The 56,280-nt window shown below is 63.4% G+C and carries 54 protein-coding genes and 2 pseudogenes (2 of these 56 only partly in view); 33 read left to right on the top strand and 23 right to left on the bottom strand.

The genetic code is table 11. The features are described 5' to 3' along the window. The 4 genes from E2H86_RS12385 to E2H86_RS12370 all read right to left on the bottom strand — a co-directional run. Positions 1-655, bottom strand: the 5' portion of a protein-coding gene (locus E2H86_RS12385) for an AEC family transporter (protein ID WP_133328134.1). It extends 284 nt beyond the left edge of the window; 655 of the gene's 939 nt are visible here — the first part of the coding sequence; its start codon is at positions 653-655; its stop codon lies beyond the left edge, outside the window. A 1-nt stretch (position 656) separates the two neighbouring features. After that, positions 657-1,532 (bottom strand): carboxylate/amino acid/amine transporter, encoded by an 876-nt coding sequence (locus tag E2H86_RS12380; RefSeq protein WP_133328132.1) that lies wholly within the window; start codon positions 1,530-1,532, stop codon positions 657-659. Positions 1,533-1,694: 162 nt separating this feature from the next. Beyond that, positions 1,695-2,294 (bottom strand): FMN-dependent NADH-azoreductase, encoded by a 600-nt coding sequence (locus tag E2H86_RS12375; RefSeq protein ID WP_133328130.1) that lies wholly within the window; start codon positions 2,292-2,294, stop codon positions 1,695-1,697. Between the two features lie 109 nt (positions 2,295-2,403). Next, a complete protein-coding gene (locus tag E2H86_RS12370; protein ID WP_133328128.1) occupies positions 2,404-2,718 on the bottom strand; it encodes a 3-phosphoglycerate kinase in 315 nt (104 codons plus the stop codon). 48 nt (positions 2,719-2,766) lie between these two features. Between E2H86_RS12370 and E2H86_RS12365 the strand changes: the two genes are divergently transcribed. From E2H86_RS12365 to E2H86_RS26795, 6 genes and pseudogenes are all read left to right on the top strand, one after another. After that, entirely contained in the window at positions 2,767-3,690 is a 924-nt protein-coding gene (locus E2H86_RS12365; protein WP_133328126.1) for a LysR family transcriptional regulator, read from the top strand. Between the two features lie 12 nt (positions 3,691-3,702). Beyond that, on the top strand, positions 3,703-4,515 hold the full coding sequence (locus E2H86_RS12360; protein ID WP_133328124.1) for an alpha/beta fold hydrolase: 813 nt from the start codon (positions 3,703-3,705) through the stop codon (positions 4,513-4,515). After that, the gene (locus E2H86_RS12355; protein WP_133328122.1) at positions 4,509-5,066 is read left to right on the top strand and encodes a peptidylprolyl isomerase; all 558 of its coding nucleotides are present in this window, start codon (positions 4,509-4,511) and stop codon (positions 5,064-5,066) included. The genes E2H86_RS12360 and E2H86_RS12355 overlap by 7 nt, the downstream gene beginning before the upstream one ends. Before the next feature lie 62 nt (positions 5,067-5,128). After that, positions 5,129-6,961: an ABC transporter ATP-binding protein gene (locus E2H86_RS12350; protein ID WP_133328120.1), complete on the top strand. Its 1,833-nt coding sequence runs from the start codon at positions 5,129-5,131 to the stop codon at positions 6,959-6,961. Beyond that, positions 6,882-7,553, top strand: a pseudogene (locus E2H86_RS26800) (MCP four helix bundle domain-containing protein); the annotation flags it as partial. The gene E2H86_RS12350 and the pseudogene E2H86_RS26800, both read left to right, overlap by 80 nt. A gap of 138 nt (positions 7,554-7,691) precedes the next feature. Then, positions 7,692-8,060 (top strand): annotated as a pseudogene (locus E2H86_RS26795) (methyl-accepting chemotaxis protein); the annotation flags it as partial. 188 nt (positions 8,061-8,248) lie between these two features. Here E2H86_RS26795 and E2H86_RS12340 read toward each other — a convergent pair. Beyond that, positions 8,249-9,376, bottom strand: a complete 1,128-nt coding sequence (locus E2H86_RS12340) for a GNAT family N-acetyltransferase (RefSeq protein WP_133328116.1) — start codon at positions 9,374-9,376, stop codon at positions 8,249-8,251. A gap of 264 nt (positions 9,377-9,640) precedes the next feature. On the opposite strand from E2H86_RS12340, the gene E2H86_RS12335 reads away from it, so the two are divergent. Beyond that, positions 9,641-10,885, top strand: coding sequence for a putative porin (locus E2H86_RS12335; protein WP_133328114.1), 1,245 nt, complete (start codon positions 9,641-9,643; stop codon positions 10,883-10,885). Between the two features lie 244 nt (positions 10,886-11,129). Here E2H86_RS12335 and E2H86_RS12330 read toward each other — a convergent pair whose 3' ends face one another. Together E2H86_RS12330 and hrpA are read right to left on the bottom strand one after the other, a co-directional pair. Further along, complete coding sequence (locus tag E2H86_RS12330) at positions 11,130-12,251, bottom strand: beta-ketoacyl-ACP synthase III (protein WP_133328112.1); 1,122 nt, start codon at positions 12,249-12,251, stop codon at positions 11,130-11,132. A 185-nt stretch (positions 12,252-12,436) separates the two neighbouring features. After that, positions 12,437-16,342: an ATP-dependent RNA helicase HrpA gene (gene hrpA, locus E2H86_RS12325; protein ID WP_133328110.1), complete on the bottom strand. Its 3,906-nt coding sequence runs from the start codon at positions 16,340-16,342 to the stop codon at positions 12,437-12,439. Between the two features lie 502 nt (positions 16,343-16,844). Here hrpA and E2H86_RS12320 point away from each other — a divergent pair. Continuing rightward, a complete protein-coding gene (locus E2H86_RS12320) occupies positions 16,845-18,209 on the top strand; it encodes a glutamine synthetase family protein (RefSeq protein WP_133328108.1) in 1,365 nt (454 codons plus the stop codon). Between the two features lie 30 nt (positions 18,210-18,239). After that, complete coding sequence (locus E2H86_RS12315) at positions 18,240-19,547, top strand: NAD(P)/FAD-dependent oxidoreductase (RefSeq protein WP_133328106.1); 1,308 nt, start codon at positions 18,240-18,242, stop codon at positions 19,545-19,547. 47 nt (positions 19,548-19,594) lie between these two features. Here the strand turns inward: E2H86_RS12315 and fadD1 are convergent, their stop codons facing one another. After that, on the bottom strand, positions 19,595-21,292 hold the full coding sequence (gene fadD1, locus E2H86_RS12310; RefSeq protein WP_133328104.1) for a long-chain-fatty-acid--CoA ligase FadD1: 1,698 nt from the start codon (positions 21,290-21,292) through the stop codon (positions 19,595-19,597). 267 nt (positions 21,293-21,559) lie between these two features. After that, positions 21,560-23,248, bottom strand: a complete 1,689-nt coding sequence (fadD2, locus tag E2H86_RS12305; protein ID WP_133328102.1) for a long-chain-fatty-acid--CoA ligase FadD2 — start codon at positions 23,246-23,248, stop codon at positions 21,560-21,562. 205 nt (positions 23,249-23,453) lie between these two features. Here fadD2 and E2H86_RS12300 point away from each other — a divergent pair, with 205 nt between their 5' ends. Next, positions 23,454-24,398, top strand: a complete 945-nt coding sequence (locus tag E2H86_RS12300; RefSeq protein ID WP_133328100.1) for an alpha/beta hydrolase — start codon at positions 23,454-23,456, stop codon at positions 24,396-24,398. A gap of 33 nt (positions 24,399-24,431) precedes the next feature. Continuing rightward, positions 24,432-24,902 (top strand): MaoC family dehydratase, encoded by a 471-nt coding sequence (locus tag E2H86_RS12295; RefSeq protein ID WP_133328098.1) that lies wholly within the window; start codon positions 24,432-24,434, stop codon positions 24,900-24,902. 52 nt (positions 24,903-24,954) lie between these two features. On the opposite strand, the gene E2H86_RS12290 is transcribed toward E2H86_RS12295, so the two are convergent. The 6 genes from E2H86_RS12290 to E2H86_RS12265 form a co-directional block, all read right to left on the bottom strand. Next, complete coding sequence (locus tag E2H86_RS12290; protein WP_133328096.1) at positions 24,955-26,202, bottom strand: RNA polymerase sigma factor; 1,248 nt, start codon at positions 26,200-26,202, stop codon at positions 24,955-24,957. Further along, positions 26,202-26,684 carry an SRPBCC family protein gene (locus E2H86_RS12285; RefSeq protein WP_133328094.1) on the bottom strand — a complete coding sequence of 161 codons (483 nt, stop codon included), beginning with the start codon at positions 26,682-26,684 and terminating at the stop codon, positions 26,202-26,204. The genes E2H86_RS12290 and E2H86_RS12285 overlap by 1 nt, the downstream gene beginning before the upstream one ends. A gap of 21 nt (positions 26,685-26,705) precedes the next feature. After that, positions 26,706-27,050 (bottom strand): YciI family protein, encoded by a 345-nt coding sequence (locus E2H86_RS12280; protein WP_133328092.1) that lies wholly within the window; start codon positions 27,048-27,050, stop codon positions 26,706-26,708. Between the two features lie 44 nt (positions 27,051-27,094). Continuing rightward, positions 27,095-27,520, bottom strand: a complete 426-nt coding sequence (locus tag E2H86_RS12275) for a YybH family protein (protein ID WP_133328090.1) — start codon at positions 27,518-27,520, stop codon at positions 27,095-27,097. A 931-nt stretch (positions 27,521-28,451) separates the two neighbouring features. After that, complete coding sequence (locus tag E2H86_RS12270) at positions 28,452-29,090, bottom strand: LysE family translocator (RefSeq protein ID WP_133328088.1); 639 nt, start codon at positions 29,088-29,090, stop codon at positions 28,452-28,454. A 228-nt stretch (positions 29,091-29,318) separates the two neighbouring features. Further along, positions 29,319-29,576 carry a DUF2790 domain-containing protein gene (locus tag E2H86_RS12265; RefSeq protein WP_133328086.1) on the bottom strand — a complete coding sequence of 86 codons (258 nt, stop codon included), beginning with the start codon at positions 29,574-29,576 and terminating at the stop codon, positions 29,319-29,321. Positions 29,577-29,899: 323 nt separating this feature from the next. Here E2H86_RS12265 and E2H86_RS12260 point away from each other — a divergent pair, with 323 nt between their 5' ends. After that, on the top strand, positions 29,900-30,268 hold the full coding sequence (locus tag E2H86_RS12260; protein ID WP_133328406.1) for a GNAT family N-acetyltransferase: 369 nt from the start codon (positions 29,900-29,902) through the stop codon (positions 30,266-30,268). Here E2H86_RS12260 and def read toward each other — a convergent pair. The 3 genes from def to E2H86_RS12245 all read right to left on the bottom strand — a co-directional run bounded on the left by def (position 30,223) and on the right by E2H86_RS12245 (position 32,068). Beyond that, positions 30,223-30,759: a peptide deformylase gene (gene def, locus E2H86_RS12255; protein ID WP_133328084.1), complete on the bottom strand. Its 537-nt coding sequence runs from the start codon at positions 30,757-30,759 to the stop codon at positions 30,223-30,225. The two genes, E2H86_RS12260 and def, sit on opposite strands and share 46 nt — an antisense overlap. Continuing rightward, complete coding sequence (locus E2H86_RS12250; RefSeq protein WP_133328082.1) at positions 30,756-31,727, bottom strand: YihY/virulence factor BrkB family protein; 972 nt, start codon at positions 31,725-31,727, stop codon at positions 30,756-30,758. The genes def and E2H86_RS12250 overlap by 4 nt, the downstream gene beginning before the upstream one ends. Before the next feature lie 161 nt (positions 31,728-31,888). Continuing rightward, entirely contained in the window at positions 31,889-32,068 is a 180-nt protein-coding gene (locus E2H86_RS12245; RefSeq protein WP_133328080.1) for a CsbD family protein, read from the bottom strand. Between the two features lie 247 nt (positions 32,069-32,315). On the opposite strand from E2H86_RS12245, the gene E2H86_RS12240 reads away from it, so the two are divergent. Then, on the top strand, positions 32,316-33,788 hold the full coding sequence (locus tag E2H86_RS12240; protein WP_133328078.1) for a right-handed parallel beta-helix repeat-containing protein: 1,473 nt from the start codon (positions 32,316-32,318) through the stop codon (positions 33,786-33,788). An 84-nt stretch (positions 33,789-33,872) separates the two neighbouring features. Further along, positions 33,873-34,253 (top strand): hypothetical protein, encoded by a 381-nt coding sequence (locus tag E2H86_RS12235; protein ID WP_133328076.1) that lies wholly within the window; start codon positions 33,873-33,875, stop codon positions 34,251-34,253. Here the strand turns inward: E2H86_RS12235 and E2H86_RS12230 are convergent, their stop codons facing one another. Next, the gene (locus E2H86_RS12230; protein WP_133328074.1) at positions 34,254-35,090 is read right to left on the bottom strand and encodes a CvfB family protein; all 837 of its coding nucleotides are present in this window, start codon (positions 35,088-35,090) and stop codon (positions 34,254-34,256) included. It abuts the gene before it with no gap. Positions 35,091-35,221: 131 nt separating this feature from the next. Between E2H86_RS12230 and E2H86_RS12225 the strand changes: the two genes are divergently transcribed. After that, positions 35,222-36,082 carry a DUF6279 family lipoprotein gene (locus E2H86_RS12225; RefSeq protein WP_133328072.1) on the top strand — a complete coding sequence of 287 codons (861 nt, stop codon included), beginning with the start codon at positions 35,222-35,224 and terminating at the stop codon, positions 36,080-36,082. Between the two features lie 128 nt (positions 36,083-36,210). Here E2H86_RS12225 and aceK read toward each other — a convergent pair whose 3' ends face one another. Then, positions 36,211-37,926 (bottom strand): bifunctional isocitrate dehydrogenase kinase/phosphatase, encoded by a 1,716-nt coding sequence (gene aceK / locus E2H86_RS12220; RefSeq protein ID WP_133328070.1) that lies wholly within the window; start codon positions 37,924-37,926, stop codon positions 36,211-36,213. A 160-nt stretch (positions 37,927-38,086) separates the two neighbouring features. Between aceK and E2H86_RS12215 the strand changes: the two genes are divergently transcribed. The 18 genes from E2H86_RS12215 (at position 38,087) to E2H86_RS12130 (ending at position 54,984) form a co-directional block, all read left to right on the top strand. Further along, a complete protein-coding gene (locus E2H86_RS12215) occupies positions 38,087-38,962 on the top strand; it encodes a DMT family transporter (protein WP_133328068.1) in 876 nt (291 codons plus the stop codon). A gap of 272 nt (positions 38,963-39,234) precedes the next feature. Next, positions 39,235-40,071: an ABC transporter ATP-binding protein gene (locus tag E2H86_RS12210; RefSeq protein ID WP_165976065.1), complete on the top strand. Its 837-nt coding sequence runs from the start codon at positions 39,235-39,237 to the stop codon at positions 40,069-40,071. Positions 40,072-40,106: 35 nt separating this feature from the next. Continuing rightward, complete coding sequence (locus E2H86_RS12205; protein ID WP_133328064.1) at positions 40,107-41,108, top strand: ABC transporter substrate-binding protein; 1,002 nt, start codon at positions 40,107-40,109, stop codon at positions 41,106-41,108. Positions 41,109-41,136: 28 nt separating this feature from the next. Further along, complete coding sequence (locus E2H86_RS12200) at positions 41,137-41,913, top strand: ABC transporter permease (protein ID WP_133328062.1); 777 nt, start codon at positions 41,137-41,139, stop codon at positions 41,911-41,913. Continuing rightward, entirely contained in the window at positions 41,913-42,677 is a 765-nt protein-coding gene (locus tag E2H86_RS12195; protein ID WP_133328060.1) for an SDR family oxidoreductase, read from the top strand. Before E2H86_RS12200 ends, E2H86_RS12195 begins: the two co-directional genes overlap by 1 nt. A 14-nt stretch (positions 42,678-42,691) precedes the next feature. Further along, the gene (locus tag E2H86_RS12190) at positions 42,692-43,246 is read left to right on the top strand and encodes a cupin domain-containing protein (RefSeq protein WP_133328058.1); all 555 of its coding nucleotides are present in this window, start codon (positions 42,692-42,694) and stop codon (positions 43,244-43,246) included. Between the two features lie 4 nt (positions 43,247-43,250). Then, entirely contained in the window at positions 43,251-44,120 is an 870-nt protein-coding gene (locus E2H86_RS12185) for an alpha/beta fold hydrolase (RefSeq protein WP_133328056.1), read from the top strand. A gap of 5 nt (positions 44,121-44,125) precedes the next feature. Continuing rightward, positions 44,126-44,938 carry an IclR family transcriptional regulator gene (locus tag E2H86_RS12180; protein ID WP_133328404.1) on the top strand — a complete coding sequence of 271 codons (813 nt, stop codon included), beginning with the start codon at positions 44,126-44,128 and terminating at the stop codon, positions 44,936-44,938. Position 44,939: 1 nt separating this feature from the next. Further along, positions 44,940-45,737: an SDR family oxidoreductase gene (locus E2H86_RS12175; RefSeq protein ID WP_133328054.1), complete on the top strand. Its 798-nt coding sequence runs from the start codon at positions 44,940-44,942 to the stop codon at positions 45,735-45,737. Then, entirely contained in the window at positions 45,730-47,412 is a 1,683-nt protein-coding gene (locus tag E2H86_RS12170) for a thiamine pyrophosphate-binding protein (RefSeq protein ID WP_133328052.1), read from the top strand. Before E2H86_RS12175 ends, E2H86_RS12170 begins: the two co-directional genes overlap by 8 nt. A gap of 10 nt (positions 47,413-47,422) precedes the next feature. Further along, on the top strand, positions 47,423-48,226 hold the full coding sequence (locus E2H86_RS12165; RefSeq protein ID WP_133328050.1) for an aspartate dehydrogenase: 804 nt from the start codon (positions 47,423-47,425) through the stop codon (positions 48,224-48,226). Positions 48,227-48,236: 10 nt separating this feature from the next. After that, positions 48,237-49,727, top strand: coding sequence for an aldehyde dehydrogenase (locus E2H86_RS12160; protein ID WP_133328048.1), 1,491 nt, complete (start codon positions 48,237-48,239; stop codon positions 49,725-49,727). Next, positions 49,724-50,692, top strand: a complete 969-nt coding sequence (locus E2H86_RS12155) for a VOC family protein (RefSeq protein ID WP_133328046.1) — start codon at positions 49,724-49,726, stop codon at positions 50,690-50,692. Before E2H86_RS12160 ends, E2H86_RS12155 begins: the two co-directional genes overlap by 4 nt. Before the next feature lie 10 nt (positions 50,693-50,702). Then, the gene (locus E2H86_RS12150; protein WP_133328044.1) at positions 50,703-50,930 is read left to right on the top strand and encodes a recombinase-like helix-turn-helix domain-containing protein; all 228 of its coding nucleotides are present in this window, start codon (positions 50,703-50,705) and stop codon (positions 50,928-50,930) included. 20 nt (positions 50,931-50,950) lie between these two features. Further along, positions 50,951-51,985, top strand: coding sequence for an aromatic ring-hydroxylating oxygenase subunit alpha (locus E2H86_RS12145; RefSeq protein WP_133328042.1), 1,035 nt, complete (start codon positions 50,951-50,953; stop codon positions 51,983-51,985). Positions 51,986-51,993: 8 nt separating this feature from the next. After that, positions 51,994-52,953: a PDR/VanB family oxidoreductase gene (locus E2H86_RS12140; RefSeq protein WP_133328040.1), complete on the top strand. Its 960-nt coding sequence runs from the start codon at positions 51,994-51,996 to the stop codon at positions 52,951-52,953. A 239-nt stretch (positions 52,954-53,192) separates the two neighbouring features. Next, the gene (locus E2H86_RS12135) at positions 53,193-54,422 is read left to right on the top strand and encodes a hypothetical protein (RefSeq protein ID WP_133328038.1); all 1,230 of its coding nucleotides are present in this window, start codon (positions 53,193-53,195) and stop codon (positions 54,420-54,422) included. Between the two features lie 103 nt (positions 54,423-54,525). Continuing rightward, complete coding sequence (locus E2H86_RS12130; RefSeq protein ID WP_133328036.1) at positions 54,526-54,984, top strand: DUF4265 domain-containing protein; 459 nt, start codon at positions 54,526-54,528, stop codon at positions 54,982-54,984. Between the two features lie 4 nt (positions 54,985-54,988). Here E2H86_RS12130 and E2H86_RS12125 read toward each other — a convergent pair whose 3' ends face one another. From E2H86_RS12125 to E2H86_RS12120, 3 genes are all read right to left on the bottom strand, one after another. After that, positions 54,989-55,870: a DMT family transporter gene (locus E2H86_RS12125; protein ID WP_133328034.1), complete on the bottom strand. Its 882-nt coding sequence runs from the start codon at positions 55,868-55,870 to the stop codon at positions 54,989-54,991. 116 nt (positions 55,871-55,986) lie between these two features. Beyond that, complete coding sequence (locus E2H86_RS25960; protein WP_165976059.1) at positions 55,987-56,148, bottom strand: hypothetical protein; 162 nt, start codon at positions 56,146-56,148, stop codon at positions 55,987-55,989. A 130-nt stretch (positions 56,149-56,278) separates the two neighbouring features. Beyond that, positions 56,279-56,280 carry a 2-nt sliver of an aspartyl/asparaginyl beta-hydroxylase domain-containing protein gene (locus tag E2H86_RS12120; protein ID WP_133328032.1) on the bottom strand. The gene runs 934 nt beyond the window's last position, so just 2 of its 936 coding nucleotides fall inside the window; the start codon falls outside the window, past its right edge; its stop codon straddles the right edge of the window (only 2 of its three bases are visible, at positions 56,279-56,280).

Genomic DNA, 56,280 nt, shown 5'->3' with positions numbered 1-56,280 from the left:
GCTTCTCGGCCAGGAACGCGCCGAGGGAAATCAACGCACAAGGCGTGGTGGCCAACGCCAGCATGTCGAGAAAATGCAGCACCGGCTCCGCCAGGCCCAGTCCGGACATGGCCCAGGCAGCACCGACCACCGGCGAGAAGACCAGAGGGTTCTTCGCCAGGGCCTTGGCCACGACCAGGATCGCCCGACCGATCTGCCGCTCTTCCTGCAGGCCGATCTCGATCAATGTCAGCGAGATGGCGAACACCAGGCACACCACGATCAGCGACGAAATCAGCGCCGGTTGCAGGCCGGCCTGGCCGAACAGCAGTACGCACAGGGGAATGCCGATATAGCCAGTATTGGCGTATCCCGCACTCAACCCGTCGATGCTCGATGCCACCAGCCCATGGCCGCTGTACAGGCGCCAACCCAGGGTGATGACGAACATCGCCAGCGCCCCCGCCCCGAACGCCAGGATGAACCCAGGGTGCCAGATCTCGCTCCAGGTCGCCGTAGCGGTGACCTTGAACAGCAGCGCCGGCAGGCACAGCCAGACCACCATCTTGTTGATTTCGGCAGCGGCCTTGTCACCCAGCTTGTTGGTCTTGCGGCACAGGTAACCGACCAGGATCAGGGCAAAGATCGGCGCGACGATGACGAAGATGGTGTGCATGTCAGGCCTTCTGGCTCTGCACTGCGCGCGCCCTACCGCCCAGGCGGGCCAGCCATACGGACGCCAGGATGATCGCGCCGCCGACGAACAGCCGTCCAAGGGGCTCGTCGCGGTTCCAGATCAGCAGGTTGAGCAGCAGGCCCACCGGTACGTGCAGGTTGTTCATCACAGCCAGCGTACCGCCGGAGACCAGGCACGCGCCTTTGTTCCACCAGTACAAGCCCAGCGCCGTCGGGCACAGGCCAAGGAACAACAGCACCAGCCACTGCACGTCGGTGCTCGGCAGATGCTGGGCATTGCCAAATAGCAGGAACGCCGGCAATGCGATCAGCAACGCGCCCAGATAGAAGTAGCCGAAACGCTTGTAGTGCGGCAGGTCGCTGGGATGGCGGGCGACGAGGTGGCGGTACAGCACCTGGCCTGCGGCGTAGGTGAAGTTGGCCAGTTGCAGCAGCAGGAAGCCGATGAAGAAGTCGCCGGTGATGCTGTCGAAACGGATCACCGCCGCCCCCGCCACGGCCACCAGGGCGGCGATCAAGGCCCAAGGATTGAAGCGCCGGTTCAGGGCATCTTCGATCAAGGTCACATGCAGTGGTGTGAGGATGGTGAACAGCAGCACCTCCGGCACCGTCAGCACACGGAAGCTCAGGTACAGGCAGACGTAGGTGATGCCGTACTGCAAGGCGCCGATCAGCAGCATCGAGCGCATGAAGCGCGGCTCGACCTGGCGCCAACGGGTCAGCGGCAGGAACACCAGGCCCGCCAGCACCACCCGGGCGAGCACGGCGAAGTAACTGTCGACGTGTCCAGCTAGGTACTCGCCGATCAAGCTGAAGGAAAACGCCTGGATCAGCGCGACGATAATCAGGTAGCCCATGGTGCTCTCTCTTGAATCAAGGCCGCGACCTTAGCGGGTTGCAGCGCTGCAGTTCAACCATGGGGAATGTGGGGACAGAGACAAAAAAGCCCGGCCATCAGGCCGGGCAGGTACACCCAAAGGAGCAAAAACCAGGTATCAGGGTTGGGAATTCGTTACCGATCAGGCCACCGCGGCCAGTTTCGCCTTGGCCTGGTTGAGGCCCTTCTCATGAAACTCGCCACTCATGTTCAGGCCTTCGGCGTGGATGAAATTGACATCGTGGATGCCGATGAACGCCATGACCTGCCGCAGATAGGGTTCCTGGTGGTCGCTGGCGGCGCCGGCATGGATGCCGCCACGGGCGGTGAGCACGATGGCACGCTTGCCGGTGAGCAGGCCTTGGGGGCCGGTCGGGGTGTACTTGAAGGTGATGCCGGCACGCAGCACGTGGTCCAGCCAGGCCTTCAAGGTACTGGGGATGGTGAAGTTGTACATCGGTGCGGCCATCACCAGCACATCGGCTTCCAACAGTTCATCGGTCAACGCGTTGGAGCGGGCCAGAGCTTGCAGCTCGCTGGCACTGCGCTGGTCTTCGGGCTTCATCCAGCCGCCGAGCAGGTCGGCGTCCAGGTGCGGTACCGGGGTCGCGGCCAGGTCGCGTACGGTGATCTGATCGGCCGGGTGCGCCGCTTGCCACTGGGCGATGAAGTCGCGGGTCAGTTGGCGGGACACGGAATCCTGTTGGCGGGCGCTGCTTTCGATGATCAGTACGCGGGACATGGCTGCCTCCATCGGCAATAAAGGGTGCGATTCGATGGAGAAGAGATTAAGGCTTGACCTATCGATAAAAAAGCGTAAAAAGTGGGTTCAATCTATCGATTAATCCGTTTTATTGCGCTTTGCAGTCCAGGTCTACCCGCAGCCTGATGATCTGTCGGTTGAATTTGGCCGTGACATCCACGCTTTTGCCGGCCGGCACATTCACCCGGCGCACCCGTGGCGCCTCTGGGCCATTACGGAAGGTGACCTTGCACTGGGCCGGCACCTGCCCATAGTTGTTCAGACTGATGCTGCCGAGGTCGTAGGCCGTGTCGTAGGTGGTGTAGTCGAGTTGAACACCGGAGGTCTGCTTTTCGACCTCGATCGGGTAAGCCATCGCCCCCACGGGCAGGCACAGCAGCAATACCGCACAACATTTCTTCATGGGCGCTCTCCTTGAGAAGAGCGCAGCTTAGGACAACAGGAGCCGAAGATGAAAGCGCCGCGCGTAACCCTGGATCAGTGGCGAACCCTGCAGGCGGTGGTCGACCACGGTGGGTTTGCCCAGGCCGCCGAGGCCCTGCACCGCTCGCAATCATCGGTGAGCTATACCGTGGCGCGCATGCAGGAGCAGCTGGGCGTGCCCTTGCTGCGCATCGACGGGCGCAAGGCGGTGCTGACCGAGGCCGGCAACGTGTTGCTGCGCCGTTCGCGGCACCTGGTCAAGCAAGCCAGCCAACTCGAAGACCTGGCCCACCACATGGAACAAGGCTGGGAAGCCGAGGTGCGCGTGGTGGTCGACGCCGCCTATCCCAGCGCTCGCCTGGTGCGCGCCCTCAGTGCATTCATGCCGCAAAGCCGGGGTTGCCGCGTGCGCTTGCGTGAGGAAGTGCTGTCAGGGGTCGAGGAGGTGCTGCACGAAGGCATCGCCGACCTCGCCATCAGCAGCTTCAGCATCGGCGGCTACCTGGGCACCGAGCTGAGTTCGGTGGAGTTCGTCGCCGTCGCCCACCCTGAGCACAGCCTGCACCGTCTGGGCCGGGAGATCACCTTCCAGGATCTGGAAAGCCAACTGCAAGTGGTGATCCGCGACTCGGGCCGGGCGCAGCCACGCGATGTCGGTTGGCTGGGCGCCGAACAACGCTGGACGGTCGGCAGCCTCGGCACCGCTGCCACCTTTGTCAGTAGCGGCCTGGGCTTCGCCTGGCTACCGCGGCACATGATCGAACGCGAACTGCGCGACGGCGTGCTCAAACCGCTGCCGCTGGATCAGGGTGGCAGCCGCCATCCGCTGTTCTACCTTTATTCGAGCAAAGAGAAGACCTTGGGCCCGGCCACGCAGATTCTCATCGACCTGCTGCGCAATTTCGACACCGCGCCCCTGGACGTGCCCTTCGCAGCCCCCCCACAAGCCTGAGAGGACCGCGCCTTGGCCTATTTCGAACATGAAGGATGCTCTTTGCATTATCAGGAATACGGCCACGGCGACCCCGTGGTGCTGTTGCACGGGCTCGGTTCCAGCAGCCAGGACTGGGAGCTGCAGGTGCCGTTGCTGAGCCAGCACTACCGGGTGATCCTCATGGACATCCGTGGCCACGGGCGCTCCGACAAACCCCGCGACGGTTACCAGATCGCCACCTTCAGCGCCGACCTGCTGGCCTTGCTCGAACACCTGCAAACCGGACCGGTGCACTTCGTCGGGCTTTCGATGGGCGGCATGGTCGGCTTCCAGTTCGCCGTCGACCACCCGCAATGGCTACGCAGCCTGTGTATCGTCAACAGCGCCCCGGCGGTCAAGCGGCGCACCGCTTCCGACTGGCTATGGTGGGCCAAGCGCTGGAGCCTGGCGCGCCTGCTCAGCGTCGAGACGGTGGGCAAGGGTTTGGCCGAACGGCTGTTCCCCAAGCCCGAACAGGCCGATTTACGCCAGACCATGGCTCAACGCTGGGCCCGCAACGACAAACGCGCCTACCTCGCCAGTTTCGACGCCATCGTCGACTGGGGCGTAGAAGAACGCATCGGACAGATACGCTGCCCGACGCTGATCATCGCCGCCGACCACGATTACACCCCGATACACCTCAAGGAGCGCTACGTGGCCAAAATACCCAAGGCCAGGCTGGCGATCATCGACGATTCCCGGCACGCTACGCCCCTCGATCAACCGGACGTCTTCAACCAGACCCTGCTGCAGTTTCTGACCGCCGCTTCCACCTCTCAAGGATCTTTGAGCCCATGCTGAAAAACCTTCTGCTCACCGCCTGCTCGTTCGCTTTTGCCGCCAGCGTGATGGCCTCGGACAAAACCCCGCACGTACTGCTCGACACCAGCTTCGGCCAGGTCGAAATCGAACTCAATGCCGAGAAGGCGCCGATCAGTACGAAGAACTTCCTCGAATACGTCGACAGCGGCTTCTACAACAACACCATCTTCCACCGCGTGATCCCGGGCTTCATGGTCCAGGGCGGCGGCTTCACCGACCAGATGGTGCAGAAAGACACCCGCGATCCGATCAAGAACGAAGCCGGTAATGGCCTGATGAACACCCGTGGCACCCTGTCCATGGCGCGTACCTCCAACCCGAATTCGGCCACCAGCCAGTTCTTCATCAACGTCGCCGACAATGACTTCCTCAACCCCGGTCGCGACGCCGGCTATGCAGTGTTCGGCAAGGTCACCAAGGGCATGCAGGTAGTCGACCAGATCGTCAACTCGCCCACCACCATCAAGAAAGGCATGCGCGATGTACCGGCTGACCCGGTCTACATCAAGTCGGCCAAACGCATCGACTGATTGCCGGTCTCACAAGGATGTGAGCCACCTGCCGGTCGGTTGGAAAAGGAGTTGCACTGCCCATGCTGTATCGTCGTTTCGAGCAACTGATCGACATCTTCCGCGACGCGCCCAGCGAGTCGCCGCCCAGCCAGGTCTGGCCGTTCTACCTCTACTACCTGCGCCAGGTATGGCCCAGCTTTCTCGCCCTGCTGGTGGTCGGTCTGGTCGCCTCGGTGATCGAGGTGGCGATGTTCAGCTACCTCAGCCGCATCATCGATCTGGCCCAAGGCACGCCCAACGTCAGCTTCTTCAGCGAGCACAGCGGCGAGCTGATCTGGATGCTGGTGGTGATCCTGGTGCTGCGTCCGCTGTTCTTCGGCCTGCATGACCTGCTGGTGCATCAGACCATCAACCCGGGCATGACCAGCCTGATCCGCTGGCAGAATCATACCTACGTGCTCAAGCAGAGCCTGAATTTCTTCCAGAGCGACTTCGCCGGGCGCATCGCCCAGCGCATCATGCAGACCGGCAACTCGCTGCGCGATTCAGCCGTGCAGGCGGTGGACGCCCTGTGGCATGTGCTGATCTACGCCATCAGCTCGCTGGTGCTGTTCGCCGAGGCCGATTGGCGCCTGATGCTGCCGCTGCTGGCGTGGATTGCCGGCTACGTCGCTGCCCTCTTCTACTTCGTGCCACGGGTCAAGGCACGTTCGGTGATCTCGTCCGACGCCCGCTCCAAGCTCATGGGGCGCATCGTCGACGGCTATACCAACATCGCGACATTGAAACTGTTCGCCCATACCGACTACGAACAACAGTACGCGCGCGAGGCAATTCGCGAACAGACCGAGAAGACCCAGCTGGCTTCGCGGGTCATCACCAGCATGGACGTGGTCATCACCACCCTCAATGGCCTGCTGGTGGTGGTCACCACGGGGATGGCCCTGTGGTTGTGGAGCCAGTCACTGATCACCGTGGGCGCCATCGCCCTGGCCACCGGCCTGGTGATCCGCATCGTCAACATGTCGGGCTGGATCATGTGGGTGGTCAACGGCATCTTCGAGAACATCGGCATGGTCCAGGACGGTCTGCAGACCATCGCCCAACCGGTCACCGTGCGTGACAAACCCGACGCTCCGCCCCTCAAGGTCAGCCGAGGGAACGTGCGTTTCGACGATGTCGACTTCCACTATGGCAAGGGCGCCAAGGTCATCGAGGGGCTGAACCTGGATATCCGTCCCGGCGAGAAAATCGGCCTGATCGGCCCCTCGGGTGCGGGCAAGTCGACCCTGGTGAACCTGTTGTTGCGCCTTTACGACGTACAGGGCGGGCGCATCCTGATCGATGGTCAGGACATCGCCGAGGTCAGCCAGACCAGTCTGCGCGCGCAGATCGGCATGATTACCCAGGACACCTCGCTGCTACACCGCTCGATCCGCGACAACCTGCTCTACGGCCGTCCCGACGCCAGCGAGGCGCAGTTGCTCGAGGCGGTACGGCGGGCACGGGCCGATGGCTTCATCCCACAGTTGTCCGACGCCCAGGGCCGTACCGGCTTCGATGCCCATGTCGGTGAACGCGGGGTCAAGCTGTCCGGCGGCCAGCGCCAGCGCATCGCCATTGCCCGAGTGCTGTTGAAGAATGCGCCGATCCTGATCATGGACGAAGCCACCTCGGCCCTGGATTCGGAGGTAGAAGCCGCGATCCAGGAAAGCCTGGAAACCCTGATGCAGGGCAAGACGGTGATCGCCATCGCCCACCGCCTGTCGACCATCGCCCGCATGGACCGCCTGGTGGTGCTCGACCAGGGCCACGTGGTAGAAACCGGCACCCATGCCGAACTGCTGGCCCAGCAGGGCTTGTATGCCCGCCTCTGGCACCACCAGACCGGGGGTTTCGTCGGCGTCGACTGACCCCTGCCCGCCCCTCAAGCGTCCGCCCACCTCGCCGATAGAAGTTGTCGTACGACTCAACAACTACAGGCCCTGGTGGGCCGGCGAAGTGATAATGCTGTTACGCAGATGGAGTATCGCGCCAAGGGCTGCTTCGGGCTTTGCCTGTATTGCACTGATGGTTGCGTTTCTTGGGGTGTTTTCGCTGGCCAAGATGTCGACCATTCGTGATTCGGCCACGGCGATGGAAAAGGACTGGGTGCCAAGCATTCGCACCGTGGACGCCATCCGCGAAAACATGCTGCGCATCCGCACCATCTCGCTGCGCGTGGCGCTCGACCCCAACCCGGCCAACGTCGACACCTATGTCAGCCAGTACGAGGCGCGCAATACGGTGCTGATGCAAAACATCCAGGCCTACGAGGCGCTCGTCGACACGCCGGAGGAACCCCGCCTGTACCAGCTGTTCAGGCGCGACTTCGCGGTGTACCAGAAGGGCATGGCCGACTCCTTCGCCCTGGCCCGGCGCGGCGACAGCGCCGCCCTGCAGAAGCTCGTGCTGGTGGACATGAAGCCGGTGGTCGATGGCACCGGTGCGCAACTGGCCGAACTGGGCGATCTGTATGGCAAGGGCATCGAGCGCGAGGGTACCCTCTCAGCCGAGCGCTATGGGCAATCGCGCACGGTGGTGATCGCGGTGATCGTGCTGGCGGCGCTGGTGACCATCGTCCTGGCCTGGCTGCTGACCCGGGCGCTGAACGCCGCCATCGAGGCCGCCCGGGCTGGGGAGTCCGGGCGTGGTTTTGCCGTGGTGGCCGACGAAGTAAGGGCCCTGGCGCACCGCACGCAGAACTCGACCCAGGAACTGGCGCAGAGTGCCGGGCAGGCGTTACATGAGATCACCTCAGGGATCAGCGAGATGTACGAGCGCAACCTGGTGATCGCCAGTGCAGCCGAGGAGCAGGCGGAGGTGGCGCGGGAGGTCGATCGCAATCTCACCAACATCCGCGACCTGTCGGTGCAGAGCGCCTCCGGTTCGCAACAGACCAATGCCTCGAGCCAGGAACTGTCGCGCCTGGCCACCGGGCTCAATGGCTTGGTGAAGCGCTTTACCCTTTGATGGCGGCGGTGGATGGCACGGGCTGCGCCCGTGTTCGCGGGACAAGCCCGCTCCCACAGGTGTGGAGTTGCCTGCAAGGAGAGTGTTCACTCTGTGGGAGGTGGGGGGTTGCCTGCAAGGAGGGTGTTCACTCTGTGGGAGCGGGCTTGTCCCGCGAACACAGGCGCAGCCTGTGCCACACGGCGCGATCAATCGCGCCGGTAGGGCAACATCTCCCGGGCCTGCTCGGCGTAGGCCCGCACGCCCTCACGCTCCTGCTGCAGAAACTCATCCACCGCACGCCGCAATCCGGGGTGCAACAGGTAGTGCCACGACCGCGTCAGCACCGGTTCGAAACCGCGAATCAACTTGTGTTCGCCTTGGGCGCCGGCATCGAAACGCTGGATGCCCTCGGCTATGGCGAAGTCCATGCCCTGATAGAAACAGGTCTCGAAATGCAGCCGGTCGAATTCGTCCAGGCAGCCCCAATAACGGCCATACAGGCTGTCACCACCGACCAGGCTCAGGGCCATGGCCACGTCGCGGCCACCCTGCCGAGCCATCACCACGCGCAGCGCCTCGGGCATACGCTCGGCCCATAGGCTGAAGCACTCACGGGTCAGGTAAGGCGCGCGGCGGCGTACCGCATAGGTATTGGCATAACAGCGGTAGACGAAATCCCATTGCGCCTCGCTCAGCTCGTGCCCCTGGTACCAGCGAAATTCGATGCCCTGCCCAGCTACCTGCTCGCGCTCCTTGCGCATCTGCTTACGCTTGCGCGAACTCAAGGTGTCGAGGAAGTCCTGGAAATCCCCATAGCTGCGGTTGCGCCAGTGAAACTGGCAACCCAGGCGCTCGAGCCAACCGGGCTGTCCAGCCAGGTGCTGGTCCAGCCCAGGATCGGTGAAGTTGATGTGCGCTCCGGAAAGTCCGCCCTTGCCCAGGTATTCGGGCAACGCCTGCAACAGCAGCAAGCCATCGGCGGGATCGGTCACCAACAGGCGCGAACCGGCGACAGGACTGAACGGCACCGCACCGAGCAACTTGGGGTAATAGGCGATGCCGGCACGCTCGCAGGCGTCGGCCCAACCATGGTCGAACACGTATTCGCCGAACGAATGCCATTTACGGTAGGCCGGCAGTATCGCGCGGACCTCGCCATCGCGCTCCAGCAGCAGGTGTTCGGCAGCCCAACCCGTGGCCGGTGCAACACTGCCACTGTCCTCCAGCGCAGTGAGGAAAGCGTGGCGCAAAAACGGTTGGCCGGCAGGCACCAAGGCGTCCCAGGTCGCTGCCGGTAGATCACGCAAGTGGGCAAGGCTGTAGAGGCTGGTCACGTTTTCGACTCGCAGTGGAAGGCCACCAGTATCCGGGAGAAGGCCGTTTCACTCAAATGAGCGGATGTTTTCCTCAAACCTTTTAATCTCAAACACTTAACCGCAACGCCATCAATTAGACATCAATCTGTCATTCCCCGCCGCAATACTTGCGCCTGTTTTCCGGAACCCCAGAAACCTGTCTAGCCAGGCCTTTTCCGAAGACATGCCAACTTGGGGGCGGGCGCAAAAGCCTCCCCACTTATTTCCAACAGGGAGAACCTTATGCGTCTTGTTTCTACACTTACCGGAGTGAGCCTCACCGGCATGATGCTGGCTCTGAGTACTCCGGCCAGTGCTGCAGTCGACGCCAAGCTGCTCGAAATGCTCCGCGCCAACGGTTCCATCAACCAGGCGCAGTACAACGAACTGCAGGCCGACCTGGCCACGGAAACCAAGGAAAAGGCGGATCAGAAAGCTCAGGCAGAGCGTATGAGTTCCTTCGAGCAGAAAGTTGCCTGGGCCGCCAAAACCCAGATCAAGGGTGATGTACGCCTGCGCTACGAAGACGTCAACGTCGACGACCCGAACAGCAGCAGTGGCAACCAGGACCGTCAGCGCGTGCGTGCCCGCGTCGGCTTCTATAGCGAAATCAACCCGCAGGTCGACGCTGGCGTGCGTATCGCCACCGGCAGCAGCTCCGACCGCCGCTCGACCAACCAGAGCCTGGACAACTATTTCGACAAGAAGAACCTGTGGGTCGACCTGGCGTACCTGGATTGGCACCCCACCGCACTGCCGGGCTTGCACCTGATCGGCGGCAAGATGCAACAGCCCTGGGTCAGCATGGGCGACATCATCTGGGACGGCGACATCAACCCCGAAGGCGTGGCAGCCACCTACAAGACCGACCTGGGTGGCGCCGAAGTATTCGCCAGTGCCGGTCAGTACACCCTCAAAGACAACGTCGACGGTGACGGCGTCCAGTACAAGCACGACGCGCAGCTCTACCACGGCCAGTTGGGTGCCAAGTTCGCACCGGCCGACGTCCTCAAGCTGACCGTGGGCGCGAGCATCTACGGCTATGACAATGACAAAGCCTCGGCGCTGCTGGCTTCGCTGGGCAATACCACCAACGAGTTCAATCTGGTCGAAGGCTTCGGTCAGCTCGACTTCACTGGCTTCGCCATCCCGTTGTCCGCGTACGGCCAATACGTCAAGAACACCGAGAGCACCGACGGTGCTGACGTGGGCTGGTTGGCAGGTTTGAAGACCAAGGTCGGCGCCTGGAGCCTGGATTACAACTACCGCGATGTCCAGCGTAACGCGGTGGTCAGCCTGTTCACCGACTCGGACTTCGGCAACGGCTTCACGGGTTCGCGTGGTCACAAGTTCAAGGTCGGCTACGAGATCGACAAGAACTTCTCGCTCGGTGCTGCTTACCTGATGGCCAAGACCGACCTGTCGCAATTGCCCAACAGCAATGCTGATGTCGACACCCTGCAGGTCGATCTGGAAGCCAAGTTCTAAGCGACACCTTGCTCCGTTTCACTCTGAGGCGGGAAATGCCGACCCCATCCGGCGTTTCCTGCCTTTTTTGCCTGTTGGAAATGCATCGCCCTCTTGGCGGGCAAGCCCCACGAAAGCTGTGCGGTACTTGTGGGAGATCACCCAGCCCTTCTGCGCTGTCGCGCAGAGAACTGTGGCCACTGTGGGAGCGGCGGTTCGGCGCCCCGACTTGCCCGCGAAGAGGGCTGAACAGGCGCCACAGAACTCAGCGCTTGCGCAGGATCACGCTCCCGATCGAATACCCCGCCCCAAACGAACTCAGTACACCCAGCGCACCCGGAGCCAGATCATCCTGGTACAGGTGGAAGGCAATCACCGACCCCGCCGAACTGGTATTGGCATAGCGATCGAGGATCACTGGCGCTTCCTGCTCATCCACCTCACGCCCCAACAGCTTCTTGACGATCAGCTGGTTCATGCTCAGGTTCGCCTGGTGCAGCCAGAAGCGCTTCACGTCGGATGGTTGCAGGTCGTTCTCCTCCAGGTGCTGACCAACCAGCTCGGCGACCTTCGGGCACACCTCGCGGAAGACTTTGCGCCCCTCCTGGATGAACAGCTTGTCGGGCGCACCGATGCCCTCTTCGGCTGCGCGGTTGAGGAAGCCGAAGTTGTTGCGAATGTTGTTGGAGAATTCGGTCCACAGCTTGCTGCTGACGATATCGAACTGATGCTCCGAGGTGGCCAGGTCGGCGCGCTCGATCAGCACGGCGGTGGCGGCGTCCCCGAAGATGAAATGGCTGTCGCGGTCACGGAAGTTGAGGTGGCCGGTGCACACCTCCGGGTTGACCATCAGCACCGCACGGGCCTGGCCCAGTTGCACGCTGTTGGCGGCGGTCTGAATGCCGAAGGTGGCCGACGAGCAGGCCACGTTCATGTCGAAGGCAAAGCCCTGGATGCCCAACGCCTGCTGCACTTCGATGGCAATGGCGGGGTACGGACGCTGCAGGTTGGAACAGGCGACGATCACTCCGTCGACATCCGCGGCGGTACGCCCGGCACGCTGCAAGGCCTGGCGGGCAGCAGCCACAGCCATCTCGCAGAGAATCGACGGCTCGTCGTTGGAGCGCTCCGGCAGGCGCGGCTTCATGCGCTGCGGGTCGAGAATGCCGTCCTTGTCCATGACGAAGCGGCTCTTGATGCCCGAGGCCTTCTCGATGAACGCGGCGCTGGATTCGGGCGCGGCTTCGAGTTCGCCGCGCTCGATGGCGGCGGCGTTGTCCTGGTTGTACTGCTGCGCCCAGGTGTTGAAGGACTGCACCAGTTCTTCGTTGGAAATGCTCTGGGCCGGGGTATACAGGCCGGTGCCGCTGATCACGACGTTATGCACGGTCGTTCCTCTGGTCAAAGGCCATCGCCACGGGGCGCTGGCAGAAAACATGACTGAATAATGGCACTTTAGTACCAACTCAATGACGAGGGCAGTGCCCTCCTACGCGGGTTCCTCGACTCTGCCCCCGCGAAAGGGCCACAACGCGGCCCAAATTGCCTCAATATTGCCACATCTGCGGAAGTTTAGCCTTCCACCTGACTCCACTGCTTGCTCAGTCGCTTGTCCGAAATAGGCACCTTCGTCCCCAACTGCTGGGCGAACAACGACACCCGGTATTCCTCCAACCACCAGCGGTACAGGGTCAACTGCTCGTCACGCTTGCCTTCCTGGGCATGCTTGTCGGCACGGGCCTTGTACTGGGCCCAGAGGTTGCCCAGTTCGCCGCTCCACACCCGGTCCTTCTGCACCTGCGCACCGAGTTTTTCCAGGCGCAGTTCCACCGCCTTGAGGTAGCGCGGCAACTCCTTGAACCAGGCATTCGGCGTCTCGCGCACGAAGCCCGGATACACCAGGTTGGCCAATTGCTGCTTGATGTCGTTGAGCGCAACTGCCTGGCTCAGGTCGATCTTGCCCTTGAAGCGCTTCTGCAGGCCATGCCACAGCTTGAGGACCTCCAGGGTCTGGCGCGCCAGGCGCTCGGCATGCTCTGCCCAGTTGCCGCGCTTGCGTTCGGCGAGTCCGGCCAGCGCGGCACCATCGCGGGGCAACGGTGACTCGCCTTCGAGGATGCAGGTGTCCAGGCTCGCCAGCAGGATGTCCTCCACCAGCGCTTCGATACGGCCCAGCTCCCGGTACAAAAGGCCCAACTCGGTCAGGCCCGGCAGCTTGCCGCGCAGGAACTTGGCCGGCTCCGCCAGCTGTTGCAGCAACAGACGCTGCAGGGCGCGGCGGTGCTGGAACTCGGCCTCGGCCTGGGTCGAGAAACGCCCTTCGCGAACCGTGCCGTTTTCCTCGACCAGTGCTGGGTAAACCGTCATCGACAGCCCGGCGATCTTTTGCTGAGCCGTCTGCGCAACTTCGCTGAAAGCCTTGGCCTGCACCGGTTGTTCGGCCTTGTCGTTACGTGGCACGGCCAAGGCCGCCTGGCTGGCGGCAGCGAAGCGCGCGGTCAGTTCAGCCAGATCACGGCCCTCGCCAAGGAACTTGCCCTGGCCATCGAGAACTTCGATGTTCATCCGCAGATGCCCTTCGACCAGGCTCACCGACTCCTCCCAAGCTTCGTCCGGCACACGGGCACCGGTCATGCGCAGCAGTTCCTGACCCAGCGCCTGAGGCAACGCGCCCTGGCCGAAACTCATGCGCGCCAGCGCCGCCTTGACGAAGTCAGGCACCGGCACGAAGTTCTTGCGCAGGGCCTTGGGCAGGTTGCGTACCAGTGCCACGCACTTGGCTTCGATCAGCCCTGGCACCAGCCATTCCAGGCGCTCGCCCGGCAGGCTCGGCAGCAATGGGGCTGGCACGCGCACCGTTACGCCGTCCCGGGGGTGCCCAGGTTCGAAGTGGTAGCTCAGCGGCAGGCGCAGTTCGCCCAACTGCAGGGTGTCCGGGTATTGCGCCGCAGTGACCTCGCTGGCCTCACGGGCCAGAACGTCTTCCTCGCGCATGATCAGCAGGTTGGCGTCCTTCTGGCTGTTCATCCGATACCAGCTGTCGAAGGTCGCGGTCTGGTGGATCTCCGCGGGCAGGCGCGCCTCGTAGAAGGCGTAGAGGGTTTCCTCGTCGGCCAGGATGTCACGCCGGCGGGCCTTGGCCTCCAGCTCGTCGAGCTGTTCGAGCAGGCGCTTGTTGGCCGCCAGGCATTTGGCCCGTGACTGGATTTCACCCCCCACCAAGCCTTCACGAATGAACAGCTCCCGCGAGATGACCGGATCGATCGGGCCGAAGTGCACGGGGCGGCGACCGACCAGGATCAAGCCGTACAAGGTGATCTGTTCGTAGGCCACCACCTGCCCGCGCTTCTTCTCCCAATGCGGTTCGAAGTGGTTCTTCTTGACCAGGTGGCCGGCCAACGGCTCGATCCAGTCGGGCTCGATCTTGGCCACCATCCGCGCATACAGTTTGGTGGTTTCGACCAGTTCGGCTGCCATCACCCACTGCGGGCGCTTGCGCCCGATGCCTGACGATGGATGGACCCAGAAGCGCCGTTGACGAGCACCTTGGTAGTCGCCGTCCTCGGTCTTGTGGCCGATCTGGCTGAGCAGTCCACTGAGGATCGCCTTGTGCAGCTTCTGGTAATCGCACGGTTCCTTGTTCACCGCCAGTTGCAGGTCGCGGCAGATCAGCGCCAGCTGGCGGTGGGCGTCTCGCCATTCACGAAGCCGCAGGTAATTGAGGAAGTGCTTGCGGCACCAGTTGCGCAGCGGACTGGCGGTCAAAGCCTGACGCTGCTCCTCGAAGCCACGCCACAGATTCACCAGCGCGGCGAAGTCGGAATCGACATCCTTCCACTGGGCATGCGCCTGGTCGGCGGCCTGCTGGCGCTCGGGTGGGCGCTCGCGCGGGTCTTGTACCGACAAGGCACTGGCCACGATCAACACCTCCTGCAGGCTGCCCTGGCGGGCGCCTTCGAGGAGCATGCGACCCAGCCGAGGATCGATCGGCAAACGCGCCAATTGGCGCCCGAGCGGGGTCAGCTGGTTCTCGCGGTTGACCGCCGACAGCTCCTGCAACAAATTGAAGCCATCGCTGATGGCCTTGCCATCCGGCGGCTCGATGAAGGGGAAAGCGTCGATGGCGCCTAGGCGCAGGTGCAACATCTGCAGGATCACCGCCGCCAGGTTGGTGCGCAGGATCTCTGGATCGGTGAAGGCAGGCCGGCCGTTGAAGTCCTCCTCGCTGTACAGCCGTACGCAAATACCAGGCTCGACCCGTCCACAACGCCCCTTGCGCTGATTGGCGCTGGCCTGGGACACCGCCTCGATCGGCAGGCGCTGGACCTTGGCGCGGTAGCTGTAGCGGCTGATGCGGGCAGTACCGGTATCGATCACGTAACGAATGCCGGGTACGGTCAGCGAGGTTTCCGCCACGTTGGTGGCAAGCACCACCCGACGTCCGGTGTGCGGCTGGAAAATGCGTTGCTGCTCGGCCGGCGACAAGCGTGCGTAAAGCGGCAGGATCTCGGTGTGGCGCAGCTGCGCCTTGCGCAGAATCTCGGCGGCATCGCGGATCTCACGCTCGCCAGGCAGGAACACCAGCACATCGCCCGGCCCCTTGCCGTTGCTGCGCTCGTGGTGGGCGATCTCGTCGAGGGTGGCGAGGATCGCCTGGTCGACCGTGAGGTCCTCCTCGACCTGATTGCCTTCCTCGTCCTGTTCGCTGGTCAATGGCCGGTACCAGGTTTCGACGGGGTAGGTACGGCCGGACACCTCGATGATCGGCGCGCCATCGAAGTGCTTGGAGAAGCGCTCAAGGTCGATGGTCGCCGAGGTGATGATCAGTTTCAGGTCAGGGCGGCGGTGCAGCAGAGTCTTGAGGTAGCCGAGCAGAAAATCGATGTTCAGACTGCGCTCGTGGGCTTCGTCGACGATGATCGTGTCGTAGCGCTCGAGGAAGCGATCGTGCTGGGTCTCAGCCAACAGAATGCCGTCGGTCATCAGCTTGACCAGGGTGTTGGCATCGCTCTGGTCCTCGAAGCGCACCTGATAGCCGACCAGCGCGCCCAGCGGCGTGCCGAGTTCTTCGGCGACCCGGGCCGCCACGCTGCGTGCCGCGATCCGGCGGGGCTGGGTATGGGCGATCAGACCATGGCTGCCCCGGCCCAACTCCAGACAGATCTTCGGCAACTGGGTAGTCTTGCCCGATCCGGTTTCGCCGGCGATCACCAACACCTGATGCTCGGCCAGGGCCTTCTTGATTTCGTCGCGCTTGGCGGCGATCGGCAGGCTGTCGTCGTAGCGAATCTGCGGCACGCTGTTCTGCCGTGCGGTGACCTGGGCGCAGGACGCCTGGACCTTCTCCACCCACTGCGCGAGCTTCGCCTCATCGGGGCGCTTGCGCAGCTCATGCAATTGCCGGCGCAGACGGTGGCGGTCGGCGATCATGGCGTGGTCGAGGTTTTGCAGCAGTTTGTCGATGGCGTGGTCAGTCATGGGGCTTTTTAGTGATGCAGGTGAGCCTGCTTTTTCATGATCGGCATTCGTGAGGATGCGCGATTGTCGCAGATTTGTGGGTTCTTTGCTTTCTGTGCAGGCCCTTTCGCGGGTAAACCCGCTCCTACAGGATTGCGTCGAGTCTGAAAGCGAAAGGGCCCGCCCTAACGCCCCAAATGTTTAGCCAACCCCAACGTAAAGGTTGCCATTCACTGCTTTAATCAACCTTAAGCCCCATGTGAGTATCCAAGGCATGATCCCCGTCCCGACCATCGCGCCCCCGCTGCCCCGCCCTTCGCTACCGAAGGCCAGGACCTGCGCCGGTGAAAATCCGCTGGTCCACGTCATCCTCGCCTTCTGGGCCCTGTGGCACTGCCGGCACGCCCGCCCACCGGATACCTCGCTCTCGCCCCTGTGACCGAACGCGGCCGTTGTCTGGCCGCTCGACCCAGCTGGACCGCCCGCAAACGTGGCGGCCCGGTGTGCCCACGAGCGAAAAAACATGCACTTTGCACCTGTAGAGCAGGCCAGCCAGTTTCTGGCTGCCAACCCCGATGTCGAACTGTTCGAACTGTTCATCCTCGACGCCAATGGCGTGCCCCGCGGCAAGCTGCTGCACCGCGACGAATTGCTGGCGGTGTACCAGAGCGGTCGACCGCTGCCGAGTACCATCCTCGGCCTGACCGTCAATGGCGACGACGTGGAAAACTCAGGCCTGGTCTGGGACGTCGGCGATATCGACTGCCGCGCCTACCCTCTGGAAGGCAGCTTGGTACGGCTGCCCTGGCGGCGAGTGCCGACGGCTGCAGTGCAGGTCAGCATGCACCCGACCGAGGGCCTGCCCGCCAGTGTCGCCGACCCTCGCCATGTACTGTTGCGTACCATCGAAGCACTCAAGGCCGACGGCTACCACCCGGTGATGGCCTGCGAGCTGGAGTTCTACCTGCTCGACCAGCAACGCGATGCCCAGGGCCGCCCGCAGCCGGCCCTGGACAGCGATGGCGGTCGTCCACGATCGACCCAGGTGTACGGCTTGCGTGAACTGGAGCAGATCGAGCCGTTCCTCGCCGACCTCTATGCCGCCTGCAAGGCCCAAGGGATTCCCGCACGCACGGCGATCTCCGAATACGCGCCCGGCCAGGTGGAAATCACCCTGGAGCACGGCGACGCGTTGGCTGCGATGGATCAGGCTGTGCGCTACAAGCGCCTGGTAAAAGGCGTGGCGCACGCCCATGGCATGCAGGCGTGCTTCATGGCCAAGCCCTTCGCGCACCTGGCCGGAACCGGCATGCACATGCACCTGAGCCTGGCCGACAGCGGTGGCAACAACCTGTTCGCCAGTGACGACAAGGCCGGCACCCCATTGTTGCGTCAGGCTGTGGCCGGCATGTTGCGCCACCTGCGCGACTCGCTGCTGCTGTTCTGCCCCAACGCCAACTCGTTCCGCCGCTTCCAGGCCAACAGCTATGCACCGCTGGCGCCGACCTGGGGTGTCGACAACCGCACGGTCAGCCTGCGGGTGCCCGGTGGCCCAGCGGCCAGCCGGCATATCGAACACCGCATCTGCGGTGCCGACGCCAACCCCTATCTGGCCGCTGCAGCCATCCTGGCGGCCACCCACAGCGGTATCCGCGAGCAGCTCGATCCCGGCGCGCCGGTCGAAGGCAACGGCTATGCCCAGGCCAACGAGCACCTGCCCACCGACTGGCTCAGCGTACTCGAGACCCTGGAGCGATCGACCTGGGCCCGCGAAGCGCTAGGCGAGGCGTTTCTCGGCGTATACCTGAAGGTCAAGCGTGCCGAGTACCGCCAGTTCATGGCCGAAGTCAGCGAGCAGGACTGGCGCTGGTACCTGCACCAGGCCTGAGCCCTACCCCATTCAGAACAAGGAACACCCATGAACGCAGCAGCGAACCACGGCCCGGCCCAGCGCGCGCCGTCCTACTACAGTGCCAGCCTCAACGACCACACCGAATACCCGCAGCTCGAAGGCACGGTACAGGTCGACGTCGCCATCATCGGCGGCGGCTTCACCGGCGTTGCCACCGCCGTGGAACTGGCCGAACGTGGCCTGAAAGTGGCCATCGTCGAAACCAACCGCATCGGCTGGGGGGCCAGTGGCCGCAATGGCGGTCAGGTGACCGGCAGTCTCTCGGGTGACGAGGCCATGCGTGCACAGATGCGTAACCGTCTGGGCACCGAAGTGGATGACTTCATCTGGCACCTGCGCTGGCGCGGGCACCAGGTGATCGAGCAGCGCGTGGCGCGCTACGGCATCGAGTGCGATCTCAAGCGAGGTCACCTGCATGCCGCGATGAAACCTTCGCACATGAATGAACTACGCAGCTTCGAGGCCGAAGCCCACCGCCGCGGCATGGGCGAGCAGGTGCAGTTGCTCGACCGCGAAGGTGTCGCCCGCCACCTGCAGAGCCCGCTGTACCTGGGTGCACTGAAGAATCAGCGCAACCTGCACCTGCACCCGCTCAACCTGTGCCTGGGCGAGGCCCGCGCAGCCCATGGCCTGGGCGCGCTGATCTTCGAGAACTCCGAAGTGCTGGACATCGTCCACGGCCCGCGCCCTGCCGTGGTCACCGCCAAGGGGCGGATCGAAGCGCGCCAGGTGATGCTGGCCGGCGACGTCTACCACAAGCTGGAAAAACGCCAGCTCAAGGGCAAGATCTTTCCCGCCATGGGCGGCATCGTCACCACCGCACCGCTGGGCGACCTGGCCGAGCAGATCAACCCGCAGGATCTGGCGGTGTACGACTGCCGCTTCGTCCTCGACTACTACCGTCTCACCGCCGACAAGCGACTGCTGTTCGGCGGTGGCGCCAACTATTCGGGCCGGGACTCACGCGATATCGAAGGCGAACTGCGCCCCTGCATCGAACGCACCTTCCCGGCACTCAAAGGCGTGCCGATCGAGTTCCAGTGGAGCTGCGCCATGGGTATCGTGGTCAATCGCATCCCACAGCTGGGCAAGCTGTCGGACAACGTCTGGTACTGCCAGGGCTACTCTGGGCACGGTATCGCCACCAGCCACATCATGGGCGAGATCATGGCCGAGGCGCTCACGGGCACATTGGAGAAGTTCGACACCTTCGCCGCGTGCAAGCACGTGCGCGTGCCGATGGGAGATCTGCTGGGCAATCCGCTGTTGGCGGCGGGGATGTGGTACTACCAGATGCTCGAAAAACTGCGCTGATTTCAGCAGCCTCATCGCCGGCAAGCCGGCGATGAGGCCTGCGCAGATCAGGCGATCTTCTTCAGACCTTGCTTCTTCAACTCTTCATCACGCAGTTCACGGCGCAGGATCTTGCCGACGTTGGTGGTCGGCAGCGAATCGCGAAACTCGATGTAGCGCGGCACCTTGTAACCGGTGACGTTGGCACGCATGTGCTGCATGACCTGCTCCTTGGTCAAGGTCATGCCCGGCTTGACCACGATGAACACCTTGATCACTTCACCGGATTTCTCATCCGGCACACCAATGGCGGCGCACTGCAGCACCCCCGGCAGGCTGGCGAGCACATCTTCGAGCTCGTTGGGATACACGTTGAAACCGGAAACCAGGATCATGTCCTTCTTGCGGTCGACGATGCGCATGTAGCCATCGGGCTGGATCAGCGCGATGTCACCGGTCTTGAGCCAGCCCTCGCCGTCGAGGATCTCGGCGGTAGCCTCCTCGCGCTGCCAGTAGCCTTTCATCACCTGCGGCCCCTTGATGCACAACTCGCCAATCTCGCCCAGCGGCAACTCGTTACCGCTGTCGTCGATGACCTTGCACAGGGTCGACGGCACCGGAATGCCGATGGTGCCGACCTGGTTGGCTTCGGCCGGGTTGACCGTGGCCACCGGACTGGTCTCGGTCATGCCGTAGCCTTCGCAGATGGCGCAGCCGGTAACGGCATTCCAGCGCTCGGCCACGCTCAGTTGCAGGGCCATGCCGCCGGAAAGGGTGATCTTCAGCGCGGAGAAGTCCAGCGCGCGGAATGCCTCGTTGTTGCACAGGGCGACGAACAAGGTGTTGAGGCCGACGAAGCCGCTGAACTTCCACTTGCCCAGTTCCTTGACCATCGCCGACAAGTCGCGCGGATTGCTGATCAGCACGTTGTGGTTACCGATCAGCATCATCGCCATGCAATGGAAGGTGAAGGCATAGATGTGGTACAGCGGCAGCGGAGTGATGAGGATCTCGCAGCCCTCCTGCAGATTGGCTCCCATCAATGCCCGGCATTGCAGCATGTTGGCCACCAGGTTGCGATGGGTGAGCATCGCCCCCTTGGCTACGCCCGTGGTGCCCCCGGTGTATTGCAACACCGCCACGTCATTGGCCTGAGGATTGGCCTCGGTAACCGGCTGGCCCTTGCCCAGCGCCAATGCGTCGTTGAAGCGCACCGCCTGGGGCAGGCGGTAGGCCGGCACCATCTTCTTCACGTACTTGATCACGCTGTTGATCAGCAGGCGCTTGAGTGGCGGCAACAGGTCGGCCACTTCGGTGACGATGACGTGCTTGACCTGGGTCTTGGGCACCACCTTCTCGGCGAGGTGGGCCATGTTCGCCAGACACACCAGGGCCTTGGCCCCCGAGTCATTGAACTGGTGCTCCATCTCCCGCGCCGTGTACAACGGGTTGGTGTTGACCACGATCAAGCCCGCGCGCATTGCCCCGAACACCGCCACCGGGTATTGCAGGACGTTTGGCAGTTGCACGGCGATACGGTCGCCAGGCTTGAGGTCGGTGTGCTGTTGCAGCCAGGCCGCGAACGCCCCGGACAAGGTATACAGCTCGCCGTAGGTGATAGTCTTGCCCAGGTTGCTAAAGGCCGGTTTGTCGGCAAAGCGTTGGCAGGATTGCTTGAGTACTGCCTGGATATTGGGAAATTCGTCAGGATTGATTTCCGCCGTAATCCCGGCTGGGTACTTATCCTTCCAAAAATGTTCGATCATGGAAGCCCACTCCTTCAGCAACAGCGAAGTTCGATTCACGCGTCGATGCGTTTATTATTGATATGAATGACGCTTCGTTGGAGAGCGAAACGTCTGAAAGCGCGCCGAGCGTAACAGCTTTGCCTAGGGCCGCCTAGAGCCAAAGTGAGGCCTTACGGTCACCAAAATGACTCAATGAACTATCTGAGTCATTTTTAGAGTAATTATCCAAAATGTCGCAAAACAGGCCAAAAGCGGCCTGTTAGAGCGGCTTGATCGCGACGGCCTTCAGGCGATATCACGCAACTCGCGGCGCAGAATCTTGCCCACCGGTGTCATCGGCAACGCATCCCTCAAAACGATGTGCTTTGGCACCTTGTAGCCGGTGAAGTTGGCCTTGCAATAATCCTTGAGCTCCTCGACCGTCACGCCGCCGGCACGTGGCACGACGAACAGTTTCACCGCCTCCCCCGAACGCTCGTCCGGCACGCCGATGACCGCGCAATTGGCCACCTGCGGGTGCCCCATGATCACGTCCTCGATTTCGTTGGGGTACACGTTGAAGCCCGAGACGATGATCATGTCCTTCTTGCGGTCGACGATTCGGGTGAAACCGTCCGGGTCGATCACCGCAATGTCACCGGTCTTGAACCAGCCCTCGGCATCCAGGGCCTGGGCGGTGGCTTCCGGTTGCTGCCAGTAGCCCTTCATCACCTGCGGACCCTTGATGCACAACTCGCCCCGCTCGCCCAGCGGCAACTCGTTGCCGTCGTCGTCGATCACCTTGAAGGCCGTGCCGGCCACCGGAATGCCGACCGTGCCGATGCGTGCCAACTGGCCGTAGGGGTTGGTGCTGGCTACTGGTGAGGTTTCGGTCAGTCCGTAGCCCTCGACGATACGGCAGCCGGTAAGGCTCTCCCAGCGCTCGGCAGTCGCCTTGACCAGGGCCGTGCCGCCGGAATTGGTGATCTTCAGTGCCGAAAAGTCCAGCTGGCGGAAGCCTGGGTGATCCATCAGCGCCACGAACAGGGTATTGAGCCCCAGCAGCGCTGAAAACCGCCATTTGCCCAGCTCCTTGATGAATCCTGGGATATCCCGCGGATTGGTGATCAGCACGTTGTGATTGCCGCTGACCATCATGCACATGCAGTTCGCGGTGAAGGCATAGATGTGATAGAGCGGCAATGGCGCGATCATCACCTCCTGCCCCTCCTTGAGCAGCTTTTGTCCGTCCGGCCCCTGTTGCGACAGGCAGGCCAGCACCTGCAGCATGTTGGCGACCAGGTTGGCATGGGTCAGCATGGCGCCCTTGGCCAGGCCCGTGGTGCCGCCGGTGTACTGCAGTACGGCGATATCCTCCAGCCCCAGCGGTACGGGCTTGCAGACCAGCCCTTGGCCTTGGCGCAGCGCCTGCTTGAACGGCACGGCCTGGGGCAAGCTGTAGGCCGGGACCATTTTCTTGAGTTTGTCGACCACGGTGTTGACCAGCCAACCCTTGGCCGCGGGCAGCATGTCGCCCATCTTCGCCTCGATCAGGTATTCGATGGCGGTATCGCCGACCACCTCCTGCACCCGCTTGCCGAACATATTCAGGTACACCAGCGCCCGAGCCCCGGAGTCCTTGAACTGGTGGCGCATCTCGCGCTCGGTGTACAGCGGATTGGTATTGACCACGATGAGTCCGGCGCGCAGGGCGCCAAAAACCGCAATCGGGTATTGCAGGACGTTGGGCATCTGCACTGCGATGCGATCGCCTGGCGCGAGGTCGGTGTTGTGCTGCAGCCAGGCGGCGAAGGCCGCGGAGTGGCGATCGAGATCGGCATAGCTCAGGGTCACCCCGAGATTGCTGTAGGCCGGCCGGTCGGCGAAGCGCTTGCAAGAGCGCTCGAATACCTCGACCACCGAGGCGTAGGCATGGATATCGATGGTGGAAGGAACCCCCGCGGGGCGCTTGTCGTTCCAGAAATCGGCTTGCATTTATTGTTCTTCCTCTACCTGGGCGAGTTTCCCTGATCTGATCGCCACGCGACGAAAAGGCACACCCTCGACGTTAGCAGTTAAGCCCCAGGTGGCCTATGCGCAACCTGCCGCCATTAACATCGTGAATCTTATTTGTGCCATTCCTGCAATTGCGTGGGTTGCGCGTACACTGAGCGGATGAGCCTTGTGCCAGGGAACCACCATGCCCTACGACGCCTTCTGGCTACCTGCCAGCGAGCATTGCAGCCTTTATGTACACCAGTGGCTGCCGGCCACCCCGGTCAAGGCCGTGGTCCTGCTCGTGCACGGCATGGCCGAGCATGCCGGGCGCTATGACCACTTCGGCCGCATCCTGAGCAATGCTGGCTACGCCTTGCTGGCGGCTGACCTGCGCGGTCACGGGCGCACCGCCGAGCTCGGCAGCCTGGGCCTGTTCGCCCGCAAACAGGGTTGGGAAGCCGTGGTCGACGACCTGGGACTGTTGGCGCAACACATCGGTCAGCAGTTCCCCGGTACGCCTCTGTTTCTGTTCGGCCACAGCATGGGCAGTTACATCGCCCAGGCCTACCTGATGCACCACAGCGCGAGCCTGCAAGGGGCGATTCTCAGCGGTTCCAACTATCAACCCGCTGCTCTGTACCGCCTGGCACGGCTGATCGCGCGCGCAGAAACCTGGCGCCAGGGGCCGCTGGGCCGCAGTGCATTGCTCGAGTGGTTGTCGTTCGGTAGCTTCAACAAGGCCCTGCGCCCGACCCGTACCGCTTTCGACTGGTTGAGCCGCGACCCTGCGCAGGTGGACAAGTACATTCACGACCCCCTGTGCGGCTTTCGCTGCAGCAACCAATTGTGGCTCGATCTGCTGCACGGACTGGCGCACATCAGTCAGGCGAAGAACCTCGCCCAGATCGACCCGAACCTGCCGCTGCTGGTCATCGGCGGCGAATGTGATCCGGTGAGTGCCGGCAAGCGTCTGAAGAAACTGGCCGACGCCCTGAGCGCGACCGGAAACCTTCATGTACAGTTGCGGGTTTACCCCGGCGCTCGCCATGAAGTGCTCAACGAAACCAACCGTGACGAGGTCACAGCCGATATCCTCGGCTGGCTGGAGCAGGCACTGGCCCTTTGCCGCCCTGCCCGCAGTGAATGATCGCGGCCTCGTCCGCCCATTAAGGAAGCCCCGATGACCCAGGTCACCAACACGCCTTACGAAGCCCTCGAAGTCGGCCAGAAGGCCAGCTACGAGAAGTCCGTGGAAGAACGCGACATCCAGCTGTTCGCCGCGATGTCCGGTGACCACAACCCGGTCCACCTGGATGCCGAGTTTGCTGCCAAGAGCATGTTCCGCGAGCGTATTGCCCATGGCATGTTCAGCGGTGCACTGATCAGTGCCGCGGTGGCCTGCACCCTGCCGGGACCCGGCACCATCTATCTGGGCCAGCAGATGAGCTTCCAGAAGCCGGTGAAGATCGGCGACACCCTGACCGTGCGCCTGGAAATCCTCGAAAAACTGCCGAAATTCAAGGTGCGCATCGCCACCAACGTGTACAACCAGAACGACGAGCTGGTGGTCGAAGGCGTCGCCGAGATCCTGGCGCCACGCAAGCAGCAGACCGTCGAACTGGTATCGCCGCCGAATTTCGTGGCCAGCTGACAGCGCCGCCGAATGCTTCGCAAGCCTAACCGCCAATAGGCGGGCGAGGCGGTCACCGCCTGTGTGCCAAGGCCTGCAGACGCTGCTCGATATGGCGCCGCTCCGGCGCCTGCCGGGTAAGCGTCAATGCCTGACGCCAGGCCGATCGCGCTGCGTCGACATTGCCCAATTGTTGATGCAGTTCCGCTCGCGCCGCATGCGCCAGGTGATAATCGCGCAATTCCCCCGCGGCCAGAATCGTCTCGACCGCCTGCAACCCGGCCTGCGGCCCGTCCCGCTTGGCCAACGCCACTGCCCTGTTCAGCGCCACCACCGGCGACGGCCAGTGCCGTTGCAGCACATCGTAGAGCCCAACGATCTCCGCCCAATCGGTGGCTTCGGCACTCGGCGCTTCGGCATGCAGGGCGGCGATCGCTGCCTGCACGGTGTAGGCGCCGAATGCACGACTGGTCAACGCCTGACGCACCAACGCGCAGCCTTCCTCGATCTGCTCTCGGTCCCACAGGCTACGGTCCTGCTGGTCGAGCAGCACCAGGTTGCCCTCAGCATCGCTGCGCGCCCGCTGGCGTGAGGCTTGCAGCAGCATCAACGCCAGCAGGCCGGTGGCTTCGGCGTCCGGCAGCAAGCCCACCAGCAGACGGCCGAGCCGGATCGCTTCATCGCTCAACTCCCGCTGCAACAAGGCCTCGCCCGACGATGCCGAGTAGCCTTCGTTGAATACCAGGTAGATCACCCGCAGCACGCTGTCCAAACGCTCCGGCAGCTCATGCAGCTCGGGTACCTGGTAGGGAATACCCGCATCGCGAATCTTGGCCTTGGCCCGGACGATGCGCTGGGCAATGGTTGCCGGACTCAACAGGAACGCCCGGGCAATCTGCTCGGTGGTCAGGTCACAGACCTCCCGCAACGTCAGTGGCACCTGGGCGTCGGCCGCCAACGCTGGGTGGCAGCAGGTGAAGATCAACCGCAGGCGGTCGTCGTCAAGCAGCTCGTCTTCGCTCGGATCGCCGCCATGGCCTTCGATGAGCATCATCAGGTCCGCCTGGGAGCGGTCGAAACGGGCGCGCCGACGCAGCGCATCGATGGCCTTGAAACGCCCGGTGGAGACCAGCCAGGCCCGCGGATTGGCAGGAACCCCATCACCTTGCCAGCGCTCGACCGCGACGAAGAAGGCTTCATGCAAGGCCTCCTCGGCCAAGTCGAAATCACCCAGCAGACGAATCAGCGTCGCCAGGATTCGCCTGGATTCCTGGCGGTACACCGCCTCGACCTCGGCACGAACCTGGTCCTGCGGCGCCATCAGTCTGGCATCCGCTGGACCACAGCCTCCAAGCGATCGAGGCTTTCCCCCCAGCCCTGGTAGAAGCCCATTTCTTCATGGGCGCGGCAGTCGGCGGCGCTCCAGTGCAGGGCACGCGCGGTGTAGCGGGTCTTGCCGTGCTCGTCGTCGAAAGTGATCACTGCGGTCATGAAGGCTTTGTTCGACGGCACCCAGCCTGGACTGAACGCATCGGTGAACACCAGGCGGTGAGGTGCGGCAATGTCCAGGAACACACCCTGGGTCGGGTACTCGGCGCCATCGGGAGCACGCATGAGCGTGCGGAACAGCCCGCCGACCCACAACTGCATTTCGCACTCGGGGGTGGTCATGCCGTGCGGCCCCCACCACTGACTCAACCAGTGGGGATCGGTCCAGGCACGAAAGACCTTGGCCGCAGGTGCATCGAGCAATCGGCTGATGGCCAACTCATGCTGCGCTGGCGCCGGTTGTGCAAGGCTCATTATTGTTGTTCTCCATCGCTGTCAGGGTTGCAGTTCGCGCACCGGCCGTACTTCGACGCTGCCGACCCGCGCCGCCGGGATGCCCCTGGCGATGTTCAATGCCTCGTTGAGGTCGCGGGCATCGACCAGGTAGAACCCGGCCAACTGCTCCTTGGTTTCGGCGAACGGCCCATCGGTGAGGCTCATGTGCCCACCGCGCACGCGCACCGTGGTGGCAGTCTGCACCGGCTTGAGCGCCTCGGCGGCGAGCATACGCCCGGAGCCGTGCAGGCTTTCGGCGTAGGCCAGGCATTCGGCATCTTCGGGACTGTCCGGCAGGCTGTGCAGCAGCCCTTCGTCACAATAGACCAGGCACAGGTATTTCATCGTCGTCTCCAGGGCATTGGCAACGTGCGTTTGGCGATAGCGGATCACGGTTTGAGATCGAAACGTGCTTTTTGCGTTTCCATGTCGAACGGCGCCGACCAGTGTTCGTGGATCACCTGCCACTGCCCTGCCGTGCGGCGGTAGGCCACCGTGGCGCGCATGAAGCCGCATTGGTTCTCGTCGTCGGCGGGACCACAGCGATTGAGCCAATGGGCCAGACCCAGGTCACCGTCGGCATGCACGGTCAGTTGTGTCTGCTCGAACACCATAGGCCCGGTGCAGAAGCCCATGCACATTTCCCAGTGTTTCTGGTAGACGTCCTTGCCCTTGAATTGCAAGGCGGCAATCGCATCGAAGGCAACGATATCGTCGGCATAGGGTGCAACGATGGCCGCAATGTCACGGTCACGTACGGCCTGCATCCAACGCTCGATCAGTTCTCGGATCTGGGTTTCGGCTGCGCTGTTCATGGGGCGTTCTCCGCTCGGCGATGAGGTAGGGGCGCAGGCACTGCATGCGCTTTCATCTCATAGTCGAACGGTAGTCGGCAGAATCGACAGCTTCGGCTTTTTTTGGTTCTTTACGGGTTGTCGGGGCTTGGCTTGGCTTGGCTTGGCTTGGCTTGGCATTTAGATCGTGAGTTGATCCATTGTGTGTAGCGGCGCTACTGGCCCCTTCCGCCTTTACGGCGGGCAACTTTTTTCTTGGAAAAAGTTGCACAAAACCGCTTGCTCCTGCATCCGGCCCTCCGCTTCGCTACGGGTCCCCTCGCTACGGCGCCTTCCGGGCCCGCGCGGCCTACGACTTGCTGCGCAAGTCTACATCTCGCGCCTTCGGCTACGCCGAAGGGTGCTGCGCACCTGGCCCTACAGACGCCTACGCTCAGCCTCCTGACGTCGCAAAGTTAGGGGCGGCGCCTGTACGGGCGTTATCTTCGAAAGCCAGATCGCGAGATCCGCTGCAACACAAGACGAAGGTTAAGGGAAAAGCGAGAGCGCAGCGATTCGCCTGCCGTTGCTCTGGCTTTTGATCTTGCTCTTGATCTTGCTCTTGATCTACCCGCGACCTCAGGAGGCCGAGTGGAGGCGGCTGGAGGGCCAGGTGCGCAGCACCCTCCGGCGTAGCCGGAGGCGCGAGATGTAGACTTGCGTAGCAAGTCGTAGGCCGCGCGGGCCCGCAAGCCGCCGGAGCGAGGGGACCCCGAAGCGCAGCGTAGGGGCCGTATGTGGGAGCAAGCGGTTTTGCGCTCCTTTGTCCAAGAACAAAGGAGCCCGCCGTAAAGGCGGAAGGGGCCAGTAGCGCCACTACATCTCTCGGATCACCCCCCCAATACCAAAGCCCCACCCCAAGAGAGCCCAAGCCCAAAACCCCAGCCGCCACAAATCCGTGAAGTACCTTTTGTTACCCCGCCGCGACAATGAACTCACGATAACCGGACACAATCACATACACCGCGAAATAGCAGAAAATCGCCGCCGAAGCCAGGTAGGACCAGGTCAGCAGGCGATCGCCCAACAGCCGCCCGCCCTGGCTGGCGATACCGCACAGGCTCATGCACCAGCACAGCCCCGCGGCGAAAAAGCCACCCAGGAACAGGCCAGCGTCCACCAGACTGCCACCTCCAGAGCGGGAGATGAGCACGCCGCCGACGGCCGCGAACCAGAGAATCGCACTTGGCGAAGACATGGCCAGGAAGATGCCTCGCAGGAATTCGCGCCAACCCGATTCCACCACGACCTGCTCGCGCGCCTGCAAATGCCCACCGCGCCAGGCGGCCAACAGCATTTTGAACGCAAACCACACCAGCAGCGCCGAACCGCCCAGCCACAAGCCCCAGCGCACCGCCTCGAATTGCAGCAGCACGGTCATGCCGGCGAGCGCCGCGATGGCATAGATCAGATCGCCCACGCAGGTGCCGAGGCCAAGCCAGAAGCCCTGAAGAAAACCACGCTGCATCGCCAGGGTGATCATGGCGATGTTGGCGACCCCGATATCGAGGCACAGCGACAGGCTGAGAAGAAAACCGTTGGAAAATGGCATAGCAGGCTCTGAGCGGCGAAAAAGGCGGGGTAGAGCCTGCCATGAGCAGGTGTGCAAAGGAAGCTTTGGCGGTTGGGTTCGACGGTGGAGATGGAGGGGCATTGTGATCGAGCGCCCCCATCAAAACCAAGCCAGGCACTCATTTCCCCCACAAACGACTCGGCCCCCGTGGCCGGCGTCTCGCATTTCGAAACGCCAGCCACGGGGGCCGATCGGGCAGCGCAGGCATCAACCCTGCTGGCAGCCCTCACCCATGGCCCGGTACTCGATAGTGTGCACCTGGCCCTGGTGGTCTTCATAAGTCATGGTCGCCGGTACCACTTCACAGACATTGGGGATGGTCGACATGTTGATCACCCTCTTGATGTCCAGGTTCATGGAGTAGTCGTACTGCTGGACCACTGGCTGGTTGGAGACAGGTGCGGCCTCATCGGCAAGGGCGAACGAGGACATACCGACCAATGCAAGAATCAGTAATGGTTTCATGGAGGTTTGCCTGCTAGAACAATCAAGCTGATCGATTGACTTCTGTAGCCGTTGTAGGCGCGGAGAAGTTGTCATCACTGCATCGATGACACGAAGTACCGATCCCGCTTCGTCATACTACGTGGGGGATGAGTGAATTCTACGCCTCCCCTGGAATAGTTGAACCCCAAAGTCAGTTATTCAGCCTTGCGTGATTTGCAACAATCTGCGACAACCCGAGGCCATTTCCAGCAAATCGATCTATGACCGCCGCGACGTTTTCACTCCTCAACGCCGACGAAGCTCGCCTGCTTGACCACTTCTACCGCCAGCACGGTTCTCGCATGCGCGCCGCCGCCGACGGCGAGCGCTGGGTGGCCCGCGCGCCGGGGATAAGCGCCGGGCTGAGCCTGTCGCCGGTCGCCGACGGATTCTGGCTGACCGGCCTGTTCGTAGCGCCTGCCCAACGTGGCCAAGGGCTGGCGGCCGGCCTGGTACAAGCCGCCTTGGCAGACCGTCCAGGTGCCACCTGGTTGTTTTGCCATCCGGACCTGACGGCCTTCTATCAACGACTGGGTTTCACCGTCAGCAGCGCACTGCCCGAGACGCTCGCCGCACGCCTTGCCCGCTATCAACGCAGCAAGCGCCTGGTGGCGCTGGAGCGGCCTCAGTCGTCGCTGGCATCGAGCCCGGGGAACAGCACCTCGGTATAGCCGAACTTGCTGAAATCCTGAATGCGTGAGGGATACAAGCGGCCAATCAGGTGATCGCACTCATGTTGTACCACCCGCGCATGGAAGCCATCGGCGAAGCGATTGATCGGGTTGCCTTGGGGATCGAGGCCGGTGTAGCTGATGTGTTTGTAGCGGGGCACCACACCGCGCAGACCTGGGACGGACAGGCACCCCTCCCAACCTTCTTCGATCTCGGTGGACAGCGGCGTGATCAGCGGATTGAGCAGAATGGTCTGCGGCACCGGCTCGGCATCGGGGTAGCGCTCGCTGCGCTCGAAACCAAAGATGACCAGTTGCAGATCGATGCCGATCTGCGGCGCGGCCAGGCCGACGCCGCCAACGTGACGCATGGTCTCGAACATATCGTCGATCAGCGTCTGCAACTCGGCGCTGCCGAGCAGATGGTCGGGGACCGGTGGGGCGATGCGCAGCAAACGCTCGTCGCCCATCTTCAGGATGTCACGGATCATCGCGGGTTCGGCTCGTGGGTTCGTGGCGTGGACGGTGGCTGTTCCGAATCCTGCTGCTCATGCCCCAGTACAGTGCGCCCATGTCGTTGGTGCGCATCGCCAGGCTCTTTTTCCCCAGGGTTCTTGCCTTCTGCCGACATGTGCTCGATCACCGCATTCATCTCCGCGCCCAGCAACACCACGGCAGCCGAAATATAGAAGTACAACAGTAATACGATGATCGCGCCGATACTGCCGTACATGGCGTTGTAGTCGGCAAATGTCTTCACGTAGTAGGCAAAGCCCAGCGAGGCGATGATCCAGACCACCACCGCCAGCACCGAGCCTGGGGTGATGAAGCGAAACTCCTGCTTCACATCCGGCATCACGTAGTACATCAGCGCCACGGCGATCATCAACAGGAAGATGATCGCCGGCCAGCGCACGATGGTCCACACCGTGACGATCACCTCCTGCATGCCGATCTGCGCGGCGATCCACTCCATCACCTGTGGCCCCAGCACCATCAGCGCCGCGGCAGCCAGTAACATGCCGGCCAGGCCAACGGTATAGAAGATCGACAGCGGAATGCGCTTCCAGACAGGACGGCCTTCGGGCACATCGTAGGCGGCATTCATCGCGCTCATCATCAGGCGCACGCCGGCAGAGGCGGTCCACAGCGCGATCACGATACCAACCGACAGCAGCCCACCTTTGGACTGTTGCAGTTGGTCGATCACCGGATTGACCTGTTCCAGTGCCTGCGGCGGTAGCACCAGCTCCGACTGCAGACGCAGCCAGGAGAAGAAGTCCGGCAAATGCAGGAAACCAATCAGCGCAATCAAAAACAACAGGAACGGGAACAACGAAAACAGCATTTGGTACGCCAGCGCTGACGCATAGGTCGACATTTCGTCGTCGAGAAACTCCTTGACGGTGCGCATCAGCACGCGGTGCAGGGGTAGGCCCTGCAAGGCGGAAAAAATCATAGCGTCTCCTTTCGCCGCTTGATCGGTCGTACGGTCCAGTTTAATAGACCACGCGTCAGGCGTAATGCTCACACGTGCACGAAGGTTACCCGCGGCTTATGCAACGCGGGCAAGCCCGGTGAAGGGCTTGCCCGCGAGCAAACTGCACGATCAGTGCACCATCAAGGCTTTTTCACTGCATCCTTGACGTCGCCCTTGACCTGCTGTGCTTCACCTTTGAGCTCCTGGGCCTTGCCCTCCGCACGCAGCTTGTCATTGTCGGTCACTTTGCCGACGCCTTGCTTGACGTTGCCCATCGCCTCGTTGGCCAAGCCTTTCGCTTTGTCTTTGGTGCCGCTCATGGCAAATCTCCTGTAATGGAGACACGGGAAACCGTGTCGACAGTCGGTGGACCGGGACGCTGTTGCAAGAGTTTCAAAAGCTTTGCCAGGTTCGAGCCGAACGGCAAATCACCGGGCGAATACCGCACCGAATCGCCCCACAGCCGCTGCGCTGCAAACGTCGACTGCCCTAGTATGCGCTCAGCAAAAGGCAATCCCATGCAGGTTGCCAATCGACAAGAACAACAGCTTCCGGATACCCGCACACATGCGTCTGATACCTCTGTTCGCGGCTTTGCTGCCGCTGCTTCCCTTGCCCGCACTCGCCAGTCAATCCACCGGCGAGCAAGTCCTGCGGGTCGACCACTACGCCGATGACGACAAGCCTGGCAGCCTGCGCTGGGCCATCGAGACCAGCAACCGCGAGCCTGGCCGCTACCGCATCGAAATCGCCGCCGTCGGCCAGGCGCCGTACGTCATCCGCCCAACCCGCGCCCTGCCGGAAATCAAAGGGCCGGTGCGCATCACCGGCTTGCCCTGGGCGCGTGACGGCCAGTACATCGCCATCGATGGTGCCGGCTACATCAAGGACCAGGGAGTGCGCACCTGCCCCGGCGCGCTACCCGGCCAGTTCGGTACCAACGTACGCACCACCACTAACCCAGGCCTGGTACTGCGCGACACCCAGGGCGTCCACCTGAGCGGCCTGGAAGTGCGCAATTTCTGCATCGGCATCCTGGTCAACCGCTCCAGCAACAACGTCATCGAGGACAACCGCATCGTCGCCAACAAGGGCGGCGCCGGGATCATGCTCACCGGCGACGATGGCGCGGGCAACCCCACCGCCACCACCACGAACAACAACAAGGTGCTGCGTAACCAGTTGATCGACAACGGCGACGGCCTGGAGCTGACCCGTGGTGCAGCTTTCAACCTGGTGGCCGACAACCTGTTCCGCTCGACCCCGGCCAACCCCGAGCCGTCCCAGGGCATCGAGATTCTCCTGGGCAATGACAACAGCGTGGTACGCAACCGTTTCGAGAACTACTCCGACGGCCTGCAGATCAACTGGGGCAAGCGCAACTACCTGGGCGCCAATACCTTCAGTGGCAACTCGATCGGTGTCAGCGTCACTGGCGAGGGCAACATGCTCGACGGTAACCTGATCCACGGCAACCGCATCGGCGTGGCACTGCGCCCCGAGCCTGACGTCACCGCTACCCGACTGAGCGGCAACCGCATCTGGGGCAACAGCCAGGACATCCGTCGCTGCGAGGCCGGTGGCTCGTGCGTGCCAGACCAGCGCACCGGGGCGATCATTTTCGGCGTTCCAGCCCAGGCCCATGCGCTGTACGTGGGCTCGCGCGGCGTAGGCGCGGACCTGGCGAAGAAGGACCAGGCCGTCATCTGCGATGGCAACGGCGCCCCGAAGCCCTGCCAACCGCTGCCCAACCACAACCAGCAGCCCCCCCGGCTGTTAGCACTGCAAGGCAATGTGCTGCGCGGCGAAGTCCAGGGGCCGGCGTCCAGCCTGCTGCGCATCGAGCTGTTCGGCAATGCCGAGGCGGATGCGACCGAGGCGGAGCAGTATCTGGGCGAAGTGCTGGTCAATAGCGATGCCAAGGGCCAGGCGCGCTTCGCGCAGCCCTTGGAGAATGCCGGTGGCCTGAACAGCTTCACCGCGACGGTGACCACCGCCGACGGCGCGACCTCGGAGTTGAGCCCGCCGATTCGTCGCTGAGGCCACAGCCCCTATCGCCGGCTTGCCGGCGATAGGGGCATCACTCACAATGCAGCTCTTTAGCGTCAACCCGCAGGAACCTGCATGAAACTCGACAAACCCGCCGCCATCGCCCGGCGTAACGAAACCCTGAACCGACCGGTGCTGACCCGCGACAACACCCTGTTCGCGATCCTCGACCGCAAGCGCAACCTTTGGTGGTTCGAAGTGCCGGTGGCGCTGCTGCGCAAAGGGCAGCCCGACTGGGTCAACCTGCTGCTGCACACCCCGGAGAGCGACGAACTGCAGCACCTCAAAGTGCCGACCAACTTCCTGCGGGCTCACCAGGAACAGATGGAAATCCGCAACCCCGGCAAGCGCCGCTCGACCATTAGCCTGGCGCTGAGCGCCGACCGTGATTCGCTGCTGCGCGACACCCGCCCAGGAGGCGAACAGCTGGATTTCGCCCCCTTCGTCCAGGCCTGATCAGGCCTGCTCGATCCGATCGTCATGGATGACGATACGGCCCTGCTTGAACAACGCGCCGATCGCCTTCTTGAAATTGCCCTTGCTGACATTGAACAGCTGGCTGATCAGTTGCGGATCGCTCTTGTCGCACACGGCCAGGGTGCCGCCTTCGGCCTGCAGACGCGCCATGATCTGCTCCTGCAGGCTGTCGCCGAGGGCCTTGCCCACCGGCTGCAGGCTCAGGGCGATCTTGCCGTCATGGCGAACTTCCTTGATGAACCCCTCCACATGCATCCCCGAGCGCAGGAACTTGAAGACTTCGTTCTTGTGGATCAGGCCCCAGTGCCGGCTGTTGATGATCGCCTTGAAGCCCATCGGCGTCTCACCTGCCACCAGCAACTCCACCGGCTGGCCGACGCTGTAGTCGGCCGGGGTGCGATCGAGGTAGCGATCCAGGCGGGCAGTGGCGGTAATGCGCCGGGTGCGTTTGTCGAGGTAGGCATGGACCACGCAGTAATCGCCGATCTTCAGCGGTCGCGACTCTTCCGAATACGGCATGAGCAAGTCCTTGGACAGGCCCCAGTCGAAGAAGATGCCGGCGTTGTTGATGTCCTTGACCTTGAGACTGGCGAAACCGCCGACCTGCAGCTTGGGCGTTTCGGTGGTGGCGATCAGCTGGTCTTCGCTGTCCAGGTAGATGAACACGTTGAGCCAGTCGTCGATCTCGGTCGGCGTGTCCTTGGGAATGTAACGTTTGGGCAGGAGGATCTCGCCATCGGCACCGCCGTCCAGGTACAGGCCAAATTCCACGTGCTTCACGATTTGCAAACTGTTGTAACGCCCAAGCAGAGCCATTTCCGATGTTCCTCAAGACAAGGCGGCTATTCTACACCTGAAGCCGGCGCGCTGCCCGACCGCTGATTCGGTTGAACCGCGTTGCCGCACCCTGCGTCTACCGATTGGCCCGCACCTGTCAGGATTCGCACATGCCTTCACGCCTGTCCAAAGCCCTGCTCATCACCTTCGGATTCATCGTCGCGCTGGCCGCCTGTACCCGCATCGATCTGGCCTACCGCAACCTCGACCGCTTGGTGCCCTGGTCGCTGGACGACTACCTGGACATGAACAGCGAGCAGAAGGCCCTGCTCGACGATCGCCTCAAGCAACACCTGGCCTGGCACTGCAAGACCCAACTGCCGGGCTACCTCGACTGGCTCGACCGGGTACGCGACATGGTCGCCGACGATCAGGTAACCGACCAATCCGTGCAGCAACGCACCGACGAAGCACGCCAGGCCATCGGTCGGGTGGCAGAGGCCATCACGCCGTCGGCCGTCGAACTGCTGCGCGGCATGAGCGACGCCCAGGTTGCCGAAATGCGTGAAACCTTTCGCGACGACATCAGCGAGCGGCAGAAGAAGTACGTCGATACGCCTCTGGCCGAGCAGATCGCCCGGCGCGCCGAGCGCATGGAAAAGCGCCTGACACCCTGGTTCGGCGAATTGACCCCGGCGCAACAGCAGCGGGTGCGGGTCTGGGCACAGGCATTGGGTGATCAGAACCGCGAATGGATCGCCAACCGTGCGCACTGGCAGCAACAATTGCTGCTGGCGATGAACCAGCGTAACGACGCCAGCTTCGAGCCGCGCCTGGCGACCTTGTTGCAGCGCAAGGAAAGCCTGTGGACCCCGGCGTACAAGGCCGCGTACCAGAACACCGAGCAGCAGGCGCGTAGCTTGCTGGTGGACCTGGTACAGCAGAGCACACCGCAGCAGCGGCGGTTTCTGCAGGATCGGCTGAGCAAGGTGCGAGCGGACTTCAGTGGGTTGAAGTGTTTGAAGAGTTGAGCGCGTACATCAGGACCGGCCTCTTCGCGGGCAAGCCCGCTCCCACAGGTTTACCACAGCTATCGAGCGCTGTGGCGATCCTGTGGGAGCGGGTTTACCCGCGAAGAGGCCGGCACAGTCAACCTCAATCACCGCCCCCTGCGCCGATACGGAAACACATCGATCACCCTCCCCTCACGAATCGCCGCCTGCAACCCCTTCCAGTAGTCAGCGTCATACAGCTCCCCATGCAACCGGCTGAACAACCGACGCTGGCCCATGTCAGCGAACAGAAACGGCGGAAACTCCTCGGGAAACACATCGTGCGGCCCGATCGAGTACCAGGGCTCGCCCGACATCTCATCCTCCGGATAACGCGGCGGCGGGATGTGGCGGAAGTTCACCTCGGTCAGGAAACTGATCTCGTCGTAGTCATAGAACACCACCCGACCATGACGGGTGACGCCGAAGTTCTTCAGCAGCATATCTCCGGGAAAGATATTGGCCGCGGCCAATTGCTTGATGGCCAGACCATAGTCTTCCAGAGCCTCCAGCACCTGGGCCTCGCTGGCATGCTCCAGATACAGGTTGAGCGGAGTCATGCGCCGCTCGGTCCAGCAATGACGGATCAGCACCGTATCGCCTTCGAGGACCACGGTCGACGGCGCCACCTCCAGCAACTCGGTCAGGCATTCGGGCTCGAACTTGGCAAGCGGAAAGCGAAAGTCGGCGAACTCCTGGGTGTCGGCCATGCGCCCGACCCGGTCGACCCCCTTCACCAGACGGTACTTGGCGATGACCGTGGCACGGTCCACGGTCTTGGAGGGGGAAAAGCGATCTTTGATCACTTTGAACACGGTATTGAAGCCCGGCAAGGTGAACACGCTCATCACCATCCCGCGCACCCCAGGGGCCATGACGAAGCGGTAGTCGGTGCTGGCCAGGTGGTTGATCAAGGCGCGGTAGAACTCCGACTTGCCATGCTTGTAGAAGCCGATCGAGGTGTACAGCTCGGCGACATGCTTACCCGGCAAGATGCGCTTGAGGAAGTTGACGAACTCGCCAGGCACCGGCACATCGACCATGAAGTAAGAGCGGGTGAAGGAGAAGATGATCGACACCTCGGCCTCGTCGGTGATCAGCGCATCGACCTCGATGCCGTGACCTTCGCGATGCAACAGCGGAATCACCAACGGCCATTGTTCATCCAAGGTGTGCAGGCGACCGACCAGGTAGGCGCCCTTGTTGCGGTACAACACCGAGGAAAACAGCTCCACCGCCAAGGCCGGGTCCTTGCACACCCAATCCGGCAGGCTGTCGCGCAACTGCCCCTCGAGCCGGCTCAGGTCCGCCTCCAGGTTGGCGTAGGGCACCTGGAACACATGCTCGGTGAAAATCGCCCGCAGCAGCGCATGCAGCCCGGCCTCGGGCCGATAAGTGCGGGTCTGCGCAGCGCGCTGGTGAGCTCGCAGGGAAGGCCGGGTGGTGTGGATGAACATGCAGCCATCGCTGATCAGGTCATGGCTGAACAAGCTGCAGAACAGCGAGTTGTACCAGGTTTCCGCCAGCTCATCGTCCAGGCGCGGGTCGATCAACTGGATATAGGCATGCTTGACCAGCGGCCACTGCGCGACGTCGAGCAATACGTCGTCAGCGAACGCCTGACGCAGTCCGCCATTGACCTCGACCACTTTCTCTTCATAGAGATTGATGCGGGCAGCGGCGGCCTGCTGGATGTCCTGCCAACGCGCCTGCTCGAAACGAGCCTGGGCGCCGAGGGTGATGCGCCGGAAATGTTCGCGGTAGTCGTCGAAGCCGACCAGGATCACTCGGGCGATCTCGGCGGCGGGCCAGGTAGGGGGCATGCGGGGTGCCTCGGTGCCAGGGTTGGGAATATTCAGCTTAGACATTCCAGATAGTGGCGAGCGGCGATAGCCCGTGACTGATGCGCAGCGCAAGAAAGCACAAGAACCCACCGCCCACGTCACGTAAACTCCCCGCCCTGCCTTGTTCCTGGAGACCGCCGTGAGCCCCATCGCCCTAGCCCGCCTGCTGACACTTGCTGCCGTGTGGGGGGCGAGCTTCCTGTTCATGCGCATCATCGCCCCAGAACTGGGCACCGTGCCAACGGCCTTCTTCCGGGTCTCGATCGCCTGCCTGGGGCTGATCGCGTTGCTTGCCATCGGCCGCGTGCGCTGGACATTCAACGGCAAACTCGGGGCCTGCCTGGTATTGGGCATGATCAACTCGGGCATTCCGGCCACCTTCTATTCAGTGGCAGCCCAAGTCCTGCCGGCCGGCTATTCGGCGATCTTCAATGCCACGACGCCGCTGATGGGCGTGCTGATCGGCGCGCTGTGCTTCCGTGAGCCGATGACCTTGCCCAAGCTGGCAGGCATCTTCCTCGGTCTGCTCGGTGTCGCCATCCTCAGCGGCGCTGGCCCCGTGGCGCTGGACGCCGCCTTGATCAAAGGCGCCCTGGCCTGTCTGGCTGCCACCACCTGCTACGGCTTTGCCGGGTTTCTCGCCCGGCGCTGGATCAACGGCCTGGACAGTCGCCTGGCAGCGCTGGGCAGCATGCTCGGCGCAACACTGATGACCACGCCCCTGTTCGCCTGGAGCGCGATCACGCAACCACCTTCGAGCTGGGGCGGCTGGCAGGTCTGGTTGTCGCTGCTGGGGCTGGGGTTGCTGTGCACGGCGCTGGCCTACATCCTCTACTTCCGCTTGCTCGATGAAGTCGGGCCGGTGAAAGCCAGCACCGTGACCTTCCTGATCCCGGTATTCGGCGTGCTGTGGGGCGCCTGGTTGCTGGATGAGCCGTTGTCGATGGCGCACCTGTATGGCGGCGTGCTGATCGGAGCGGCGCTATGGCTGGTATTGCGTCCAACGCGGCGTTGATCCGTTTTACCTGCGAATCAGGACTTTCCCTTCGTTACCTGCGACCGCCCCATCCCATGGCACGGTCACCCCGCCGTGCGCATTTTCGTGCCACATAAGAAACCTTGTTTCATATATAAAACAATAGGAAAGTGCACTCGTCTTTATAAATCCATGAAATAAAACGACTTTTAATTTTAATGAAGGATTAGTTTCACCTGGCATTGTTCATGCACTAAACGGCGTATCACCTATAAAACAGACCAGAGAGTTCTCCCATGGCTGTGAAAGAGATGTACGCAATCGCTCCGCAGTGGACCCCGCCACACTCGAACAGCGAGCCGGCACCCACCGAAATCGAATTTCGCAACGTCGGCAAGGCCTTCCCCCGCAAAGGGCAGACGGACGCTGCTTTCGCCATACAGGGGGTGAACTTCCAGATCCGTCGCGGTGAAGTGGTGTCGATCATCGGCCCCTCCGGCTGTGGCAAGAGCACCATCCTCAACATGGGGTCCGGCCTGTACCGCCCAAGCGAAGGCGAAGTGCTGGTCGGCGGCGAAGTGGTCAAGGGTCCGGTCCCCAAGGTCGCATTCATGTTGCAGAAAGACCTGCTGATGCCTTGGCGCAGCATCCGTCGCAACGTTGAACTGGGCCTGGAGATCCAGGGCATGGCCGCCAGCCAGCGCAAAGGCATTGCCGAGGATCTGCTGGCGCGCTGTCACCTGCAAGGCTTTGCCGACCACTACCCGTTCCAGTTGTCCGGTGGCATGCGCCAGCGCGCCGCCCTGGCCCGCACCCTGGCCATCGACCCACAGGTGCTGTTCCTCGACGAGCCGTTCTCGGCGCTCGATGCCCAGACCAAGATGATTCTCCAGCAAGACCTGGCGCGCATGCTGTTCGAGGAAAAAAAGACCGCGCTGTTCATCACCCACGACCTGGTCGAAGCCATCGCCCTGTCCGATCGCCTGCTGGTCATGAGCGCCCGCCCCGGCACCATCATCGAAGAGATCGAGATCGACCTGCCCCACCGCGACAACCCTCTCGAGCGCCGCAAGCTGCCGGAAATCGGCCCGCTGGCCGGCCGCCTGATGGACCTGTTGCACGTTGGCGCTGACCACCAATTGCATTGACCGACGTTCACTACCCCCAGCCCCCGGGAGTCAGCATGTTCAATACACCGTTCAAACGCATCGCCACCGCGGCCATCGCCGCCCTGGGCCTGGCAGTGGCCCTGCAGGCTCAGGCCGAACCGACCAAGGTCACCTATCTGCTGCCAGCGCCACCGAGCCTGCCGGCGTTCGCGCCGTGGATCATCGCCAAACAGAAAGGCTACTACCAGGCAGAGAACCTGGACCTCGAATTCATCGCGGCCAAGGGCGGCGTGGACGTGGCCAAGCAGATCGGTGCCGGCAACGCATTGGTCGGCGGCGCCATCGGCGACACGCCGATCATCGTACGCCCCAATGGCATTCCGGTCCGTGCCGTGGCCGTGCTCGGCGGCGGTGGGGTCACCATGGTGGCCACCAATGCCGATGCCAAGATCCGCGACATCGCCGATCTCAAAGGCAAGACCGTGACCGTGATGTCGTACTCCGACACCACCTACTACGCCCTGCTCGCCTCGCTGCGCAAAGCCGGCCTGGGCAAGGACGATGTCGACATCCAGGCCGCCGGCCCCTCCGGGGTGTGGCAGTTGTTCTCCGCCAACAAGGCGGTGGCCATGGCGGGGGTACCGGACTGGGTGATCAACGCCGAGGACGCCGGCCTGAAGTACCAACTGATCCCACGCGAGCAGGTGTTCGAGAGCATGGCCCAGGCGATCCTTGCCTCCGACGACGCCATCGAACACCACCCGCAGCTGGTGCGCGGTGTGGTCCAGGCCACCCTGCGCGGCCTGCAGGACATCGTCGACGACCCCAAGGCCGCCGCAGCCACCTTCGTTCAGGCGGTACCGGCCTATGCCGGCAAGGAAGCGTCCCTGGAAAAGATCCTGCGCCTGTACGTGGACTACGTCTACGCCGGCCAGGCGGTCCCAGGCCGCGTCGATCCGGCGCGCCTGGACGCGGTGCGCAAGTTCTACGTGAGCGAAGGCATCGTGCCGCGCGAACCTGCGCTCGAGGAGCTCTACAGCAACCAGTTCATCGACACCCAGACCGCGGCCCAATGAAGGCCCTGGCAACCAAGGTAGACGCCTGATGAAAAGCCTCAACACCTCCATGCTCGGCAGCCTTGCCCTGCTCCTGTTGTTCCTCGTGCTCTGGCAATGGGGCCCGCGCCTGCTCGGTATGCCCGAGTTCGTCATGCCACCGCTCAGCCGCGTGGCCGAAGAAAGCGTGCTCATGTGGCACAGCGGCAATCTGCTCGAACACACCCTGATCACCGCCTTCGAGATCGTCGTCGGTTTCGCCCTGGGGGCCTTGCTCGGTATTTCCATCGGCGTCTCGCTGGGCCTCTCGCCGTCGGCCGAAGCCATGCTGTCGCCGTACATCCTGGCCCTGCAGATCGCCCCCAAGGTGGCTTTCGCACCGCTATTCGTGATGTGGCTGGGCTACACCATCTACCCGAAGATCCTGATCGCCATCCTGATCGTGTTCTTCCCGGTGATGATCAACGTGCTGTCGGCCATCCGCACCGTCGACCCGGACATGATCAATCTGGTGCGCACCATGAACGCCAGCCGCTGGCAGATCTTCCGCCTGGTGGAATTCCCCTCGGCCATGGCCGCGCTGTTCTCCGGCCTGCGCATCGCCTCGACCCTGGCGGTGATCGGCGTCACCGTCGGTGAGCTGGTCGGCGGTAACCAGGGCCTGGGCTTCCTGCTGGTGGACGCCGAAGGCCAGGGCAATACAGCCGGCGTGTTCGTGGCCATCGTCATGCTCACCCTGATCGGCGTACTGGCTTACGGCGCCGTGGTCTGGGCCGAGAAGCGCGTGCTGCATTACCTCCCCAAAGCCATGCTGAGTACTTCGTGATGACGCATTACAACAACCTCCTCGAAGGCCGCCGCGTATTGGTGACCGGTGGAGCCCGCGGCCTGGGCTACGCCTTTGCCCAAGCCATCGCCCAGGCCGGTGCCCGCGTGGTGATCGCCGATATTCTCGCCGGGCGTGTGCAGCAAGCTGCGTGCGAGCTGAGCGAACAGGGCCTGGACGTCAGCGGCGTGAGCCTCGACCTCGGCGACCCGGCGTCGATCACCAGCTGCATCGAGCGCACCGTCAAGCGCCTGGGTGGCCTGGACGGCTTGGTCAACAATGCCTCGATCACCAATTCCGGCGGCAAGACCTGCGAAGAACTGGACATCGAAACCTGGGATCAGGTGATGCAGGTGAACGTGCGCGGCACCTGGCTGATGACCCGTGCCGCCCTCCCTGCCCTGCGCGAAAGCGGCCGTGGGGCCATCGTCAACCTGGCCTCGGACACCCCGCTGTGGGGCGCGCCGAACCTGCTCGCCTACGTCGCCAGCAAGGGAGCGCTGATCGCCATGACCCGCAGCCTGGGTCGCGAACTCGGCGCCGACAACATCACCGTCAATGCCATCGCCCCCGGGCTGGTGCAGGTCGAGGCCACCGCCTACGTGCCCGAAGCCCGCCACCGTCTGTACATCGACCAACGCGCCATCCAGCGCCCACAACTGCCCGAAGACGTCAGCGGCGCCGTGCTGTTCGCCCTGTCCGACCTGTCGCGCTTCATCACTGGACAAACCCTGCCGGTCAACGGCGGGTTCGTCATGCCCTGAGCAAGGAGACTGCCATGACCGACCTTTCCCTCCAGCCCCAAGCCGCTGCCAGCGATGCCCCGAAAAGCTGGGACCGCCCGGCAGGCGCGGACCTCGCCGAATGGATGCAGACCCGCATCGCCCGCTATGAAACCCGCCGCTACGACTGGGATGCGCTGAAGTTCCAGGCCGACTATGACCCCAAGTACCGCCGCGCGCAGATGCGTTACGTGGGCACCGGCGGCACCGGTGTGAACAGCGACATGAACACCATCGCCTCGGAGCATTTCACCTTCTCCACCATGGTCATCCCCGCCGGGCATGAAGGCCCACCCCACCTGCACACCGACGTCGAAGAAGTGTTCTTCGTGTTGCGCGGCAAGCTCAAGGTGGTGATCGAAAAAGACGGCGAGCGCTTCGAGACCATTCTCACCGACCGCGACCTGATCTCGGTACCGCCAGGGGTGTACCGCGAAGAAATCAACATCGGCGACGAAGACGCGCTGATGTGCGTGATGCTCGGCGCCAAGAAGCCGGTCACCCCCACCTACCCGCCAGCCCACCCGCTGGCCTCGATCAAGCGCGGATAAGCCCATGTTGCCGGTTGCCGAAACGCTTACCGTCCCCTTGCTGAGCCAACTTGCCCGGCAATTTCCCGAGCGCCTGGTGCGCTTGGGCGACAGCCAGCAGGCGCTGCGCGAAACGGGCAGCGGTGCGGCCATCGTGCTGTTGCACGGCATCGGTTCGGGCGCGGCGAGCTGGTTGCAGGTGGCCCAGGGCCTGGGTCGCCACGCCCGGGTGATCGCCTGGGATGCACCAGGCTACGGCAACTCGTCGCCGCTTGCCCAGGCCTGCCCCGGCGCCGACGACTATGCCGTACGCCTCGGCCGTCTGCTCGACGCCCTGGGCATCGAGCGCTGCGTGCTGGTCGGCCATTCGCTCGGCGCTTTGAGCGCCGCCGCCTTCGCCAAGACCAACCGCGAACGGGTCAGCCGCCTGGTGCTGCTCAGCCCGGCACGCGGCTACGGTGCCCCGGCGCAAGCCGAGCAAGGTCGCTCGGTGCGCGCCAAGCGTCTGGACGATCTGGCCCGCGTGGGCATCGAAGGCCTCGCCGAGGCGCGCAGCGCCAATCTGCTGTCGCCGAACGCCAGTGCCACGGCCCTGGCCTGGGTGCGCTGGAACATGGCCCGGTTGAATCCGCAAGGTTACCGCCAGGCCATCGAACTGCTGTGCGGCGACGCGTTGCTGCACCACGCCCCCACGGGCGTGCCGTGCGAAGTGCACTGCGGTAGCGCCGACGGCATCACCCGACCGGAAGACTGCCGCGCGCTGGCCGAAGCCATCGCGGCGCCCTTCAGCCTGATCAACGGTGCCGGCCATGCCTGCGCCATCGAACAACCCGAAACCGTGACCCGGCGCCTGGCCCGGGCACTGCAAGCCTCACTCACAGGTAGCCTGCAATGAACGATATGGATGCCTCGAAGGAAAATCAGGACAAGTACATTGTCCCCGGCCTGGAGCGCGGCCTGTTGCTGCTGTGCGAATTCAGCCGGCAGAACCGCACCCTGACCGCCCCCGAACTGGCCCGGCGCCTGTCACTGCCACGCTCGACCATCTTCCGCCTGTTGACCACCCTGGAAACCATGGGCTTCGTCAACCGCAGCGGCAACGAATACCGCCTGGGCATGTCGGTGTTGCGCCTGGGCTTCGAATACCTGGCCTCGCTGGAATTGACCGAACTCGGCCAGCCACTGCTGGCAAGACTGTGCGACCACCTCAACTACCCCAGCAACCTGGTGGTACGCGATGGCCGCTCGATCGTCTACGTGGCCAAGGTCTCGCCGCCGTCGGTGTTCTCCAGCGCCGTCACCGTCGGCACCCGCCTGCCCGCCCACGCCACCGTGCTCGGCCGCGTGCTGCTGGCCGACCTGAGCCTGGCCGAACTGCGCGAGCTGTACCCGGAAGAGCATTTGGAGCAGTACTCGCCGAGCACGCCGAAAACCGTGCTGGAGTTGTTCGACCTGGTCCAGGCCGACCGCCTGCGCGGCTACGTCAACGGCGAAGGTTTCTTCGAATCGACCATCTCCACGGTCGCTGCGCCGGTGCGTGATGCCAGTGGCCGGGTCGCCGCCGCCCTTGGCCTGACCATCCCCACCGTGCAGATCGGCCACGTCAACTTCGACAATCTGCTGGGCCAGGTACGCAGCAGCGCCGACGAACTGTCGCGCTTGCTCGACTACCGCCCAGGCGCGGGCCACGTCACCGCATTGATGAGGGATTGAAATGAATCTCTATACACTGCATGACAGCACCGCCATCGTCACCGGCGGCTCCTCCGGCATCGGCCTGGCGTGCGTCGAATTGCTGCTCGAAGCCGGCGCCCGGGTGGCCTTCTGCGGGCGCAACGACGAACGCCTGCGCAGCGCCGAAGCCAGCCTGCGCGAACGCTTCCCCGAGGCGCGCCTGCTGGCACAGGTCTGCGACGTACTCGATGCCGAGGCGGTGCGCGCCTTTGCCGCAACCAGCGAGGCCGAACTCGGCCCGGCACGGGTGCTGATCAACAACGCCGGCCAAGGCCGCGTGTCGACCTTCGCCGACACCAGCGACGATGCCTGGCAGGAAGAACTGCAGTTGAAGTTCTTCTCGGTGATCAACCCGGTGCGGGCCTTCATGAGCCAGCTGCAAGGCCAGTCCGGCGCGTCGATCGTCTGCGTCAACTCGCTGCTGGCCAGCCAGCCTGAACCGCACATGGTGGCCACCTCGGCCGCCCGTGCCGGGCTGAAGAACCTGGTGCGCTCGATGGCGTTCGAGTTCGCCGAGCACGACATCCGGGTCAACGGCATCCTCATCGGCCTGGTCGAGTCCGGTCAATGGCGCCGCCGCTTCGAGGCCCGCGACGAGCGCGAGCTGGACTGGCGGCAATGGACCACGCAACTGGCCCGTCGCAAGCAGATTCCCCTAGGCCGCCTGGGCCTGCCCAAAGAGGCCGCCCAAGCGATCCTGTTCCTCGCTTCGCCACTGTCGTCCTACACCACCGGCAGTCATATCGACGTTTCTGGAGGCCTGTCCCGCCATGCGTAATGAAAACACCGTCACCGTGGGCGCGGTCATCACCGCGTTCCTCGAGCAATGCGAGGTCAAGGCCGCGTTTGGCGTGATCTCCATCCACAACATGCCGATCCTCGATGCCTTCGCCGTGCGCGGCAACATCCGTTTCGTCATGGCCCGCGGCGAAGCCGGTGCCACCAACATGGCCGACGCCTATGCCCGCAGCGTCGGCGGCCTGGGCGTGTGCCTGACTTCCACCGGTACCGCCGCAGGCAACGCCGCCGGTGCCATGGTCGAGGCACTGACCGCCGGCACGCCGCTGCTGCACATCACCGGTCAGATCGAAACGCCGTACCTGGACCAGGAGTTCGCCTACATCCACGAAGCACGCGATCAGCTGACCATGCTCAAATCGGTGTCCAAGGCAGCATTCCGCGTGCGCAGCGTCGAGACCGCCCTGAGCACCCTCAAGCTTGCCGTGCAGACCGCCCTCACCGCGCCGACCGGCCCGGTCAGCGTGGAAATCCCGATCGATATCCAATCCACTTTCGTCCCCATGCCCACCGACCTCACCCCGCTGCCGGTTCCGGTCGCGGTGCCTGCGCCGGAAGCGCTGGAACAGTTGGTCGCCCGCATGCTCAAGGCCAAGCGCCCGCTGCTATGGCTCGGCGGCGGCGCCCGGCATGCCGGCAAGGCGGTCAAACGGCTGATGGACATGGGCGTGGGCGTGATCACCTCGACCCAGGGCCGCGGCGTGGTCAACGAAGATGACGAGCGTTGCCTGGGCGCGTTCTCGCAGAATCGCCTGGTGGAAAACTTCATGCAGGGCTGCGATGCCCTGCTCATCGCGGGCTCACGCCTGCGCAGCAACGAAACCTTCAAGTACGCGCTGAAACTGCCGGAAAACACTCTGCGTATCGACGCCAATCCGGCTATCGAAGGCCGCAGCTACTCAAGCGACCTGTTCGTCTGTGGCGACGCCGCACTGACCCTCGACGCACTGGCCGACCGCCTCGAAGGCCGCCTGCAGACCGACCCGCAGTTCCTGACCGAACTCAAGGACGTACGCGGCAAGGCCCGCGCCGCGCTGGTCGCTGACCTCGGCCCGTACGCGGCGATGGTCGAGCAGTTGCAAGGCCTGACCGGGCGCAACTTCACCTGGGTGCGCGACGTGACGCTGTCCAACAGTATCTGGGGTAACCGTCTGCTCGACCTGTACCACCCACGCGCGGGTGTGCATGCCCTGGGCGGCGGCATCGGCCAAGGCCTGGCGATGGGCATTGGTGCCGGCGTCGCGGCAGCCGAATACGACCCGCAGCGCAGGGTCTTCGCCCTGGCCGGCGACGGCGGCTTCATCCTCAATCTGGGCGAACTGGCAACCTTGGTGCAGGAAAAAGCCAACGTGGTGATCCTGCTGATGAACGACCAGCGCTACGGGGTGATCCGCAATATTCAGGACGCCATCTACGGCGCCCGGCATGCCTACGTCGAACTGCATACTCCGGACTACACCCAATTGGCCGAATCCATGGGCATTCGCCACGGCCTGGTGCGCGACCTCAAGGACTTCGGTGACGTTGTGCAGGACGCCCTCAGCCAACCTGGGCCGTTCCTGCTGGAAGTGGACATGCTCGCGGTCGGCAACTTCGCCACCCAGTTCGCCGGCCCACCCAACAGCGAAACCAAAGCCCAGAAGGTTACTGCCTGAGGATCGCGCCATGCTGCATATCACCATGATCGGCTGCGGCGCCATCGGCGTCGGCGTGCTCGAACTGCTGGAAAACGACCCGCAGCTCTGCGTCGACGCCGTGATCGCCTCGGCACATTCGGCGGACCTGGTGCACCAACGCCTGGCCAGCTTCAAACGCCCGCCCGAGGTACTGACGGCGCTGCCCGATGATGCGCGCCCCGATCTGCTGGTCGAGTGCGCCGGTCATCGCGCCATCGAGGAGCATGTGCTGCCGGCCCTGGAACGCGGTATCGCCTGCCTGATCGTCTCGGTGGGCGCCTTGTCCGAGCCCGGCCTGGTGGAGCGGCTGGAGGCGGCCGCCGAACGCGGCAACACCCGCATCGAGCTGCTGCCAGGTGCCATCGGCGGCATCGATGCACTGTCGGCGGCAAAGGTCGGTGGCCTGGATGCCGTCAGCTACACCGGGCGCAAACCGGCCAAGGCCTGGAAAAACACCCCCGGTGAACAGGCCTGCGATCTGGACAGCATCCGCGAGGCCACGGTGATCTTCCAGGGCAGTGCCCGCGACGCCGCACGCCTGTATCCCAAGAACGCCAACGTGGCCGCCACCCTGTCGCTGGCAGGCCTGGGCCTGGACCGCACCCAGGTGACCCTGATCGCCGACCCGCTGAGCGAGGAGAACGTGCACCAGGTCCACGCCCGTGGCGCCTTCGGCGGTTTCGAGATGAGCCTGCGTGGCAAGCCGCTCCAGGCCAATCCGAAAACCTCGGCGCTGACCGTGTACAGCGTGGTACGCGCCCTGGGCAACCACGCCCATGCCATTTCCATCTAGGGGATTGCCCATGACACCGGAACAAAGCTTACCCATCTGCATCGCCGGCACTTGGCGCCAGGGTGGCGGCGAGCGCTACGCCACCTGCTACCCCGCCACTGGCGAGCCGGTGGCCTGGCTCAACGCCGCCAGCCTGGACGACGTCGAGGCCGCGGTGCAGGGCGCCCATCAGGCCTTCCTGCACAGCGGCTGGGCCCAGCGCAAACCGCACGAGCGCGCCGCCGTGCTGCTACGCATCGCCACGCTGATACGCGAACGCGCCGAGGAGTTGGCGCAGTTGCAACGTCAGGACAATGGCAAGCCGATCGCTGAGACCCGTGCCCTGGTGGCCAGCGCCGCCGGCACCTTCCAGTTCTTCGCCGCCGCCTGCGAAACCCTGGAGGAAACCATCACGCCATCGCGCGGCGACTTTCTCAGCATGAGCGTGTACGAGCCGATGGGCGTGGTCGCGGCGATCACGCCGTGGAACTCGCCGATCGCCAGCGAGGCGCAGAAGGTGGCACCGGCCCTGGCCGCCGGTAACGCCGTGGTGATCAAGCCAGCGGAAATCACCCCCTTGCTGGCCCTGCAACTGGCACGCATCTGTGACGACGCCGGCCTGCCCAAGGGACTGGTCAGCGTGCTGCCGGGCAAGGGCTCGCTGCTGGGCGACGCGCTGACCCGCCACCCGCTGGTCAAGCGCGTGTCGTTCACCGGGGGCACCCGCACCGGCAAGCACATCGCCCACATCGCTGCCGACAAGATGATGCCGGTGTCGCTGGAACTGGGCGGCAAGTCGCCGACCATCGTGCTCGATGACGCCGACCTCGATCATGCAGTCGCCGGAGTGCTGTACGGCATCTTCAGCTCATCAGGCGAAGCCTGCATCGCCGGCTCGCGGTTGTTTGTCGCCCGCACCCTATACGAGCCGTTCATGGCCCGCCTGAGTGCCGCCGCCGCGCAACTGCGGATGGGCGATCCAGCCGACGAACGCACGCAAATGGGCCCGCTGATCAGCGCCGCCCACCGTGAATCGGTAGAGCGCTACGTGGCCCTGGGCCTGGCGGAAGGCGGGCGTCTGCGCTTGGGCGGCGAGCGCCCAGGCGGGGGGTTGTTCGACCACGGCTACTTCTACCCGCCAACCATTCTCGAAGGCCTGGGTAACCAGCAGCAGGTCTGCCAGGAAGAGATCTTCGGCCCGGTGCTGGTGGCCATGCCGTTCGACGACGAAGAACAACTGATCGAGCAGGCCAACGACAGCCTGTACGCGCTCGCCGCGGGCATCTGGAGCCGCGACTACAAGCGCGCCTGGACACTGGGGCGCAGGCTCCAGGCCGGCACGGTATGGGTCAACACCTACAAGCAGTTCTCCATCTCGACGCCGTTCGGCGGCTGGCGCGACAGCGGCCTGGGCCGCGAAAAGGGCCGGCTGGGCATCCTGCAGTACATGGAACAGAAAAGCCTCTACTGGGGCATGAACGAACAACCGCTGGCCTGGGCCGGCGTGGAGGCAGGGCAATGAGCGTACTGGGCATCGATGAAGTCACCTATGGGGTCGAAGACCTGGCCACCTGCGCTCGTTTCTTCGCCGACTGGGGGCTGACCCTGGTCAGCGAAGCGAACGACCAGGTCGTCTTCGAGACCCTCAATGGCTGCCGCGTCGTCGTGGCAGACATCGACAAACCCGGACTGCCGCCGGCGATCGAGCCCGGTTCGACCGTGCGCGAGGTGGTCTGGGGCGTGGAAAGCCAGGCCGACCTTGCGCTGTACAGCCAGCGCATCGCCAACGACCCGGGCTTCGTCGAAAGCAATGGCCGGATCGGCTGCACCGACCCCAACGGCCTGGCGATTCGCCTGCAGGTGAGCCGCAAGCGGCCACTGGAGCTCGAGTGCAGCGGCCACAACACCTGGCAGACCAAGGGCCGAATCAACAAGGCAGCGCCGATCTACGAACGTGCCACCCCCATCGAAGTGGGCCACGTGGTGTTCTTCGTCAAGGACGTCAACGCCTGCGAAGCGTTCTACCACGAGCGCTTCGGCTTCCAGGCCTCGGACCGCTACCCCAACCGCGGCGCCTTTCTGCGTACCGCCGAGGAAGGCGGTCACCACGACCTGTTCATGCTGCAGCTACCGGCGCCGCGCGCCGGGCTGAACCACGTGGCGTTCACCGTGCGCGACCTGCACGAAGTGTTCGGCGGTGGCATGCATATCTCCCGCTGCGGCTGGGCCACCGAGATCGGACCGGGGCGCCATCCGGTGTCCTCGGCATTCTTCTGGTACTTCAAGAACCCGGCCGGTGCGCTGGTGGAGTACTACGCCGATGAAGACCAACTGACCGGGGAGTGGCAACCCCGCGAATTCGAACCCGGGCCGACGGTCTTCGCCGAGTGGGCGATTGCCGGTGGTATCGACGGCAACACCCGGCGCCAGCAGCACGTCGAGGCGCCACAAGGCAAGTTCCTCACCGACAAACCCAAGAACAACTGAGGGCCATCCCATGAGCGACACCGAGGTTTACCTGCAACCCCATCAAGCGCGCAAACGTCCCAACACCCCGTTCGAAGACCTGCTCGGCGACTCGATCGAACGCGCTTACGGCAACGGCGTGAGCGAACTGAGCGAACTGCTCGCGCACCTCGACCTGGCCGGTCCACCCTGCCCGCTGACCAGCGGCGAGTGGACCGAAGATGCATTCAAAACCCTGATGGCACGGCTGGGCGAATGACCCGCTGGAGGTAGAACAAGATGAACATGCATGTATCCGTGGACCCTGTTGAACAACACCTGGCCAATGGCCTCAAAGACCTCTGGTTCCCCGTGCTGCCGTCGGAGTTGCTGACCGACCGACCACGCTCGATCCGTCGCCTGGGCTACAAGATCGCCCTGTGGCGCGACAACGACGGACGCGTCCACGCCCTCGAGGACCACTGCCCGCACCGCGGTGCACCGCTGTCCCAGGGGCCGGTATTGGGTGACCGCCTGCAATGCCCTTATCACGGCGTCGAAGTGCGCTGCGACGGCACCGTGACCAAAGTCCCCGGCAGCCCTGGCTGCAAGCTAGAGGGCAGCCGACCGACGCGGATGTTCCATACTCGCGAGGCTGCCGGCGCAATTTTCCTGTTCAACGCCACCGACCCGCACATCGCCGAACCACCGGAGTTGGTCTTACCCGAAGAGCTGACCTCTCCCGAGTGGAGTCACTTCCTCTGCTACACCGAGTGGAAGGGCGACTACCGCTACGTGCTGGACAACGTCATGGACCCGATGCACGGCACCTATCTGCACAAGATGTCGCACTCGATGAGCGAGGGCGAGGCCACCGCCAAGTTCGTCACCCGTGACACCGAGCAGGGCTTCTTCTTCGAGAAAGAAGGCCAGCGAGGGGTCAACTTCGACTGGACCGAATTCCTCGACAACGGCTGCCACTGGCTGCGCCTGGAAATCCCCTACCCCAAGACCGGCGGCCCCGGCGGCAACTTCACCATCATTGGCAGCTACACCCCCAGCAGCCGCGCGCTGTCGGCGGTGTTCCACTGGCGTGCCCGCCCTCTGACCGGCTGGCAGCGCGACACTTGGCGCTTCCTCTACAAGAACCGGCTGGAAGCGCGCCACTGGGCAGTGCTGGAGCAGGATCGGGTACTGCTGGAGTTCATGGAATTCGACGCCAATCAACGCGAGAACCTTTACCAGCACGACCTGGGCGTAGTGCGCCTGCGTCGCTACCTCAAGGGCAAGGCCAAGGAGCAACTGGCCCTGATCGAAGCGAAACAACTGGCCTGAGGTGCACGATGTCCAATTCCTCCGTTATCAGCGCCCTGGTGCACACCCTGCGCTACGAGGCCGATGGCATCATCAGCGTCGAGCTGCGTCCGTGGGGCGATACCGTGTTCGCACCGTTCGAGGCCGGCGCGCACATCGACCTGCACCTGCCCAATGGGCTGGTGCGCAGCTACTCGCTGCTCAATGCGCCCAGCGAACAGGGGCGCTATGTGGTCGGTATCCTGCGTGACCGCGCCAGCCGTGGCGGTTCGCGCTACGTGCACGAACAGTTGCGTGTGGGCATGGAGCTGAAGATCTCCCAACCGCGCAACAACTTCGCCCTCGACACCCAGGCCAGCCATAGCGTGCTGGTGGCCGGCGGAATCGGCATCACGCCGATCTTCTGCATGTTCAACCAGTTGCTGGCGCAGGGCCGCTCGGCCGAGCTGATCTACTGCGCACGCTCGCGCCGTGAGGCGGCGTTGCTGGAGCCGCTCGCCGCGCTCGGGGCGCAGGTGATCTACCACTTCAACGACGAAAAAGGCGGGTTCCCTGATCTCGCCAAATACCTGGCAGGACGCCAGGTCGACAGTCACTTCTACTGCTGCGGACCGACTCCAATGCTCGAGGCGTTCGAGCAGACGTGCGAGCGACTGGGCTATGCCCATGCGCATATCGAGCGGTTCAGCGCAGTGGAAGTGGAGGCATCGCAGGATGCCCTGGCCAGCTACAGCGTCGAGCTGAGCAAATCGGGCAAGACGCTCAGCGTCGAGCCTGGCTTGAACCTGCTGGATGTGTTGCTCGAAGCCGGCTGCGACATCGACCACAGCTGCCGCGAGGGTGTGTGTGGTTCGTGCGAGACGCGTGTGATCGAAGGGGACATCGACCACCGCGATGGCGTACTGACCAAGGCCGAGCGAGCGGCCAATGGCTCGATGATGGTGTGTGTGTCCGGGTGCAAGAGCAAGCGCCTGGTGCTCGACCTTTGAATCGGTGCTGGCCTCTTCGCGGGACCAGCCCGCTCCCACAGGTGAGTCACGATAGCTGATACCTGTGCTGTACCTGTGGGAGCGGGCTTGCCCCGCGAAGAGGCCAGCACATCCACCCCAAAACCAAAATAACAACCCCCAGTCTTTCGCTTTCCACAGCCACTCCCGTTCAACACCCCCGTCCAGGGGGAGGGATAGCTGTTGCCTGCGAAAACTGCTCCAACCTTGCAGGGCATAGCATGAAACGATTTGTGATTTCCCTTGGTCTGGTTCTAGGCAGTTGCACCACCTTCGCGTCCGAGCCCGGCCCCGCCGCCCCGGACCAGCCACCGACGGCACGCAAGCCGTTCCCACACGTCGCCTGGCGCAGTGACGACGGTCAAAGCAGCCTGGACATCGGCGGCGCCCTGCGGGTCAACTACCGCGACGAGCATTGGGACACCACCGAGAACAACGGCCGATTCCTCTTCGACACCTTCCGTATCGACGTGCAGGCCACCCACCGGCAACTGTTCAGTGATGTCGGCTACTGGTTCCAGGACGACGGCAAGCGCTCCATCGATCGCGGCTTCGTCGGCTATCGCTTCGACGAGCGCTCCAACCTGCAGTTGGGCGCGCCGTTCAAGCCATTCGGCCTGGAGCCCTATCCGCAGTTCGGCTGGAGCTATCACATCCCGTTCTTCATGGGCTATGGCGTCAGCGCCGGCACTGGCCTGAAATACAGCTACAAGGACAGCGCCTGGGACCTGCAACTGGGCTACTTCCCGCGCATGCTACCGACAGGCATCCGCTACTCGCCGGAAATCGGCCGCTACAGCGACCTGGACGACAACGCCGTGGCCTTCACTCAGTCGCGACAGGACAACGAGAAGCGCCACCAGGTCAACGCTCGCGTCGCTCGCACCTTCACCGGCGAAGGCTGGAAAACCGAAATCGGTGCCTCGCTGGCAGCCGCCGACCTGTACAACGCCACCACCCATGACGACGGCGATTACTGGGCCGGCGGTGTCCATGCGTTGGTCAACAGCGGTCCCTGGACCGTGACCGGCCAGGCCATTCGTTACGAGTACGATCCGAAGAACCCTGTCGGCGTCAGTGACGATGCCGTACTGATGGGCGGTAACGGCCTGACCCCGGCCTACCTGATCGCGTCGAAGGCGACCATCGCCGCGCTCAACGTTGGCTATGACGTGTTCACCCCGCGTCTGGGGCAGTTGAAGAAAATCAAGTTCTACACCGACTACAGCCGCATGATGAAAGACAAGAGCGGCTGGGACGACTCGCAGATGTTCACCGTGGGCGCGCAATTCCTGGCGATGCCGATCATGGCCTGGATCGACCTGACCTGGGCACGCAATGCCAATCCATTTGGCGGCGCGGAGAACGGTACCGGCTGGACCAGTACCAATTCGGTGGGAAGCAACGACTGGTACTACCGAACCAACATCAACATCGGTTACTACTTCTGAAGCCGACAAGGCCCCATCGTCGACTTGCCGGCGATGGGGCCGCTACAGACAACCTTGCCAAAGCCGACTACGATAGCCCGCACCCCACAACTGAACCGCGAACATGCCCTGCGACCACAAGATCGTCCTCTGGCGCCTGCAACAAGACGCCCAGGGCTACCCTCCCGCCTCGATCGAAGGCCTGTGGGTCAAGCGCTCCGAAGCCGGCTATGAGGTCGACGGTATCCCGTTCTACGCCTACGGTATCGCCCCTGGTGATACCATCGTGGTGGTCGAGGAAGGTGAACAGTTGTGGTTCGAAAGCCTGCGCTGCAGTGGCGGAGCATCGGTGTTCCGAATCCTGATCAAGACCCCAGGCACTCTCGACCAGGTGCGTGCGGCTGTCGAAGAATTCGGCTGCCGGTGCCAGGCAGAACCTGCAGTGAGGATGCTCGCCGTCGAGGTCCCGCCGTCACGCGCCCTCGACACCCTGCTCTACTACCTGCTGACCCAGCGCGACGCCGGCACCCTGGACTTCGAGGAAGGCGTGTTGCGCCACGCCATCCCCGAAGAGTTCCGCTAAGGTCTCAAGCCTGGGCCAGACGCGCCGCGGGCTTGCGGAACACGAACAGCAAGCCGACCACGATCAGGCCCATGCCCAGCAGGCTGAGCGGTGCCAGACGGTTGCCGAAGATCAGCAGGTCCATCACCGCGGTCACCGCCGGAACCAGGTAGAACAGGCTGGTGACGTTGACCAGGTTGCCCCGGGCGATCAGCCGATAGAGCAACAGGGTCGCCAGCAGCGAGACCACCAGTCCCATCCACAGCAGCGCCGCGACGAAGTCGGCGCTCCATTGGACATGCAAGGGCTGCAGTGGAGCGAACAGCGCGCACATGGCGAACCCTGCCAGGTACTGCAGCGGCAAGGTCCCCATGGGATTGTCGGTGATGCGTTTCTGCAGGATCGAGCCAAAGGTCATGCTGGCCAGCGCCAGCAGCGCGAACAACATGCCAAGCAGCGATACGCCGCCCAGGTTGATGCCCTGGTAGACCACCATCACCAACCCGCACAGGCCCAGGCCCAGCCCGAAAAGGCGGCTCCAGGAGCGCTGACGCTCCATCAGCACCACGGTGAGGATCGGTTGCACGCCCATCACGGTCGCCATCACCCCAGGGGTGACTTGAGTGTTGAGCGCCAGCAGGTAGAAGATCTGATACGCGCCGAGCAGCACGCAACCCGTGCCCAGGGCCCGCAGTACCGCGCCCCGGCTGCGCGGCCAGCGTAGGCCGAGCAACGGTCCGATCAGCAGCAGGCCGGTCAATGCCAGCGCCGAACGCAGCAGCAGGAAGGCGAAGGGGCTGGCCAGGGCCAGGCCGAGTTTGGAGACGATCGCCCCACTGCTCCACAGCAGGACGAACAGGGTGGTAGTGGCCGCCGAGGCCACCGAAGCTTTATTGAAGACAGACATGTATTGCCACCTGATAGTAGGCGAATGAGCCAAACGGCGGGCGCGAGCTTCAGCGGAGGAAGGTGCCGACCGTGTTCAGTAGGTTGCGTAGGTGAAGGGTTGCGGCGTGAAGCCGATCAGCCCAACACGACCACGCAAGGAGGCGGAGCTACGCCGCCTACGACGCCACTGACAGGTGGTGGGTAGTGACTGATCATGACCGGCTGCGGGCTGCCGCGCACGACCATGCCCGCGACTGGCGCGAAGGCAAAGCTTGTGGTGGCAGGGGTGGCGGGCATGATGGAGGACTTTGCAGATGGAAGTGGTCTGGAATATAGCGGTGAATCTGGGGTTGGGCAATAGCCAGCTTTTGTGTTGCTTGACCGGGCCTCTTCGCGGGACAAGCCCGCGAAGAGGCCGGTCCTGCAATC

Source organism: Pseudomonas putida (genome assembly GCF_004357765.1).
GTDB lineage: Bacteria > Pseudomonadota > Gammaproteobacteria > Pseudomonadales > Pseudomonadaceae > Aquipseudomonas > Aquipseudomonas putida_U.
Note: the sequence above shows the minus strand (reverse complement) of the source record. Positions and strands in the feature narration are given on the sequence as shown.

Excerpts from the sequence above, each read along its gene's own strand:
- E2H86_RS12135 (WP_133328038.1), top strand. The coding sequence starts at position 53,193 with ATGAAACGATTTGTGATTTCCCTTGGTCTGGTTCTAGGCAGTTGCACC.
- E2H86_RS12165 (WP_133328050.1), top strand. The coding sequence starts at position 47,423 with ATGCTGCATATCACCATGATCGGCTGCGGCGCCATCGGCGTCGGCGTG.
- E2H86_RS12320 (WP_133328108.1), top strand. The coding sequence starts at position 16,845 with ATGCACTTTGCACCTGTAGAGCAGGCCAGCCAGTTTCTGGCTGCCAAC.
- E2H86_RS12370 (WP_133328128.1), bottom strand. The coding sequence starts at position 2,718 with ATGAAGAAATGTTGTGCGGTATTGCTGCTGTGCCTGCCCGTGGGGGCG.
- E2H86_RS12235 (WP_133328076.1), top strand. The coding sequence starts at position 33,873 with ATGAAACTCGACAAACCCGCCGCCATCGCCCGGCGTAACGAAACCCTG.
- fadD2 (WP_133328102.1), bottom strand. The coding sequence starts at position 23,248 with ATGCAAGCCGATTTCTGGAACGACAAGCGCCCCGCGGGGGTTCCTTCC.
- E2H86_RS12205 (WP_133328064.1), top strand. The coding sequence starts at position 40,107 with ATGTTCAATACACCGTTCAAACGCATCGCCACCGCGGCCATCGCCGCC.
- E2H86_RS12155 (WP_133328046.1), top strand. The coding sequence starts at position 49,724 with ATGAGCGTACTGGGCATCGATGAAGTCACCTATGGGGTCGAAGACCTG.
- E2H86_RS12245 (WP_133328080.1), bottom strand. The coding sequence starts at position 32,068 with ATGAGCGGCACCAAAGACAAAGCGAAAGGCTTGGCCAACGAGGCGATG.
- E2H86_RS12250 (WP_133328082.1), bottom strand. The coding sequence starts at position 31,727 with ATGATTTTTTCCGCCTTGCAGGGCCTACCCCTGCACCGCGTGCTGATG.
- E2H86_RS12175 (WP_133328054.1), top strand. The coding sequence starts at position 44,940 with ATGAATCTCTATACACTGCATGACAGCACCGCCATCGTCACCGGCGGC.
- E2H86_RS12145 (WP_133328042.1), top strand. The coding sequence starts at position 50,951 with ATGAACATGCATGTATCCGTGGACCCTGTTGAACAACACCTGGCCAAT.
- E2H86_RS12140 (WP_133328040.1), top strand. The coding sequence starts at position 51,994 with ATGTCCAATTCCTCCGTTATCAGCGCCCTGGTGCACACCCTGCGCTAC.
- E2H86_RS12335 (WP_133328114.1), top strand. The coding sequence starts at position 9,641 with ATGCGTCTTGTTTCTACACTTACCGGAGTGAGCCTCACCGGCATGATG.
- E2H86_RS12240 (WP_133328078.1), top strand. The coding sequence starts at position 32,316 with ATGCGTCTGATACCTCTGTTCGCGGCTTTGCTGCCGCTGCTTCCCTTG.
- E2H86_RS12230 (WP_133328074.1), bottom strand. The coding sequence starts at position 35,090 with ATGGCTCTGCTTGGGCGTTACAACAGTTTGCAAATCGTGAAGCACGTG.
- E2H86_RS12285 (WP_133328094.1), bottom strand. The coding sequence starts at position 26,684 with ATGAGCCTTGCACAACCGGCGCCAGCGCAGCATGAGTTGGCCATCAGC.
- E2H86_RS12210 (WP_165976065.1), top strand. The coding sequence starts at position 39,235 with ATGTACGCAATCGCTCCGCAGTGGACCCCGCCACACTCGAACAGCGAG.
- E2H86_RS12290 (WP_133328096.1), bottom strand. The coding sequence starts at position 26,202 with ATGGCGCCGCAGGACCAGGTTCGTGCCGAGGTCGAGGCGGTGTACCGC.
- E2H86_RS12130 (WP_133328036.1), top strand. The coding sequence starts at position 54,526 with ATGCCCTGCGACCACAAGATCGTCCTCTGGCGCCTGCAACAAGACGCC.
- E2H86_RS12190 (WP_133328058.1), top strand. The coding sequence starts at position 42,692 with ATGACCGACCTTTCCCTCCAGCCCCAAGCCGCTGCCAGCGATGCCCCG.
- hrpA (WP_133328110.1), bottom strand. The coding sequence starts at position 16,342 with ATGACTGACCACGCCATCGACAAACTGCTGCAAAACCTCGACCACGCC.
- E2H86_RS12150 (WP_133328044.1), top strand. The coding sequence starts at position 50,703 with ATGAGCGACACCGAGGTTTACCTGCAACCCCATCAAGCGCGCAAACGT.
- E2H86_RS12380 (WP_133328132.1), bottom strand. The coding sequence starts at position 1,532 with ATGGGCTACCTGATTATCGTCGCGCTGATCCAGGCGTTTTCCTTCAGC.
- E2H86_RS12195 (WP_133328060.1), top strand. The coding sequence starts at position 41,913 with ATGACGCATTACAACAACCTCCTCGAAGGCCGCCGCGTATTGGTGACC.
- E2H86_RS12200 (WP_133328062.1), top strand. The coding sequence starts at position 41,137 with ATGAAAAGCCTCAACACCTCCATGCTCGGCAGCCTTGCCCTGCTCCTG.
- E2H86_RS12295 (WP_133328098.1), top strand. The coding sequence starts at position 24,432 with ATGACCCAGGTCACCAACACGCCTTACGAAGCCCTCGAAGTCGGCCAG.
- E2H86_RS12185 (WP_133328056.1), top strand. The coding sequence starts at position 43,251 with ATGTTGCCGGTTGCCGAAACGCTTACCGTCCCCTTGCTGAGCCAACTT.
- E2H86_RS12375 (WP_133328130.1), bottom strand. The coding sequence starts at position 2,294 with ATGTCCCGCGTACTGATCATCGAAAGCAGCGCCCGCCAACAGGATTCC.
- E2H86_RS12170 (WP_133328052.1), top strand. The coding sequence starts at position 45,730 with ATGCGTAATGAAAACACCGTCACCGTGGGCGCGGTCATCACCGCGTTC.
- E2H86_RS12260 (WP_133328406.1), top strand. The coding sequence starts at position 29,900 with ATGCGCGCCGCCGCCGACGGCGAGCGCTGGGTGGCCCGCGCGCCGGGG.
- fadD1 (WP_133328104.1), bottom strand. The coding sequence starts at position 21,292 with ATGATCGAACATTTTTGGAAGGATAAGTACCCAGCCGGGATTACGGCG.
- E2H86_RS12350 (WP_133328120.1), top strand. The coding sequence starts at position 5,129 with ATGCTGTATCGTCGTTTCGAGCAACTGATCGACATCTTCCGCGACGCG.
- E2H86_RS12270 (WP_133328088.1), bottom strand. The coding sequence starts at position 29,090 with ATGCCATTTTCCAACGGTTTTCTTCTCAGCCTGTCGCTGTGCCTCGAT.
- aceK (WP_133328070.1), bottom strand. The coding sequence starts at position 37,926 with ATGCCCCCTACCTGGCCCGCCGCCGAGATCGCCCGAGTGATCCTGGTC.
- E2H86_RS12275 (WP_133328090.1), bottom strand. The coding sequence starts at position 27,520 with ATGAACAGCGCAGCCGAAACCCAGATCCGAGAACTGATCGAGCGTTGG.
- E2H86_RS12180 (WP_133328404.1), top strand. The coding sequence starts at position 44,126 with ATGGATGCCTCGAAGGAAAATCAGGACAAGTACATTGTCCCCGGCCTG.
- E2H86_RS12365 (WP_133328126.1), top strand. The coding sequence starts at position 2,767 with ATGAAAGCGCCGCGCGTAACCCTGGATCAGTGGCGAACCCTGCAGGCG.
- E2H86_RS12160 (WP_133328048.1), top strand. The coding sequence starts at position 48,237 with ATGACACCGGAACAAAGCTTACCCATCTGCATCGCCGGCACTTGGCGC.
- E2H86_RS12300 (WP_133328100.1), top strand. The coding sequence starts at position 23,454 with ATGCCCTACGACGCCTTCTGGCTACCTGCCAGCGAGCATTGCAGCCTT.
- E2H86_RS12355 (WP_133328122.1), top strand. The coding sequence starts at position 4,509 with ATGCTGAAAAACCTTCTGCTCACCGCCTGCTCGTTCGCTTTTGCCGCC.
- E2H86_RS12225 (WP_133328072.1), top strand. The coding sequence starts at position 35,222 with ATGCCTTCACGCCTGTCCAAAGCCCTGCTCATCACCTTCGGATTCATC.
- E2H86_RS25960 (WP_165976059.1), bottom strand. The coding sequence starts at position 56,148 with ATGCCCGCCACCCCTGCCACCACAAGCTTTGCCTTCGCGCCAGTCGCG.
- E2H86_RS12125 (WP_133328034.1), bottom strand. The coding sequence starts at position 55,870 with ATGTCTGTCTTCAATAAAGCTTCGGTGGCCTCGGCGGCCACTACCACC.
- E2H86_RS12280 (WP_133328092.1), bottom strand. The coding sequence starts at position 27,050 with ATGAAATACCTGTGCCTGGTCTATTGTGACGAAGGGCTGCTGCACAGC.
- def (WP_133328084.1), bottom strand. The coding sequence starts at position 30,759 with ATGATCCGTGACATCCTGAAGATGGGCGACGAGCGTTTGCTGCGCATC.
- E2H86_RS12265 (WP_133328086.1), bottom strand. The coding sequence starts at position 29,576 with ATGAAACCATTACTGATTCTTGCATTGGTCGGTATGTCCTCGTTCGCC.
- E2H86_RS12315 (WP_133328106.1), top strand. The coding sequence starts at position 18,240 with ATGAACGCAGCAGCGAACCACGGCCCGGCCCAGCGCGCGCCGTCCTAC.